Source organism: Pseudomonas sp. I8001, from assembly GCF_013385345.1.
GTDB lineage: Bacteria > Pseudomonadota > Gammaproteobacteria > Pseudomonadales > Pseudomonadaceae > Aquipseudomonas.
In genome coordinates this window covers 1-57,671 of record NZ_JACAQC010000056.1, presented here as the reverse complement: position 1 = coordinate 57,671, position 57,671 = coordinate 1, and the positions used below count along the sequence as shown (strand labels likewise).

At 63.1% G+C, this 57,671-nt stretch carries 49 protein-coding genes (1 of these 49 running past the window's edge); 30 read left to right on the top strand and 19 right to left on the bottom strand.

Annotation, left to right across the window (positions count from 1 at the left end; translation table 11 throughout):
• Positions 1-832, top strand: the 3' portion of a protein-coding gene (gene acnB / locus HX839_RS28330; protein WP_003209239.1) for a bifunctional aconitate hydratase 2/2-methylisocitrate dehydratase. The gene continues 1,769 nt to the left of window position 1, outside the view; only the last 832 of its 2,601 coding nucleotides appear in the window; its start codon lies beyond the left edge, outside the window; it ends in the stop codon at positions 830-832.
• Between the two features lie 33 nt (positions 833-865).
• Here acnB and HX839_RS28325 read toward each other — a convergent pair whose 3' ends face one another.
• Complete coding sequence (locus HX839_RS28325) at positions 866-1,288, bottom strand: MerR family transcriptional regulator (RefSeq protein ID WP_008431339.1); 423 nt, start codon at positions 1,286-1,288, stop codon at positions 866-868.
• Positions 1,289-1,357: 69 nt separating this feature from the next.
• On the opposite strand from HX839_RS28325, the gene HX839_RS28320 reads away from it, so the two are divergent.
• Positions 1,358-2,590 carry an NADH:flavin oxidoreductase/NADH oxidase family protein gene (locus tag HX839_RS28320; protein WP_177068054.1) on the top strand — a complete coding sequence of 411 codons (1,233 nt, stop codon included), beginning with the start codon at positions 1,358-1,360 and terminating at the stop codon, positions 2,588-2,590.
• A gap of 78 nt (positions 2,591-2,668) precedes the next feature.
• On the top strand, positions 2,669-4,393 hold the full coding sequence (gene poxB, locus HX839_RS28315; protein ID WP_008431335.1) for a ubiquinone-dependent pyruvate dehydrogenase: 1,725 nt from the start codon (positions 2,669-2,671) through the stop codon (positions 4,391-4,393).
• A 116-nt stretch (positions 4,394-4,509) separates the two neighbouring features.
• Here the strand turns inward: poxB and HX839_RS28310 are convergent, their stop codons facing one another.
• Positions 4,510-5,067 carry an NADPH-dependent FMN reductase gene (locus tag HX839_RS28310; protein ID WP_076013377.1) on the bottom strand — a complete coding sequence of 186 codons (558 nt, stop codon included), beginning with the start codon at positions 5,065-5,067 and terminating at the stop codon, positions 4,510-4,512.
• A 228-nt stretch (positions 5,068-5,295) separates the two neighbouring features.
• On the opposite strand from HX839_RS28310, the gene HX839_RS28305 reads away from it, so the two are divergent.
• A complete protein-coding gene (locus tag HX839_RS28305) occupies positions 5,296-5,532 on the top strand; it encodes a hypothetical protein (RefSeq protein ID WP_134326608.1) in 237 nt (78 codons plus the stop codon).
• Positions 5,533-5,536: 4 nt separating this feature from the next.
• On the opposite strand, the gene gspG is transcribed toward HX839_RS28305, so the two are convergent.
• Complete coding sequence (gene gspG, locus HX839_RS28300) at positions 5,537-5,965, bottom strand: type II secretion system major pseudopilin GspG (RefSeq protein ID WP_102369043.1); 429 nt, start codon at positions 5,963-5,965, stop codon at positions 5,537-5,539.
• Positions 5,966-6,141: 176 nt separating this feature from the next.
• On the opposite strand from gspG, the gene HX839_RS28295 reads away from it, so the two are divergent.
• Entirely contained in the window at positions 6,142-7,044 is a 903-nt protein-coding gene (locus HX839_RS28295; RefSeq protein WP_177068053.1) for a LysR substrate-binding domain-containing protein, read from the top strand.
• A 473-nt stretch (positions 7,045-7,517) separates the two neighbouring features.
• Here the strand turns inward: HX839_RS28295 and HX839_RS28290 are convergent, their stop codons facing one another.
• The 3 genes from HX839_RS28290 to HX839_RS28280 all read right to left on the bottom strand — a co-directional run bounded on the left by HX839_RS28290 (position 7,518) and on the right by HX839_RS28280 (position 11,818).
• A complete protein-coding gene (locus HX839_RS28290; protein WP_003217028.1) occupies positions 7,518-8,087 on the bottom strand; it encodes a GNAT family N-acetyltransferase in 570 nt (189 codons plus the stop codon).
• A gap of 20 nt (positions 8,088-8,107) precedes the next feature.
• Positions 8,108-10,363 (bottom strand): arginine/lysine/ornithine decarboxylase, encoded by a 2,256-nt coding sequence (locus HX839_RS28285; RefSeq protein ID WP_177051396.1) that lies wholly within the window; start codon positions 10,361-10,363, stop codon positions 8,108-8,110.
• A gap of 81 nt (positions 10,364-10,444) precedes the next feature.
• Positions 10,445-11,818 (bottom strand): PLP-dependent aminotransferase family protein, encoded by a 1,374-nt coding sequence (locus HX839_RS28280; RefSeq protein WP_177068052.1) that lies wholly within the window; start codon positions 11,816-11,818, stop codon positions 10,445-10,447.
• A 133-nt stretch (positions 11,819-11,951) separates the two neighbouring features.
• Between HX839_RS28280 and HX839_RS28275 the strand changes: the two genes are divergently transcribed.
• The 5 genes from HX839_RS28275 to HX839_RS28255 all read left to right on the top strand — a co-directional run bounded on the left by HX839_RS28275 (position 11,952) and on the right by HX839_RS28255 (position 18,131).
• Positions 11,952-12,428, top strand: coding sequence for a carboxymuconolactone decarboxylase family protein (locus HX839_RS28275; RefSeq protein WP_177068051.1), 477 nt, complete (start codon positions 11,952-11,954; stop codon positions 12,426-12,428).
• Positions 12,421-12,861: a GNAT family N-acetyltransferase gene (locus HX839_RS28270; protein WP_177021460.1), complete on the top strand. Its 441-nt coding sequence runs from the start codon at positions 12,421-12,423 to the stop codon at positions 12,859-12,861. Before HX839_RS28275 ends, HX839_RS28270 begins: the two co-directional genes overlap by 8 nt.
• Positions 12,858-13,481: an FMN-dependent NADH-azoreductase gene (locus tag HX839_RS28265; protein ID WP_102605240.1), complete on the top strand. Its 624-nt coding sequence runs from the start codon at positions 12,858-12,860 to the stop codon at positions 13,479-13,481. Before HX839_RS28270 ends, HX839_RS28265 begins: the two co-directional genes overlap by 4 nt.
• Positions 13,482-13,540: 59 nt before the next feature.
• Positions 13,541-14,689, top strand: coding sequence for a MalY/PatB family protein (locus HX839_RS28260; protein ID WP_177068050.1), 1,149 nt, complete (start codon positions 13,541-13,543; stop codon positions 14,687-14,689).
• Between the two features lie 94 nt (positions 14,690-14,783).
• On the top strand, positions 14,784-18,131 hold the full coding sequence (locus HX839_RS28255; RefSeq protein ID WP_134326606.1) for a hypothetical protein: 3,348 nt from the start codon (positions 14,784-14,786) through the stop codon (positions 18,129-18,131).
• A 148-nt stretch (positions 18,132-18,279) separates the two neighbouring features.
• Here the strand turns inward: HX839_RS28255 and HX839_RS28250 are convergent, their stop codons facing one another.
• Positions 18,280-18,495: a molybdopterin-binding protein gene (locus HX839_RS28250; protein ID WP_003217010.1), complete on the bottom strand. Its 216-nt coding sequence runs from the start codon at positions 18,493-18,495 to the stop codon at positions 18,280-18,282.
• 414 nt (positions 18,496-18,909) lie between these two features.
• Here HX839_RS28250 and HX839_RS28245 point away from each other — a divergent pair, with 414 nt between their 5' ends.
• The 3 genes from HX839_RS28245 to HX839_RS28235 are packed head-to-tail and all read left to right on the top strand — an operon-like array spanning position 18,910 to position 21,441.
• Entirely contained in the window at positions 18,910-19,881 is a 972-nt protein-coding gene (locus HX839_RS28245) for an aliphatic sulfonate ABC transporter substrate-binding protein (RefSeq protein WP_177068049.1), read from the top strand.
• Between the two features lie 10 nt (positions 19,882-19,891).
• Complete coding sequence (locus HX839_RS28240) at positions 19,892-20,725, top strand: ABC transporter permease (RefSeq protein WP_003217006.1); 834 nt, start codon at positions 19,892-19,894, stop codon at positions 20,723-20,725.
• A 2-nt stretch (positions 20,726-20,727) separates the two neighbouring features.
• Positions 20,728-21,441 (top strand): ABC transporter ATP-binding protein, encoded by a 714-nt coding sequence (locus HX839_RS28235; protein ID WP_177019626.1) that lies wholly within the window; start codon positions 20,728-20,730, stop codon positions 21,439-21,441.
• Between the two features lie 163 nt (positions 21,442-21,604).
• Here the strand turns inward: HX839_RS28235 and HX839_RS28230 are convergent, their stop codons facing one another.
• The 3 genes from HX839_RS28230 to HX839_RS28220 form a co-directional block, all read right to left on the bottom strand.
• Entirely contained in the window at positions 21,605-22,540 is a 936-nt protein-coding gene (locus HX839_RS28230; RefSeq protein WP_177068048.1) for a FecR domain-containing protein, read from the bottom strand.
• Positions 22,537-23,055 (bottom strand): sigma-70 family RNA polymerase sigma factor, encoded by a 519-nt coding sequence (locus tag HX839_RS28225; protein WP_003217001.1) that lies wholly within the window; start codon positions 23,053-23,055, stop codon positions 22,537-22,539. Before HX839_RS28225 ends, HX839_RS28230 begins: the two co-directional genes overlap by 4 nt.
• Positions 23,056-23,147: 92 nt before the next feature.
• Positions 23,148-24,089, bottom strand: coding sequence for a LysR family transcriptional regulator (locus tag HX839_RS28220; protein ID WP_087693849.1), 942 nt, complete (start codon positions 24,087-24,089; stop codon positions 23,148-23,150).
• Positions 24,090-24,206: 117 nt separating this feature from the next.
• Between HX839_RS28220 and HX839_RS28215 the strand changes: the two genes are divergently transcribed.
• The 8 genes from HX839_RS28215 (at position 24,207) to HX839_RS28180 (ending at position 32,125) form a co-directional block, all read left to right on the top strand.
• Positions 24,207-25,502 carry an MFS transporter gene (locus HX839_RS28215; protein ID WP_008431314.1) on the top strand — a complete coding sequence of 432 codons (1,296 nt, stop codon included), beginning with the start codon at positions 24,207-24,209 and terminating at the stop codon, positions 25,500-25,502.
• Positions 25,503-25,517: 15 nt separating this feature from the next.
• Entirely contained in the window at positions 25,518-26,702 is a 1,185-nt protein-coding gene (gene rhmD, locus HX839_RS28210; protein WP_008431312.1) for an L-rhamnonate dehydratase, read from the top strand.
• An 11-nt stretch (positions 26,703-26,713) separates the two neighbouring features.
• Positions 26,714-27,514 carry an aldolase/citrate lyase family protein gene (locus HX839_RS28205; RefSeq protein WP_177068047.1) on the top strand — a complete coding sequence of 267 codons (801 nt, stop codon included), beginning with the start codon at positions 26,714-26,716 and terminating at the stop codon, positions 27,512-27,514.
• A 10-nt stretch (positions 27,515-27,524) separates the two neighbouring features.
• Positions 27,525-28,958, top strand: coding sequence for an aldehyde dehydrogenase (gene aldA / locus HX839_RS28200; protein ID WP_177068046.1), 1,434 nt, complete (start codon positions 27,525-27,527; stop codon positions 28,956-28,958).
• A 70-nt stretch (positions 28,959-29,028) separates the two neighbouring features.
• Positions 29,029-29,910: an amidohydrolase gene (locus HX839_RS28195; RefSeq protein WP_177068045.1), complete on the top strand. Its 882-nt coding sequence runs from the start codon at positions 29,029-29,031 to the stop codon at positions 29,908-29,910.
• Entirely contained in the window at positions 29,910-30,230 is a 321-nt protein-coding gene (gene rhaM / locus HX839_RS28190) for an L-rhamnose mutarotase (protein WP_008431304.1), read from the top strand. The genes HX839_RS28195 and rhaM overlap by 1 nt, the downstream gene beginning before the upstream one ends.
• Before the next feature lie 40 nt (positions 30,231-30,270).
• Entirely contained in the window at positions 30,271-31,329 is a 1,059-nt protein-coding gene (rhaT, locus tag HX839_RS28185; RefSeq protein ID WP_177008506.1) for an L-rhamnose/proton symporter RhaT, read from the top strand.
• 25 nt (positions 31,330-31,354) lie between these two features.
• Entirely contained in the window at positions 31,355-32,125 is a 771-nt protein-coding gene (locus HX839_RS28180) for an SDR family NAD(P)-dependent oxidoreductase (protein WP_177068044.1), read from the top strand.
• A 515-nt stretch (positions 32,126-32,640) separates the two neighbouring features.
• On the opposite strand, the gene HX839_RS28175 is transcribed toward HX839_RS28180, so the two are convergent.
• Positions 32,641-33,252, bottom strand: a complete 612-nt coding sequence (locus HX839_RS28175) for an LpxA family transferase (protein ID WP_177068043.1) — start codon at positions 33,250-33,252, stop codon at positions 32,641-32,643.
• A gap of 48 nt (positions 33,253-33,300) precedes the next feature.
• Positions 33,301-34,377, bottom strand: a complete 1,077-nt coding sequence (locus tag HX839_RS28170; RefSeq protein ID WP_003216996.1) for a sigma-54-dependent Fis family transcriptional regulator — start codon at positions 34,375-34,377, stop codon at positions 33,301-33,303.
• Positions 34,378-34,779: 402 nt separating this feature from the next.
• Here HX839_RS28170 and HX839_RS28165 point away from each other — a divergent pair, with 402 nt between their 5' ends.
• The 6 genes from HX839_RS28165 to HX839_RS28140 all read left to right on the top strand — a co-directional run bounded on the left by HX839_RS28165 (position 34,780) and on the right by HX839_RS28140 (position 43,690).
• Positions 34,780-35,856, top strand: a complete 1,077-nt coding sequence (locus tag HX839_RS28165; RefSeq protein ID WP_177068042.1) for an ABC transporter substrate-binding protein — start codon at positions 34,780-34,782, stop codon at positions 35,854-35,856.
• Positions 35,857-35,870: 14 nt separating this feature from the next.
• Complete coding sequence (locus tag HX839_RS28160) at positions 35,871-37,097, top strand: S9 family peptidase (RefSeq protein ID WP_177068041.1); 1,227 nt, start codon at positions 35,871-35,873, stop codon at positions 37,095-37,097.
• A 13-nt stretch (positions 37,098-37,110) separates the two neighbouring features.
• The gene (locus tag HX839_RS28155) at positions 37,111-38,319 is read left to right on the top strand and encodes an LLM class flavin-dependent oxidoreductase (RefSeq protein ID WP_008430959.1); all 1,209 of its coding nucleotides are present in this window, start codon (positions 37,111-37,113) and stop codon (positions 38,317-38,319) included.
• Positions 38,320-38,323: 4 nt separating this feature from the next.
• A complete protein-coding gene (locus HX839_RS28150) occupies positions 38,324-39,880 on the top strand; it encodes an ABC transporter substrate-binding protein (protein ID WP_177068040.1) in 1,557 nt (518 codons plus the stop codon).
• 149 nt (positions 39,881-40,029) lie between these two features.
• Positions 40,030-42,591, top strand: a complete 2,562-nt coding sequence (locus tag HX839_RS28145) for a TonB-dependent receptor plug domain-containing protein (RefSeq protein ID WP_087693862.1) — start codon at positions 40,030-40,032, stop codon at positions 42,589-42,591.
• Between the two features lie 19 nt (positions 42,592-42,610).
• On the top strand, positions 42,611-43,690 hold the full coding sequence (locus HX839_RS28140) for an LLM class flavin-dependent oxidoreductase (RefSeq protein WP_010171267.1): 1,080 nt from the start codon (positions 42,611-42,613) through the stop codon (positions 43,688-43,690).
• A 97-nt stretch (positions 43,691-43,787) separates the two neighbouring features.
• Here the strand turns inward: HX839_RS28140 and HX839_RS28135 are convergent, their stop codons facing one another.
• From HX839_RS28135 to HX839_RS28105, 7 genes are all read right to left on the bottom strand, one after another.
• Positions 43,788-45,566: an ABC transporter ATP-binding protein gene (locus HX839_RS28135; RefSeq protein WP_177068039.1), complete on the bottom strand. Its 1,779-nt coding sequence runs from the start codon at positions 45,564-45,566 to the stop codon at positions 43,788-43,790.
• Complete coding sequence (locus HX839_RS28130) at positions 45,563-46,399, bottom strand: ABC transporter permease (protein ID WP_102605256.1); 837 nt, start codon at positions 46,397-46,399, stop codon at positions 45,563-45,565. Before HX839_RS28130 ends, HX839_RS28135 begins: the two co-directional genes overlap by 4 nt.
• Positions 46,396-47,442, bottom strand: a complete 1,047-nt coding sequence (locus tag HX839_RS28125; protein WP_177068038.1) for an ABC transporter permease — start codon at positions 47,440-47,442, stop codon at positions 46,396-46,398. Before HX839_RS28125 ends, HX839_RS28130 begins: the two co-directional genes overlap by 4 nt.
• Entirely contained in the window at positions 47,435-48,985 is a 1,551-nt protein-coding gene (locus tag HX839_RS28120) for an ABC transporter substrate-binding protein (protein WP_177068037.1), read from the bottom strand. The genes HX839_RS28125 and HX839_RS28120 overlap by 8 nt, the downstream gene beginning before the upstream one ends.
• 3 nt (positions 48,986-48,988) lie before the next feature.
• Positions 48,989-50,164 carry an LLM class flavin-dependent oxidoreductase gene (locus HX839_RS28115; protein WP_177035534.1) on the bottom strand — a complete coding sequence of 392 codons (1,176 nt, stop codon included), beginning with the start codon at positions 50,162-50,164 and terminating at the stop codon, positions 48,989-48,991.
• Between the two features lie 158 nt (positions 50,165-50,322).
• Entirely contained in the window at positions 50,323-51,054 is a 732-nt protein-coding gene (locus tag HX839_RS28110) for a class II aldolase/adducin family protein (RefSeq protein ID WP_177068036.1), read from the bottom strand.
• A gap of 16 nt (positions 51,055-51,070) precedes the next feature.
• A complete protein-coding gene (locus HX839_RS28105) occupies positions 51,071-52,114 on the bottom strand; it encodes an ABC transporter substrate-binding protein (RefSeq protein WP_177068035.1) in 1,044 nt (347 codons plus the stop codon).
• 412 nt (positions 52,115-52,526) lie between these two features.
• Here HX839_RS28105 and HX839_RS28100 point away from each other — a divergent pair, with 412 nt between their 5' ends.
• The 3 genes from HX839_RS28100 to HX839_RS28090 all read left to right on the top strand — a co-directional run bounded on the left by HX839_RS28100 (position 52,527) and on the right by HX839_RS28090 (position 57,512).
• On the top strand, positions 52,527-53,759 hold the full coding sequence (locus tag HX839_RS28100) for an acyl-CoA dehydrogenase family protein (RefSeq protein WP_177021448.1): 1,233 nt from the start codon (positions 52,527-52,529) through the stop codon (positions 53,757-53,759).
• 146 nt (positions 53,760-53,905) lie between these two features.
• A complete protein-coding gene (locus HX839_RS28095) occupies positions 53,906-55,672 on the top strand; it encodes an ABC transporter ATP-binding protein (protein WP_177068034.1) in 1,767 nt (588 codons plus the stop codon).
• A complete protein-coding gene (locus HX839_RS28090) occupies positions 55,665-57,512 on the top strand; it encodes an ABC transporter ATP-binding protein (RefSeq protein WP_177068033.1) in 1,848 nt (615 codons plus the stop codon). The genes HX839_RS28095 and HX839_RS28090 overlap by 8 nt, the downstream gene beginning before the upstream one ends.
• Positions 57,513-57,671 lie beyond the last annotated feature (159 nt).

Here is a 57,671-nt window from a genome sequence, read left to right as displayed (position 1 = left end):
ACAAGCCTTCGAGCTGTCCGACGCCTCGGCTGAACGTTCGGCTGCCGGTTGCACCATCAAGCTGTCGAAAGAATCCATCACCGAGTACCTGAACTCCAACATCACCCTGCTGCGCTGGATGATCGGTGAAGGCTACGGCGATGCGCGCACCCTGGAACGTCGTGCCCAAGCGATGGAAGCCTGGGTTGCCAACCCTGAGCTGATGGTTGCCGATGCTGACGCCGAATACGCGGAAATCATCGAGATCGACCTGGCCGACATCAAGGAGCCTGTGCTCTGCGCGCCAAACGATCCGGACGACGCCCGTCTGCTGTCCAGCGTTGCTGGCGAGAAGATCGACGAAGTGTTCATCGGTTCGTGCATGACCAACATCGGTCACTTCCGCGCTGCCGGTAAACTGCTAGATCAGGTCAAGGGTCAGCTGCCAACCCGTCTGTGGCTGTCGCCGCCGACCAAGATGGACGCTCACCAACTGACCGAAGAAGGCTACTACGGCATCTACGGCAAGGCTGGCGCGCGCATGGAAATGCCGGGCTGCTCGCTGTGCATGGGTAACCAGGCACGTGTAGAGCCGAACTCGACAGTTGTATCGACGTCGACCCGTAACTTCCCGAACCGTCTGGGTGACGGCGCAAACGTCTACCTGGCTTCGGCCGAGCTGGCGTCGGTGGCTTCCATCCTGGGTCGCCTGCCGACCGTCGAGGAGTACATGGAATACGCCGCGAAGATCAACACCATGGCCAGCGACGTGTATCGCTACCTGAGTTTTGACCAGATCGCCGAGTTCCGTGAAATTGCTGCAAGCGCCAACATTCCTGTGGTTCAAGCCTAAGGTTTTGTTGCTGTAAACGAACGCCGCGTATCATCAGATGCGCGGCGTTTTTTTATGCGCCTCGATTGAGGCCCAGACCTTGTCCTGCGCCTGGGTGCACGGCGTGCCTTCCGGGTGTGCCTGGATCGTGGCGATCACCGCGCGTAACTCGGCCTTGCTCTGGTCCATTCGGGCTTGAAGCTCTTCTATCTGCGCAATCCTGCGCTCAAGCCTCAAGACGATATCGGCGCGTTTCGCCTCGCTCGGCGAATCGTCGGGCATCAGCGCCTTCAACTCCTGCAAGCTGAAACCGGCGCGCTGAGCGCCCTGGATCAATTGCAGCGTCTGCAACGTCTGCATGGGATAACGGCGATAGCCATTACCTTGTCGCTCGACCTGGATCAGCCCCTGGGCTTCGTAAAAGCGAATCTTCGAGGCTGCCAAGCCGCTGCGTTCCGCCAGTTCACCAATATTCATCGCCAACCCCATTGACCTTAAAGTGACCTTTAAGCTTAGCCTGAGCGCTCCCAATGTGAGGAGTCAAGCATGTCGCCCTTTGAAGCGTTGCAATTGCCCAACGGCCAGCTCATCAGTAACCGCATCGCCAAGGCGGCGATGGAAGAGAACATGGCGGATGCGAACCAGGCGCCTTCCGAGGCCCTGATGCGCTTGTATCAAGCCTGGGTCGACGGCGAGCCCGGCCTTATCCTGACCGGCAACGTGATGATCGACCGCCACGCCATGACCGGGCCCGGCGGCGTGGTGCTGGAAGACGAACGTCACCTGGACAAGTTTCGCCAATGGGCCGCGATTGGCCGGGCCAAGGGCGCGCAGTTCTGGGTGCAGCTCAACCACCCGGGCCGTCAGACCATGGCCAACCTCGGCCAGCAGGCCCTGGCACCTTCGGCGGTGGCCCTCGATCTCGGCGGCTTTTCGAAGATGTTCGCCCAACCCAAGGCCATGACCGAGGACGATATCCAGGACGTCATCACGCGCTTCGCCACCAGCGCGCGTCTCGCCGAAAAGGCCGGCTTCAGCGGTGCGCAGATCCATGCGGCCCACGGCTACCTGCTCAGCCAGTTTCTCTCGCCCTTGAGCAACCAGCGCACAGACCGCTGGGGCGGCAGCGTTGAAAACCGTGCGCTGCTGTTGCTGGAAGTGATCAAAGCCGTGCGCGCCGCCGTGAGCGCGGATTTCTGCGTGGCGGTGAAACTCAATTCCGCCGACTTCCAGCGCGGTGGCTTCGACGCCGCCGACGCCCGCTCCGTGGTCGAACTGCTCAATCCGCTGGCCATCGACCTGCTGGAACTGTCCGGCGGCAGCTACGAAGCCCCGGCCATGCAAGGCGAAGCCCGCGATGGGCGCACCCTGGCCCGCGAAGCCTATTTCATCGAGATGGCCAGCGACCTGGCGAAAGTCGCCAACATGCCGGTGATGGTCACCGGCGGCATCCGGCGCTTGCCGATCGTGCAGCAAGTCCTGGACAGCGGCATCGCCATGGCCGGGATCGCCACCGCGCTGACCCTGGAGCCGCACCTGATCAAGCAATGGCGCGCCGGCCGCGATCTCAACCCGCAATTGCCGCCGATCCGCTGGAAGCGCAAACCCCTGGCCAGCCTGGCGAGCATGGCAGTGGTGCGCTATCAGCTTCGCCGCCTGAGCCGTGGCCGCCAGCCGAAACCCGGGGTGACGCCGCTGCTGGCGTTGATAAAAGACCAACTGTTTATCGCCCGCCGCACTCGGCAATATCGCGCTGCGATGACCAATTCTTCACATTGAGCGGGGAGCATTCAGCGCCATGGAACTGTCCTTAACTGATCAGCAGCTTTTTACCCTCACTGACGATTGGAGTTCTTCATGGCGAAAATCACCCTGGCCCAGCAATTGGCGACCACCCTTGAACAGGCGGGCATCAAGCGCATCTGGGGCCTGACCGGCGACAGCCTCAACGGCCTGACCGACTCCCTGCGCACCATGGACAGCATCGAGTGGATGCATGTGCGCCACGAAGAAGTGGCCGCGTTTGCCGCCGGTGCCGAAGCCGCCGCCACCGGCGAACTGACCGTATGCGCCGGCAGCTGCGGCCCCGGCAACCTGCACTTGATCAATGGCCTGTTCGATTGCCATCGCAACCACGTGCCGGTGCTGGCCATTGCCGCACAGATCCCCTCCTCCGAGATCGGCCTGAACTACTTCCAGGAAACCCATCCCCAGGAACTGTTCAAGGAGTGCAGCCACTTTATCGAGCTGGTGACCAACCCCGAGCAGATGCCTCACGTGCTGCACCGTGCCATGCGCTCGGCGATCCTCAATCGCGGCGTAGCGGTGGTGGTGATTCCGGGGGATGTGTCACTGTTGGAAGTAGAAGATAAATTCAAACCATGGCCGGCCCTGCTGGCACCGCGCACGTTGCCGGCGGAACAGGACCTGCAACGCCTCACCGACATCCTCGAACACAGCGGCAAAGTCACCCTGCTGTGTGGCAGCGGCTGTGCCGGCGCCCACGATGAGGTGGTGGCCCTGGCCGACGCCCTCGGCGCGCCCGTGGTGCATGCCCTGCGCGGCAAGGAACATGTGGAGTGGGACAACCCGTTCGACGTCGGCATGACCGGCCTGATCGGCTTCAGCTCCGGCTACCACGCCATGCTCAACTGCGACACGCTGATCATGCTCGGCACCGACTTCCCGTATCGCCAGTTCTACCCGACCGACGCAAAAATTATCCAGGTCGACCGCAACCCACAGGCACTGGGCCGGCGTGCCACGCTGGACCTGGGCATTGCAGCTGACGTCAGCGAGACCATCCAGGCGCTGCTGCCGCGCCTGACCCGCAAGACGGACCGCAGCTTCCTCGAAACCTCGCTCAAGCATTATGAAAAAGCCCGCCAAGGGTTGGATGACCTGGCGGAACCGTCAAAGGCCGGCCGGCCAATTCACCCGCAATACGTTGCGCGCCTGCTCAGCGAACTGGCGGACGACGACGCAATCTTCACCGCCGACGTTGGCTCGCCGACAGTCTGGGCGGCGCGTTACTTGAAAATGAACGGCAAGCGCCGGTTGATCGGCTCGTTCAACCATGGCTCGATGGCCAACGCCATGCCCCAGGCCATCGGTGCGCAAGCCGCGTTTCCCGGGCGCCAGGTGATTTCGATGTCCGGCGACGGTGGGTTCACCATGCTGATGGGGGATTTCATCAGCCTGGCGCAACTGAACCTGCCGGTGAAGCTGGTGGTGTTCAACAACTCTTCTTTGGGCTTCGTCGCCATGGAGATGAAAGCGGCGGGCTACCTGGATACCGGCACCGAGCTGAAAAACCCGGACTTTGCCGCCATGTCCAACGCCATGGGCATCCTCGGTATTCGCGTAGAGCAGTCCGAAGACCTGGAACCGGCCCTGCGCCGCGCACTGGCCCACGACGGCCCGGTGCTGGTGGACGTGGTCACCGCCACCCAGGAACTGGTGATGCCGCCGAGCATCAAGCTGGAGCAGGCCAAGGGCTTCAGCCTGTACATGCTCAAGGCGGTGATGAGTGGGCGCGGTGATGAGGTGATCGAGTTGGCGAAAACCAACTGGCTCAGATAAGTCCCGCCACTGTAGGAGCGAGCTTGCTCGCGAAGAACGTCCAGGCGACGCGAGCTTTCAACTAGCCCGCGTCATCGTTAACGATCTTCGCGAGCAAGCTCGCTCCTACAGGTTACTTATGCGCTTTGCTTTTCCACCCACTTGCCGTAGGCATCAATAAACGCCTGCAAAAACGGCTTGGTCTTTTCCGAGACCTTGCCCGACTCATCGAACACGCTGCCCGCACCGCCCAGATAGGCTTCCGGCTGCTGCATGCACGGCACATCGAGAAACACCAGCGACTGGCGCAAATGGTGATTGGCCCCAAAACCGCCGATGGCGCCGGGAGACACACTGATCACCGCACCCGGCTTGCCGCTGAAGACACTCTGGCCATAAGGACGTGAACCGACGTCAATCGCATTCTTCAATACACCCGGCACGGAGCGGTTGTATTCGGGGGTCACAAACAACACCGCGTCGGATGAACGCACGTGTTGACGGAAAGTACTGTAGGCTGCCGGCGGTGCAGCACCGTCGATGTCCTCGTTGTAGAGCGGCAAATCGCCAATTTCGACAATGTTCAACTTGAGGTTGGCGGGCGCCAACTCGGCCAGTGCCAGGGCGACCTTGCGGTTGATCGACTCTTTTCTCAAGCTGCCGACCAGTACGGCAATCGTGTAGACCTTGCTCATTGGGGTTTCCCGATTTCTGACTTAAGGAGTTTGTAGTTATAGAGCCTGCGCGACGCTATCACCAGCGCGTTTTTGCAATCCCCAGGGACGTTTACACCGCAGATGGATTTGTAAGTAATGTCTGAAAAAGTCAACGAATAGTATTTTTTTTCAATAGGTAAACTACCCCGCTCTCCTACGGTCTACAGAACCGCAAATCGAGTGTTTATCTCCAGAGGTTCTAAACAGATGGCAGCAGTACTTGTCGGACAGTTCCATGCCAGAGACGCGGAAGGTCGCGTTTATTCGGTGCATGAGTTCCAGGAATCCAACCCGCCCCTCGACGGCCTGGCTGGCTCGGCGCCCACCACCACGTACAAGCTGGCCATTGGCGACCGCGTAGAAAAACTGGATGGCGATGAGTTCAGGCTGATTCAGTCGGGCACCGTCATCAAACGCGAATCGGCAACGATCCAGGCTTCATAAGACTTTATTCCCCATAGGCGATATCAACATTATCGCCGACGCCTCCCAGTGTCCGGTCCTTGCCGAACGAGAACAGATCAAAGTTGGTTTTGGCCTGGCTGGGAGGATAGTGGTACTGATAGGCCACGCCCCAAGGGTCCGTCAGCATGTCCTGATCCTTGAGATAGGGTCCCCGCCACTTCCCTTCTCCCGCTGGCTGAACCGTCAACACCGCCAGCCCCTCGTCGTCGGTAGGATAACGCCCTACATCCTGATGAAACTGCTCGACTGCCTTGCCCAGCTCTTTCAACTGGACCTTGGCCGTGGCGATTTCCGACTGAGTCACGTCGCCGAAGATCCGCGGCCCCACCGCAACCGCCAACACGCCGACCACCAGCACCACCACCAGCAGGTCCCACAACGAAAACCCGCGCGTGTCTGTTTTACCGAGCATCGATAAGGCTCCCCCGTGGATCCTCTGGTTGATACGCCCTTTGTATGACCTGCTGGTTGCAGGCGCCAAGGGACTTGATCGTGCAAGTCTAGTTGGGGCGCTGCCGTGGCGGGTCTTTTTTCCACGCCCGGGCCTGAGCCATTGAATCCACGTCGCGCTGAACATAGACTCCGGCCATGCGTTTACGTCATATCGAAGTCATTCAAGCGATTTTACAGACCGGACACCTCGGCACCGCCGCCGAATGGTTGCAACTGCCCGTGGCCGATGTGGACGCAACCCTCAAGGATGCCGAGCTGCAGTTGGGCTTCATGCTGTTCGCCAGTGTGCGCGGACGCTTGCAGGCCACCCGGGAAACCCTTGAGCTGCAGGCCGAAATCGCCCACCTCTATGCAGCCCTTGAGCCGATGCAACGCCTGGCCAGCAGCCTTAAGCACCATCATGCCCCGCCCTTGCGCGCACTGTGCACCCCGCCGCTGGCCAATCAACTGCTGCCCCAGGCGATCGCCGTGCTGCGCCGACGTTTCCAAGACACGCCGTGCAACCTCTCCAGCCATTCCACCCGGGATATCGTCAAAAGCCTGCTGCTGCACGAAGCCGACCTCGGCCTGAGCCTGCACGACCCGGACCATCCGCAAATCCACAGCCAACCACTGGCCCACGGCAAGCTGCAATTGCTCGCGCCCCATGGCTGGCTGAAGCCTCGGCAGAAGTACATTGCGCTACAGGAACTGGCCGGGCAGTCGATGATCGGCCTTGAAGGCCAGGACCCGCTGAGTCGCCTGCTGGACAGCAAACTGCAAGCCCTGCGCCCGCTGCCGGTGGTGCAAACGCGGGTGCAGACGTACCAGATGATGCGCAGCATGGTAGAAGCCGGGGAAGGCCTGGCGATTGTCGACCCGTTCACCGCCAGCGGCGCACGGGAAGCCGGGCTGGATGCGTGCCCATTGTCACCGCCGATTGTGGTGACCTTGTATGCGTTGACCCTGAAGGGCAGCGAGCCATCGCCCGCCTTGAATGCGCTGCTGGAGATTGTCACCGAGAAGGCTGAAAACCTGCTGACAAGCACATTGCCGTGAATGTGGGAGCTGTCGGGCCTTGGCGAGGCTGCGAAGGCGGCGGCACAGTCGATAAAGAGGTTGCCTGACACACCGCCATCGCGGCCTCGCTGGGGCTCGACAGCTCCCACAGGGGGTCGGGGAAGTCTGGGAGTTGTGTGCTCGGTCGCAAGCACTCGGGTTGCGCAAATCGAATGTGGGAGCTGTCGAGCTTCAGCGAGGCTGCGAAGACGGCGGCACAGTCGATAAAGAGGTTGCCTGACACACCGCCATCGCGGCCTCGCTGGGGCTCGACGGCTCCCACAGGGGATCGCGGGAAGTCTGGGAGCTGTGTGTTCGGTCGCAAGTACTTGAGTTGCGCAAATCGAATGTGGGAGCTGTCGAGCTTCAGCGAGGCTGCGAAGGCGGCGGCACAGTCGATAAAGAGGTTGCCTGACACACCGCTATCGCAGCCTCGCCAAAGCTCGACGGCTCCTACAGTAGATCGGTGCAGCTCAGACTGCTTCCAATTCTGTCTTGAACAACCGATACCAGAAAATCGCCACTTCGCGCGTCTGCGGATCAATCCCGCGATAGCGCAGGTGGTCGATCCCGCCCATCACATACCCGCAGCGCTCATACAGCCGGCAGGCACCGAGGTTGTTGTTCTGGGTCTCCAGCATCATCCCCGGCAGGTTCTTCTTGCGGCTCCAGAACTGCGCCACGTCCAGCAACGCCTTCGCCACCCCGTGGCGCCGCGCGGGCAAGACCACCGCCAGCTCATCCACATGGGCAAAGCCGTTCCAGTTGGTGCTGACCACGATATGCCCCACGGGCCGGTCATCGAGGTAGGCCATGAACACCGCACTGTCGGCCGCGTCACGGAAGCTGGCGAATTCCTCGGGATCGATGCCGTAGCATTTGCGGTACGGCACGATACGCTCCACCGCCCACTGGTCGACGCGCTTGCCCATTTCCGGCTTGCCGTAGGCGTTGACTTCAAAGCTGAAGTCGTTCCCCCACACGTAGGCGTCAAATCCTTCGTCAGCCACCCGGACACTGAGGCCCGGGTACTTCGGGTTCATTACAGCTTGCATAAACATCCTTAACCCTTGATGCAGTCGACGGTGTAACAACGACCACTGCCGTCATCTTCGTGTTGCAGTCCATGAACATCGGCAACAAAGCCGGGGAAACTGCTATCGAACGTCCTGGCAAACGCCAGGTAATCAATGATCGAGCGAGTCGATTCGGTAAAGCGCTCACCCGGCATGATCAACGGAATGCCCGGCGGGTAAGGCACCAGCATGACCGCTGCGACCCGACCTGGCAAAGCGTCGATGGACACCGCCTCGACTTCGCCCTTGACCAACAGGTCGTAGGCGTCGGCCGGTTTCATGGCGATTTCCGGCAGTACCGTGTACATCCGCTTCAGGTGCTTGGCCGTGGCATTGCTGCGGTAACAACTGTGCAACTGGTCGCACAGATCCTTCAAACCCAATCCCTGATACCGCGCCGGGCCCTGCTGAAACACCGATGGCAAACAGACAGCAAGGCTCACGTTGGCGTCATAACTGCGCTTGAATTCCAGCAGTTCGGTGAGCAGGGTACTCCACTTGCCTTTGGTGATGCCCATGGAAAACAGCACGAGGAACGAATACAGCCCGGTCTTTTCCACCACCAGCCCACGTTCCCAGAGGAATTTACTGACCACCGCAGCGGGAATTCCGCACTCGCTCAAAGCCCCGCCGGCATTCAGGCCAGGCATCACCAGGGTGACTTTTATCGGGTCCAGCAGCACGTAGTCTTCGGCGATATCGCCAAAGCCATGCCAGTCGGCCTGGGGTTGCAGCAACCAGTCCGCCGTCACCACCCGGTCAATGCCCGCCACCAGCGGCGGCTGCCAGATGGAAAACCACCAGTCTTCAGCGGCGATATGCTGGCGCAGGTTGGCCAGGGCGCGACGAAAGCTCAGGGCCTCGTCAAACATCTCTTGCAGCAACGACCGCCCCGCCGGCCCTTCCATCATTGCGGACGCCACATCCAGGGAGGCGATGATGCTGTACTGCGGCGAGGTGGAAATATGCATCATGAACGCTTCGTTGAAGCGGTCGCGGTCCAGCTTGCGCACGCCGCCATCCTGCACATGGATCATCGACGCCTGGCTGAACGCCGCCAGCAGCTTGTGCGTGGAGTGCGTGGTGAACACCAGCGGGCTCTCGGGCGTGCGCGAGGTGCCCATGCCGTAGCGCCCGGCGAAGAACTCATGAAACGCCGCGTAGGCGTACCAGGCTTCGTCGAAGTGCAGCACCTCGACGCTGTTGCCCAGTTGCTGCTTGATCAGCTCGGCGTTGTAGCACAGGCCGTCATAGGTGGAGTTGGTGACCACCGCCAGCTTGACCCTGGCCGGTCGGCCTCGGGTCAGCGGGCTGGCGTCGATCTTGGCGCGGATCGACTCGGGGCTGAACTCGCTCAGGGGAATCGGCCCGATGATCCCCAGTTCATTGCGCTCCGGGCACAGGTACAGCGGGATGGCGCCGGTCATGATGATCGAATGCAACACCGACTTGTGACAGTTGCGGTCCACCAGCACCAGGTCATCCCGGCCCACCATCGAGTGCCAGACGATCTTGTTGGCGGTGGAAGTGCCATTGATCACGAAGTAGGTGTGATCGGCGCCGAAGTTGCGCGCCGCCCGCGCCTCGGCTTCGGCCAACGGGCCGGTGTGGTCCAGCAGCGAGCCGAGCTCCGGCACCGACACCGACAAGTCCGAACGCAGGGTATTTTCCCCGAAGAACTGATGAAACGCCTGCCCCACCGGGCTCTTGCGATAGGCCACGCCGCCGCCGTGACCGGGGGTGTGCCAGGAATAATTGGAATCCGCCGTGTGCTGCACCAGGGCCTTGAAGAATGGCGGCAACAGGCCATCCAGGTAGGCGCGGGCCGCACGGGCCACTTGCCGGGCAAGAAACGGCACGGTGTCTTCAAACAGATAAAGAATGCCCCGCAACTGGTTCAGCTCGCTCATGGCATCGGCCGGGGCGTTTTCCAGGGTGACCTGCTCACCGAGGGCGAAGATCGGCAGGTTTGGCGCCCGCACCCGCGCCAGGCGGATCAGCTCCACCATGTTTTGCATCAGATGGGTATTTTCCCCGGCCCCCTCGGCGGCAATCAGCATGCAGGCCAGGCCGTGATGGGTCGAAGCCACCAGGCGACCCTCGGCGTAGTCCACCGCCGAAAAGATACTGAAGCCCTCCTGCTCAAGCTCCCGGGCGATGCCCCGGACGCGGTCGCCGGCAACGGTGTCGGCCTTGATGTCGCGGTGTACGATCAGAACCGGGAACTTCAGGTCTTTGTACATGAGCGCTTGGCGTCCTGAGGGCTATGCCTTCAGGGTAGAAGCTCGGGGCCGATGTGGCGAATGAAGATGTTCAACCGGTGTTCATAAAGCGCCGTCGATGACCTCGCGCAACACCAGCGCCGCTTGCACCGCTTGCTGGCGAGTCGCCAGGTTGGTGAAGCCCATCAACAGGCCTTGCTGACCGCCGGGCTCGATACTCCAGCCCGACACGGCCTGTATCCCCAGCCCGGCACGTGCGGCGGCCGCAGCGACGGCCTGATCGCAGACGTCCACCCGCAGCCGCGCCAGCAGGTTGATCCCGCCGGACTGCTCATCCACCTGCAAAAGCGCCCCGCAATGACTGGCCAGTGCCTCCACCAGAAAGCCGCGCCGCGCGGTGTAGAGCTGGCGCATTTTTTTCAGATGGCGGGTGAAATGGCCCTGGTCGAGAAAGTCCGCCGTGGTGGCTTGCAACAATTCGGCGCTGCGGTTTTGCAGCACGCCGGCGCTGGCCTCAAAGGCCGGGAGCAGCGCCCGAGGCACCACCAGATAACCCAGGCGCAGCCCCGGGAAGAGCATCTTGCTGAAACTGCCGGAGTAGATCACCCGGTCGGCCGTGTCCTGGCTCTTGAGCGCGGCCAGGGGCTGGCCCTTGTAGCGAAACTCGCTGTCGTAGTCGTCTTCCACCACCCAGCCGCCGTGGGCCCGTGCCCAATCGAGCAAGCGATGGCGCCGCGCAGTACCGAGGGCGACCCCCAGCGGGCTCTGGTGGGCCGGGGTGACAATCGCCAGCCGGGCGCCGGGCGCACGCCGTATGCCCTCCTCCACATCAAGCCCGTCGTGGTCCACCGGCACCGGGACCAACTGCGCCCCCAGGTGCAGCAGCAGTTGCCGCGCATGCAGGTAGCCCGGGTCTTCGAACCAGCATGGCTGGCCGGCCATCTGCAGCGCATCACACACCAGCGCGAGGCACGCCGAGTAACCGGCACACACGAACACCTGCTCCGGCGAACACTCCACGCCCCGGTACAGCGCCAGGTATTGCGCGATCGCCACACGCAGCGAGCGGGCGCCACGCACATCGCCCATGGCCAGGCTGTTCACATCGACTCGGCGCACTTGCCGGGTGACCAGCCGCGCCCACAGCTTGCGCGGAAAGCTGTCGAGCGCCGGCAAGCCCAACTGCAACAGGCGCGGGGCCGACGCCGGCGCCACGGGTTCGGGTTCAACCGGCAACGACTTGATCGAGCGCTGCGGCAACGCCTCGGCCACCACTGTTCCCGCCTGGCCCCGCGCCAGGAAGAACCCTTCGCTCACCAGCAACTGGTAGGCCGTCTCCACCGTGCCCCGGGCCACCTTCAGTTCCTGGGCCAGGCTGCGCACCGACGGCACCCGCTCACCGGGGCGCAGTTGGCCCTGGTCGATGGCCTGGCGAAAGCGCCGGTAGATCTCCTGGTATTTGGGCAGTGACGACATCGTTATCCGGCTCACAGTGAATCAGCCCTGAAGTCTGATCTTGTCCCAACCCGCTTGTCCATTCTTGGCCCTATTGAGCCGGCGACCCGGCCGCCACACTGACGGCATCACTTCACGAAACAAGGAGCACCCCATGCAACACCGTCTCGACTACGCCCTGGCGGCGCCCGTCGGCTACAAGGCCCTTGGCTCGGTGCACAGCTACATCCACGGCTGCGGCCTGGAGAAGGAATTGATTGACCTGGTGTACCTGCGGGTCTCGCAACTCAACGGCTGCGCCTACTGCCTGGACTCACATTCGCGCGACCTGCTCAAACAGGGCGTGAGCCTGGAAAAGCTGATGCTGCTGGCCGCCTGGCGCGAAGCGTTGCCGTTGTTCAGCCCGCGTGAACGCGCCGCGTTAGCTTGGGCCGAGTCGGTCACCCAGGTCGCACAAACCGAGGTGCCGGACGAACACTATGCCGAGGCCAAGGCCCTCTTCGATGACAAGGAAATTGCCGACCTGACCCTGGCTATCGTCCTGATGAACGCCCTGAACCGCGTCGCCATCAGCTTTCGCAAAGTCCCTGCCGCCGTAAAAGCGCACATGGAGCACGGCAACCATGAATGACTCTGTTGAGTTTGTGCACATCGAAAGCGACGCCGACTGCCTGGCCTGCTTTGCCGTTATGCAGCAACTGCGGCCAAAGCTCGAAGACCCGCACGCCTTCGTCCAGCAGATCCAGCGCCAGCGCGAAACCGGCTACCGCCTGCTGGCCGCCCGGGAAAACGGCCAGGTGCTGGGCCTGGCCGGTTATCGCCTGACGGAAAACCTGCTGTATGGGCGCTTTATCTACGTCGATGACCTAGTGGTGGACGCCTCGCTGCAACGCCGACGCCTGGGTGCGCACCTGCTGGACGAGGTACGCCAGCACACCCGCCGCCTGGGCTATCGCTACCTGGTGCTGGACACCGGCATGCACATGGCCCTGGCCCAACGCTTCTATTTTCGCCAGGGCCTGCTGCCACTGGGGATGCACTTTTCACAGGACCTCGGCCAATGACCCGCGCCCTGCTACTGAGCTTCAGCCCCCACGGCAAGGCCGCCCAGACCTTCCGCCTGGCCCGCGCCCTGCTCCGCGAACAGGCACCCGAGGCCGAAGTGGTCGAACGCGACTACGGCGGCCAGGGCTTGCCGGCGCTGACTCGGGAATACGCCAACGCCCTGACCACGCCCGGCGGCCTGAGCGGCCCGGCAACCGAGCGCTCCGAGCAACTGATTGTCGAGCTGGAAGCCTGTGACCTGTTGATCATCTGCACCCCCGTGCACAATTTCACGGTGCCGGCGGCCCTCAAGTGCTGGATCGACCATGTGGTGCGCATCCACCGCAGTTTCACGGTGAATCCGCAGTTTGAGAAAGTCGGCTTGCTCAAGGACCGGCGCACCTTTGTACTGGTCAGCTCCGGCAGTTCGCGAAAAAACCGCGAGCCCGACTTCCTCACGCCCTACCTGCAGGCGATCCTTGGAACCGTGGGCATTCACGCGGTGGATTTCGTCTATCTGGGGGCCATGGTGCGTGGCGCAGCCGCCGTGCAGCGCAGCCTGGAACAGGCCCACACGCAGTTGGCCGAGGCATTTGACCGGCAAGCGGGCGCCCGGGCGGCAATCAGCGCTGGCGCGTAAAATTAATGGCGCTAGAATCAGCGCCATTTCTACGCCCGCCTCCCTGATACGAGCCACCCATGAGCTTTGATTTCGACACGATCCACTCCCGCCTCGGCACCGGCAGCACCAAGTGGAGTCGTTACCCGCAAGACGTTCTGCCGATGTGGATTGCCGACATGGACATCGCTGCCCCACCGGCCGTGCTTCAAGCGTTGCACGAGCGACTGGGTCAGCAGATCCTCGGCTACAGCGTGGCCTGCGATGGCGTGCGCGAGGCGATCGTCGCCGACCTGTGGGCCAAGTACGCCTGGCGCGTACAGCCGGATGAGTTGCTGTTCCTGCCGGGGGTCGAGCCTGGTTTCAACATGGCGCTGCACGCATTTGTGCAGCCCGGCCAACCGGTGGTGTTGCAAACCCCCAACTATCGCCCGATCCGCCTGGCGCCCGGCCACTGGAACCTGCCGAAGATCGAAGTGCCATTTGAGCTGAGCGCCGAAGGCGAGTACCTCACGCCGTTGCCGGCAATGCGTGAAGCCCTCACCGGCGCCGGGGCGCTGCTGTTGAGCAACCCGCACAACCCGATGGGCAAGGTCTTCCCCCGTGAGGAACTGCTGGCCGTGGCCAGCGCATGCCTGGACCAGGGTGCGCTGATCGTCTCCGATGAAATCCACGCCGAGCTGTGCTTTGACGGCCGCCGGCATATTCCCACCGCCAGCCTCAGCCCCGAGATTGCCCAGCGCACCATCACCCTGATGTCGGCGAGCAAGGCGTATAACGTCGCCGGGTTGAAGACCTGCTTCGCGGTGATCCAGAATCCCGAGATCCGCGAGCGCTTCAACCAAGCCCGCTGCGGCATGGTCGACAGCGTCAGCCCCCTGGGCCTGGAAGCCACGCGTGCGGCCTACAGCGACTGCGGCGACTGGCTGCAGGCGCTGGTGGCCTACCTGCAAGCCAACCGCGATTACCTGCTGAACGCCGTGCAAACCCGCCTGCCCGGCGTGATCATGCATGCGCCTCAAGGCACCTACCTGGCCTGGCTGGATTGCAGCGCCCTGGGCCTGGACGACCCGCAACGGTTCTTCCTCGAACAGGCCAGGGTCGGCTTGAGCGCCGGGATTGAATTCGGCGATGACAGCCAGCAATTCGTGCGCCTGAACTTCGGCTGCCCACGGGCCATGCTGGAAGAAGGCATCGCCCGCCTGGAACGCAGCCTGCGTCACCGTTAAGGCGCAATTCACAACTTTTCGCAACGACCGCCGAACCCCTGCTGTTACTGTTTTTGCCGATTCGTCCCACCGGTAACAGCAGGAGTTCCATGGCATGACGACCCAGCCGCTCAACCGCTCGACCGACCCCAAAGCCCTTCCTCTCACACCGCCCAAGTCCGGCGCGGCGTTCCACGTGCTGCTCAAGAACAGCGCCAACAACAAGAAGGTGGAGGCCGGCGACAAAACCGCGCAAGGGCTCGCTGCCAGCAAGGAACAAGGCTATGAACTGGCCGCCAAGGACGCCGCGCCGCCCACCACCCTGGGGGATTACAAGGCCATCGGCCCGGCGGACGAAGTCGGCCCCGGCCTGATCCGCTATGAAACCCAGGACGGCAAGAAAGTCATCGTCAGCGAAAAAGACAGCCCCGAGCTGTTCAAGCAAGTCAGCGCCGACTTCAAGGCACTCTCCGGCGTCAACGCCAGCGAAGCCGCCGGCTACCAGCGCCTGGGCGGCGACGCCACGGCCCCGGAAAAGCTCGGTGATTACAAATCCCTCGGCCCGCCCGACGAAACCGGCCCCGGCGTGATTCGCTACGAGACCCAGGACGGCAACAAGTTCGTCATCAGCCAGCGCGACAACCCCGAGGCCTTCCAGAAAGCCAAGGAAGCCTATGAAAGCTTCACCGGCCTGGGCAGCAGCGAAGACGCCGGCTACAAGCGCGCCAGCGACAACGAAGTGTGGCCGCCCTACGCCGGCACCACCGTCGGCCCCAAGGATGAAGTCGGCCCCGGCCTGATCCGCTTTGAAAGCAATGGCCAGAAAATGGTCGTGGCCCGCGACGACAACCCCAAGCTGTTCGACTACCTGGCAGGCCTGCACGAGGTCTACACCAACCCCGACAAAAAGGCCGCCGTAGAGTCCGCGCTCAACGACGGCTCGACCCTGGCAGACGCCAATACCAAGGCGCCGGAGCTGAACGACTACAAGGGCTTCGGCTGGATCGAAGGCCAGCAAGGCAATGTGCTGACCTATGAAACCCACGACGGCACCAAGGTCGTCGTATCGGCCGACGTCAGCCCGGAACTGTTCAAGAGCGTGGCCACCGCCCAGGACACCTGGAGCAAGATCCACTCCAGTGAAGACGCCGGCTACAAGCTGGCCGGGCCGAATGACTTCCTGAAGAACACCGAGATCACCTTCGGTTCCCCCGACGAGCTGGGGGACGGCCTGATCCGCTATGAAACCAGCGAAGGCAAGGTCATCGTCTCCAAGGAGCTCAGCCCGCAGCTCTACGACGAAGTGGTGGCGAAATGGGAAGCCTGGAGCGCCGGCACCGTCGACGAGACCCGCGCCAAGTACAACCTGCCGAGCAACGATGAGCTCGACGTGCTCAACCTCGACACCGGCGTGCATGCCGACAAGGACGACGACAAATCGCCGACCCAGAGCGTCAGCGAACTGGCCACCACCGAACTGATCGACACCTACCGCGCCGGCGTCAAGGACGGCTCGATTCCCAAGGACGACCCACGGGCCAAACTGGTCCGCGCCCTGGAAGCCCAGGCCGCCTACCAGAACGGCCATGGCATCACCGGCTACGAAGAATCCAAGCGCCCGTTCAATACCACTTGGCGCGAGTTCGATGACAAGCAGACCGAGCTCACTTCCGCCGACATGCACGACATCATCGACGGCAAGGCGGTGCAGGAGCAGATCGGCGAGTTGTTCAAGGACCCGACGGTGCAGGCCGACTACAAGACCAAGATGGACGACGCCATCAGTCACCTGCCCAACAAGGACGAGATCAAGCAGAAGCTTCTCGACCTGACCAGCAACCCCGACTATGTGCTGTACCTCAAGGACCTGCAAAAACAGGGCAAGAGCCACGAAGCCCAGCAAGACCTGAGCAACACCCTGACCTCGCTGTCGCTGTTCGACCCGGAAGCCGCCACCAAGGCCGCGCAGAATATCCAGGCCGATGGCCTCACCACCGACCTCAACGAGATTCTCTCGGACCCGAGCAAGATCTCCGACGACAACAAGGAGCTGGCCACCAAGGACCTGTTCGGCCTGCTCAAGGGCGTGCTCAAGGGCAACCTGCTGGACCTGCCGCGCCGCAGCCAGGAAGTGCTGGAGAAATTCCTCAACGAAGGCCTGGAGGGCAAGGAGAAATCCTCGGCCGTGACCAAGGCCCTGGAAGAGCTCGGCGACGTCTACAAGAACAGCGGCACCATCAGCGAAGCCGACGTGAAAACCGCCCTGAGCAAACCGTATATCCCGGTGGCGGATCGCGGCATGCTCGGCGAAGTGTTCAACACCCTCAACAGCAAAGGCATCCTCGGTTCGATGGGCGCCGGCGTCAGCCTGTTCTCGGGGATTTACCAACTGGTGGGCAAAGGCGGCAAGCTCGGCGAAACCCCGGCCCAACGCATGACCATCGCCAAGGACTTCCTGAGTTTTGCCGGCGGCGCCAGCCACTTCGTCAAGCTCGGTGACAAGATCGGCGAAGCCCTGGGCAAGGGCGGCCTGGTGGACTTCCTCGGCCTGGACAAGACCCTGCCGGAAATCTGGGGCAAGGAAGGTGCGGCCGGCAAAGTCATCGACTTCAGCAAGCCCACCGAGATCGACTCAAAGGTCAGCAAGGAAATCGCTGCGGCCCTGGACGCGGTTCCCGACAGCCAGTACGACGGCGTGGCCAAGCTGTTTGGCGAGGGCGACAAGGCGGTAACCGAAGCTACCGAAGGCCTCGCCACTCACCTGGATGACGGCCTCAAGGCAGCCGGTGCGGCCAAGCTTGGCGCCTCCCAATCGGCGAAGATCGCCGGTTCCGTGATCAAGGTGTTGGGCCCGGCGACGGACATTGCCGGTGGTTTTGCCGACATTGTGCTCGGCGCCCTGGCGATCAAAAGCGGCGTGGACAGCAAAGACCCGTTGGCTCAGGCCGCAGGTGGCTTGCAAGTGGCGGGCGGTGCGTTCGGCGCGTCGGCCGGGGTATTGGGTGCGGCGGCGCTGTTTGGCGCAGGCACGGCGGCGGCGCTGACCGGGCCGCTGTTCCTGGTGGGCGTGGTATTAGCGGTGGTAGGCGGGATCATCGGTTACTTCGTCGACCACAATAAAAAACAGAAGGCTACCGAGAAGGAAAACGACTGGTACCGCGACCTGGCCGGCGACGGTTTGCTGCAGGACAACTGGGCGGATAAGGTCGAATACGCCCACTACGAGATACACCACTACCACGGCCGCGACACGCCGACCGATGACAGCCTGTTCCGCTTCCAGCAATCGGAGTGGGAGCATTTCGACTCCACACCACAAAGCGGCGGCTCGTCGAGCAACCGGCTGGATGGGGATTTGCACAAGGACTACAAGGACCCGAGTGAAACGCCCAAGGCACTGCCGGATGCTTCGGATGAGAAGCCAGGATCCCGGCCATCGGGCGGCGGGCCTCGGCTCAACTAAGCCTCCAACGGCTGTATGCAAAACAAAATGTGGGAGCGGGCTTGCTCGCGAAAGCGGTGGATCAGTCATTGTAGATGTCGACTGTCACACCGCCTTCGCGAGCAAGCCCGCTCCCACATTGGGATTGGGTTCACAACTGGACTCGGGTTTACAGCTTGGCGATCGACACTTCAGTCGACTTCACAAAGGCAATCACTTCACTGCCCACCTTCAATTCCAGGTCACGCACCGAGCGTGTGGTAATCACCGACGTCACGATCCCCGACGCGGTTTGCACGTCGATCTCGGACACCACTTCGCCGATCAGGATTTCCTTGATCACGCCTTTGAACTGGTTGCGCACGTTGATCGCTTTAATGGTCATGTCGGCTTTTCCTTTGGTCTGTTGGGTCAATCCGCACGAATGCGCAGGCACTCAAAGTGCCCTATTCGTGAAACCAACAAAAGGAATATATAACTCTTTATTTATTCCATAAAAACATATGCAAGCTGTTGCACAGCCAACAGTGATTCAACAAAGTGCCCGCCTCCCCGCTCCCAACCACTCCCCACGTAGCAGCTGTCGAGCCCAAGCGAGGCTGCGTCAGCGGTCTGTCTGAAACACCGCGAACGCAGCCTCGCTTGGGCTCGACAGCTGCTACGCCAGGGTGCTGCCCTGCCCTGCAAAGACGCTGGCACAGAGACTGCATATTCCTATAACGCATGATGGAACATGCCATATGAATTTTCTGAATATAAGAAAAGCCTTCTCTTTTCCCGCCTTGTCCGGAGCTGTTCCATGAAACCCTTCTTCAAGACCCTGTTGGGCGCCTGCGCCCTCGCCTTCAGCCTGCAACCCCTGGCCCATGCAGCGGAAACCGACCCTGCGCAAGTCAACCTGGACTACGCCTACTACTCCCCGGTGAGCCTGGTGCTCAAGCACTTCGGCTGGCTTGAAGAAGCGCTGCCGCAAACCAAGGTCGGCTGGGTGTTGAGCCAGGGCAGCAACCGTTCCCTGGAATACCTCAACAGCGGCGGCGTCGACTTCGCCTCGTCCGCCAGCCTGTCGGCGGTGCTCAGCCGGGCCAATGGCAGCCCGATCAAGTCGGTGTACGTGTACAGCCGCGCCGAGTGGACTGCACTGGTGGTGCGCAAGGACTCAACGTTCAAAAGCGTCAGCGACCTCAAGGGCAAGAAAATCGCCGCCACCAAAGGCACCGACCCGTACCTGTTCACCCTGCGCAGCCTGCAGAAAGCCGGCCTGAGCAAGGACGACGTGGAACTGGTGCACCTGCAGCACCCGGACGGCCGTACCGCGCTGGAGAAAGGTGATGTGGACGCCTGGGCCGGTCTCGACCCGCACATGGCCGCCAGCGAAATCCAGGCGGGTTCGCGCCTGCTGTACCGCAACAAGGACTTCAACAGCTACGGCGTGGTCAGCGTGACCGACAAATACGCCAAGGAGCATCCACAGACCATCGCCAAGGTGCTCGGTGCCTATGAAAAAGCCCGCAACTGGGCGGTGAAACACCCCGACGAATTCGCCAAGCTGCTGGCCGACGAATCCGGCCTGCCCCTGGAGGTGGCCAAGCTGCAATTGTCGCGTACCGACTTGAGCAGCCCATTGCTCACTGCCCAGGACGTGGTGTCGTCCAAGGCGGCCGCGCCGATCCTGGTCTCGGAAGAACTGGTGCGCCGTGGGGTGAATGTGGATCAGGTGATCGACCAGTTGATCGACCCAAGCTTTGGCCAGGCTTTGCCTCGTCCATAAGGGGAGCGTCATGCGCAGCAAAAGCGAAACCCTGCCCGTCGCACTCGCGCCAACGCTCACCGTGCAGCGCAGCGCCTGGCCGCGGCGGCTCAAGGGCCTGGCGTTGCCGGTGTTGATCCTGGTGATCCTTGAAGTGGTGGTGCGCATCGGCTGGCTGCCGTCCTACCAGATGCCGGCGCCCAGCGAGATCGCCGTGACCCTCACCGACCTCGCCGAAGGCGCGCTGTGGAAACACATCAGCGCCAGCCTGTTGCGGGTGCTGCTGGGGTTCACCATCGGCGCCGGCCTGGCCCTGGTGTTTGCCGCCTGGGTCGGCTTGAGCCGCGAGGCCGAGGCGTACCTGGAACCAACCTTCGCCGGCCTGCGCTCGATCCCGAGCCTGGCCTGGGTGCCGCTGTTGCTGCTGTGGCTGGGCATTGATGAGACCTCGAAGATCGTGCTGATTGCCATCGGCGCGTTCTTTCCGGTGTACCTCAATGGCGTCGCGGCCATTCGCGACATCGACCGCAAGCTGGTGGAAGTCGGGCAGATGTATGGCTTCAGCCGCACGCGCCTGGTGCGTCGCATCCTGTTGCCTGCCGCCCTGCCCGGCCTGTTCACCGGCTTGCGCAGCGGCCTGAGCCTGGCGTGGATGTTCCTGGTGGCGGCCGAGTTGATCGCTGCGACCAAGGGCCTGGGTTACCTGCTCAGCGATGGCCGGGAAACCTCACGGCCTGACATTGTGCTGGCGGCGATCATCGTGCTGGCGCTGCTGGGCAAGATCAGCGACGGCCTGTTGGCGGCCCTGGAAAAACGCTGCCTGGCCTGGCGCGACACCTTCAACGGCCAAGGCCCGGAGAATTGAGCATGAGTGAAGCGCTACTGGACATTCGCGTCGAGCGGAAAAACTTCGGCGCGACGACGGTGCTGACCAATGTCCATTTGGCCTTGCAGCCGCGGGAAGCCGTCAGTTTGCTGGGCCCCAGTGGCTGCGGCAAAAGCACCTTGCTGCGGATCGTCGCCGGGCTGGAAAAGGACTATCAGGGGGAACTGTTGCAAGGTGGTGGTGAGGTCGCGTTTGTATTTCAGGAGCCACGCCTGATGCCGTGGCTGACGGTGGAGCAAAACATTGGTTTCAGCGATGACGTTGGCTATGACAAGGCCTGGGTCGCGCAGTTGATCGATGAGGTTGGGCTTACGGGTTTTGGCCAGGCGTTGCCCAAGGCGTTGTCTGGCGGGATGGCGCAACGGGTGGCGATTGCTCGCGGGCTGTATTCACGACCGCAGGTGCTGTTGCTGGACGAACCGTTCAGCGCGGTGGATGCGTTTACCCGCATGAAGCTGCAGGACCTGCTGCTGCAATTGGCCGAGCACCACGGGATCGCCCTGCTGTTGGTGACTCACGATGTGGACGAGGCGCTGTACCTGAGTGACCGGGTGTTGGTGATGGATAACCGGCCGAGCAGTATTCGCCAGGAGCTGGCGGTGGAGCTGGTGCATCCGCGGGATCGGCGGGATCCGCTGTTGGCGCGGCTCAAGGCACTGGCGTTGACTGAGCTGCAACGGGCGCATGTGATCTGAAAGGCACGTGTTGAGTCCGCCCAAAATCAAAAGCTAAAGCGGGCACGGTTCAAATGTGGGAGCGGGCTTGCTCGCGAAGGTCGTTAACGATGACGCGGGCATCCTGATTCAACGCGGCGCTCTCAGGTTCTTCGCGAGCAAGCCCGCTCCCACAAGGATCGCATCAAGCAGCCGATTTACGCGGCGTCAACGTCACCCAATACTGCGTACGGGACTGCACTTGCAGCGGCATCGTCGACGCCAGCAACGCAAGAATTCGATCGGTATCAGCCAACTGAAAACTCCCAGTGACCCGCAGCGCTTCAAGGCTCGGGTCCCAGCGCAGCACACCCGGCCGATACCGCTCCAGCTCCCGCAAAAAATCACCCAACAGCTGGTTCTGCGCAGTCAGCACACCGTCGCGCCAACCCAATTGCAACACATCAAACCCCACCGCAGCGCCCATCCCCGACGCCTGCAACCGTGCCTGCTGCCCCCCCTGCAATGTCGCCACTTGCCCACGCAGGTCCTGCACCTGCACCGCGCCCTTCAACACCGACACCAAACACCCGGAAGACAACTGCCGCACACACACTTCAGCCTGGCTGACGATCACTTGGCCATAACGCGTCTGCACCGTCAGCGTACCAGCCCCCGGCACCGTCAACGCCATCTCCCCTTCCACCAGCGTCACACGGCGCCGGGCCGTATCCACGTCCACCGCGCTCGCGGTATTCAGTTGCAGGCTGCTGCCATCCAACAGCGGCACTCGCTTGCGTTCGCCAGTAGCGGTGTGCAGGTCGGCGCGCCACACGTCGATAGGCAATTGCCGGCTGAGCAACCACGCGGTTGGCAACAACGCGGCGACGCCCAAGGCACGCTTGAGTACTGCACGCCGTCCCGGTTGCGGACGATCGAGGCTGGCCATGGCCAACGCTGGCGGCAAGTCGGTAAACCGTTGGCGCAGCGACTGGGCTTTTTGCCAGATCTGCTCATGCTGGGGATGGCTGTCACGCCACTGCTGCAGGCGGGCGTGATCACGTTCGGTGGCGCTGCCGGATTCCAGCAACGCCAGCCATTGCGCCGCCGCCCGGGCGAGATCCGGCGCAGTACGGCTCACAGTTCCACCAGCAGGCAATGCTCGTAAGCCTGGGCCATGTAGCGCTTGACCGTACGCTCGGACACCTTGAGCCGCTCGGCAATCTCCCGATAGGCGAGTCCTTCCAGCTGGCTCCAAAGAAACGCGCGGCGCACTACCGCCGGCAAACCGTCGAGCAATTCATCCAGGGCTTGCAGGGTTTCCAGCAGCAACCAGCGTTGCTCCGGCGACGGCACGCAAGCCTCCGGCAACTGCATCAACGCATTGAGATACGCCTGTTCCAGACTGCGCCGCTGGTGAAAATTCACCAGCAAGCGCTTGCCCACCGTTACCAGATAGGCCCGGGGCTCCTGCAATTGCGCAATCGGCTGCGCGCTGGCCAGCACCCGCAGGAACGTGTCCTGGCTCAGGTCGGCCGCATCCCAGGCGTTGCCCAAGCGGCGCCGCAGCCAGCTTTCGAGCCAGCTGCGGTGGTCGCGGTACAACGTGTGAAGGCTGGGTTCAGCGAGGTGCGTCGGCACTACAGCATCATTCATGGCAAGTAACCTGCGCGGCGCGAGTCAGTCTCAAATGAGATTCATTCTATTTAATAACCCGCCGGCGTACCACGTTCTTTTGCACACGATGTTTAAAGCATTGCGGCCTTTTGCCTGAGCATGTCGATAAACAACCCCAACTCGCGGCTCACCGGGTCGCCCTTGCGCAGCAGCATCCCGAACGGTGCCAGTTGCACCTCCAGCACCACCGGCAAGGCCACCACGAGGCCCATTTTCAAGTAATCCCGCAGGGCGCTTTCCGAGAGCACCATGATCGCGTCGGTGAGTTGAATCAGTTGCTGCATGGAATACACCGAACTGCACTCAATAATGTCCGCCGGCTGCGGCAAGGCCAGGTGTTGCAATGCTTCATCAAAACCAATGCGCGCCGGGCTGGTTTGCGGTTGCAGAATCCACGGCCAGTCACTGACCAGTTCCGCCAGCGGCAGATGCTCGCGCTGGGCCAGGGGGTGGCCGGCGTGCACCACCACCAGCATGCGTTCGTTGCCCAGGGGCTCAAAGGTGTAATGCTCACTGTCGGTGGCGGCGTTGCGCCGGGCGATGGCCAGGTCGATGCGGCCTTGCTCCAGCAACTGGATCACCTGGTCGCTGGTATCGCCCATGATGCGAATGCGCATCTGCGGGTTGAGGGTTTTGATCTGCGCAATGGAGTCCATCACAAGGTCCGGCGCCGCGCCCATGATGGTGCCGATCGACAAATACCCGTAGCCGCCCTGCTGGCGCATCATCAGTTCCTCGGCGCAGCGGTCGAGGCCACTCAGCGCCGACTCGGCAAAGCGGATCAATTCCTTGCCCAGTGCCGTCGGGCGCATGCCCCGGGGCAGGCGCTCGAACAGGTCACAGGCAAACATATCCTCGATCTCGCGCAACATGCGCGTCGCCGCCGGCTGCGACATGTTCAGGCTTTGGGACGCACGGTGCAGGTTCTGGCTGGAACTCAAGGCCACCAGCATATGCAGATGCTTGTAGCGCAGGCGGTTGAACAGGCTGCGGGAGATTGCGGGACTACTCATTTTTTTCCTTGTTATCGATACCCTGAGATTATCAGTTGTAAGCGAGATTCGATTTGTAGCGTATAGATGGAGCGCCGTACAGTCCTTCCCATAAGAACAAAACAACTGGACTGAACAATGAAGACCCTGCCTGCGTCCTTGCTCGCCAAGATTTCCTGGCGGCTGCTGCCCTTTCTGCTGTTGATGTACATCATGGCCTTCCTCGACCGCGCCAACGTTGGGTTCGCCAAGCAAGCCTTCCAGGCCGACACCGGCCTCAGTGATGCCGCCTTCGCCTTTGGCGCCGGGGTGTTTTTTGTCGGCTATGCGCTGCTGGAAGTGCCGAGCAACCTGATCATGCATCGCGTCGGTGCCCGCCTGTGGATGTGCCGGATCATGGTCAGTTGGGGCCTGGTGTCCGCCGCCATGATGTTTGCCCATAACGAAACCAGCTTCTACCTGTTGCGCTTCCTGCTGGGCGTGGCCGAAGCCGGATTTTTCCCCGGGGTGATTCTCTACCTCACCTACTGGTTCCCCTCTGCCGTGCGCGGCAAGGCCATGGGTTTCTTTTACTTTGGCGCGCCCCTGGCCTTCATCTTCGGCAGCCCGCTCTCGGGCCTGTTGTTGGAGCTGGACGGGTTCTCTGGGCTGCACGGCTGGCAATGGCTGTTCGCGGTGGAAGGCCTGATGGCCACCGCGGTTGGCATCTGGGCCTACTGGTACCTGGACAACCGCCCCGCCGATGCCAAATGGCTGAGCGTTGCAGAGCGCCGCCAGATCCAGGACCTGCTCGACCGCGAAGACCAGCACAAAACCTCTCACGGCCGTAGCCTGCTCACTGTGCTGTGCCAGCCCAGCGTGCTGTACCTGTGCCTGGTGTACCTACTGATCCAGGCCAGCGTTTACGGCGTGGTGTTCTACTTGCCAACCCAGGTCGGTGGGCTGCTGGGGACCAAGGTCGGCTTGATGGTGGGCCTGGTCTCGGCGATTCCCTGGGTCTGCGCGCTGTTCGCCGCGTGGTGGATTCCCGGCTATTCCGACCGCACCGGCGAGCGCCGCAAAACCGCGTCCCTGACCCTGTTGATGGCCGCCGCCGGGATCGCCTGCTCGGTGACCTTTGCCAACCCGCTGCTGGGCATGCTCGCCCTGTGCTTTGCCGCCTCGGGCTTTATCGCCGTGCAACCGGTGTTCTGGACCTTCCCGTCCAGCTACCTGGCCGGCAGCGCAGCGGCCGCCAGCATCGCCCTGATCAACTCCTTCGGCGCCCTCGGCGGTTTTATCGCCCCGGTGCTGAAGAACTGGGCAGAAACCGCCTTTCACTCCCCTGCGGCCGGCCTTTACCTGCTGTCCGCCACCACTGTAGTCGCAGCCTTGCTGGTACTCGGTATCCATTCCCCAGGCCATAAAGCGACGAACACGCCGGCCACTGTTTAATCAAGGAGTCACACCATGGGCAATCTCACAATCAAGCACGTGCGCGCCTTTGTGCTGCGCGGCGGCGGCGCGGACTACCACGACCAGGCAGACGGCCACTGGATCGACGATCACATCAGCACCCCCATGAGCAAATACCCCGAGTACCGCCAGAGTCGCCGCAGTTTCGGGATCAACGTACTCGGCACGCTCGTGGTCGAAATCGAGGCCAGCAACGGCACCGTCGGGTTCGCCGTGACCACCGGTGGCGAGCCCGCCGCCTATATCGTCGAGAAGCACCTGGCGCGCTTCCTGGAAGGCGCCCGCGTCACCGATATCGAAAAAATCTGGGACCAGATGTACCAGTCCACCCTGTACTACGGCCGCAAGGGCCTGGTGATCAACACGATCTCCGGTGTCGACCTGGCGCTGTGGGACCTGCTCGGCAAAATCCGCCAGGAGCCGGTGCACCAGTTGCTCGGCGGCGCGGTGCGTGACGAATTGCAGTTCTACGCCACCGGCGCCCGCCCCGACCTCGCACAGAAGATGGGTTTTATCGGCGGCAAGATGCCCCTGCACTACAGCCCGTCGGAAGGCGAAGAAGGCCTGCGCAAAAACCTCGAGGAACTGGCCACCATGCGCGAACGGGTCGGTCCGGACTTCTGGCTGATGCTCGATTGCTGGATGAGCCTGGACCTGAACTACGCCACCAAACTGGCGATCGGCGCCCATGAATACGGCCTGAAATGGATTGAAGAAGCGCTGTCGCCCGACGACTACTGGGGCTATGCCGCCCTGCGCAACAACGTGCCCAAAGGCATGTTGGTCACCACCGGCGAACACGAGGCTACCCGTTGGGGCTTTCGCATGCTGCTGGAGATGGGGTGCTGCGACATTATCCAGCCGGATGTGGGCTGGTGCGGCGGCCTCACCGAGCTGGTGAAAATCTCGGCCCTGGCCGACGCCCATAATGCGCTGGTGGTGCCTCACGGCTCGTCGGTCTACAGCTACCACTTTGTTGCGACCCGCCATAACAGCCCGTTCGCCGAGTTCCTGATGATGGCGCCCAAGGCCGATGAGGTGGTGCCGATGTTCCACCCGCAACTGCTCGGTGAGCCGGTGCCGGTGAATGGCCGCATGCGCCTGTCGGTGCTCGACAAACCCGGGTTTGGCGTGGACCTCAACCCCGATTGCCAACTGCATCGTCCGTATAACCGCTGAGGATTCCTGCCATGAACATGCCCCACAACGCTTTCAAGGCCGCGCTGCGTAAAGACGCCGCGCAATACGGGATCTGGGCCGGCTTCGCCACCGCCTATGCCGCCGAGATTGTCGCCAGCACCGGTTATGACTGGATGCTGATTGACGGCGAACACGCCCCCAACACCGTGCCCAGCGTGCTCAACCAGCTCCAGGCCGTGGCTCCCTACACCACCGCCCCGGTGGTACGCGCGGTAAGCAGCGACGCCAACCTGATCAAGCAACTGCTGGACGTCGGCGCCCAGACGCTGATGATCCCGATGGTCGAAACCGCCGAGCAAGCCAAGGCCCTGGTGCGTGCGATGCGTTATCCGCCCCACGGTATTCGTGGCGTTGGTGGCGGCTTGACCCGCGCCACCCGCTGGGACGGCGTGGCCGACTACCTCAATACTGCCCATGAACAGCTGTGCCTGATCGTGCAGGTGGAGTCGCGCCTGGGCGTTGAAAACGTCGCGGCGATTGCGGCGGTGGAAGGCGTGGACGCGGTGTTTATCGGCCCCGCCGACCTGTCCATCGGCCTCGGTCACGCTGGCAATCCCGGGCACCCCGAGGTACAGGAGCGCATCCAGTACGCGGTCAATGCCACGCTGGCGGCCGGCAAGGCCTGCGGCATTCTCGCGCCCAACGAAGACGACGCCCGCCGCTATCAAGCCTGGGGCTGCCAGTTCATTGCGGTGGCCATCGACATCAGCCTGCTGCGCCAGGGTGCCATGTCGACCCTGGCCCGCTATCGCCCAGCCGCCGACGCCAAGGCGCCGTCACGTACCTACTGAGGAGCCAAGCATGTCATCCGTACCGGTCTACCAGAACTTCATCAACGGCCGCTTTACCCCGAGCGATGCCCACCTGGATGTGTTGAACCCGGCTACCGGCGTCCTGCTGTCGAAGGTCCCGGCGTCCACCTCCGAAGACATCGACCAAGCCTTGGCTGCCGCACGTCATGCGCAAAAAGACTGGGCGCGCAAACCGGCGATCGAACGTGCCGGGCACTTGCGCCGCATCGCCGCCAAGCTGCGGGAAAACGTCGCCCACCTGGCGCGCACCATTACCCTGGAGCAAGGCAAGGTCAGCGGCCTGGCGGAAGTGGAAGTCAACTTCACCGCCGACTACCTCGACTACATGGCCGAGTGGGCCCGCCGCATTGAAGGCGAGATCATCACCAGCGACCGCCCCAATGAAAATATCTTCCTGTTCCGCAAACCCCTGGGTGTGGTGGCCGGCATCCTGCCGTGGAACTTCCCGTTCTTTTTGATCGCCCGCAAGATGGCCCCGGCGTTGCTCACCGGCAACACCATCGTGATCAAACCCAGCGAAGAAACGCCGAACAACTGCTTCGAGTTCGCCAAGCTGGTGGCCGAGACCGACCTGCCGGCCGGGGTATTCAATGTGGTCTGCGGCGATGGCCGCGTCGGTGGCGCCCTCACCGCCCATAAGGGCGTGGACATGATCAGCTTCACCGGCAGCGTCGCCACCGGCTCGCGGATCATGGCTGCTGCGGCGCCGAATATCACCAAGCTCAACCTGGAGCTGGGCGGCAAGGCGCCTGCCATCGTCCTCGCCGATGCCGACCTGGACCTCGCGGTAAACGCCATTCGCGACTCGCGGATCATCAACAGCGGCCAGGTGTGCAACTGCGCCGAACGGGTGTACGTGGAGCGTAAGGTGGCCGACCAGTTTATCGAGCGCATCAGCGCCGCGATGGCCGCCACCCGCTACGGCGACCCCATCGCCCAGGCCGATGTGGAGATGGGCCCGCTGATCAACCGCCAGGGCCTGGACAGCGTCAATCGCAAGGTGCGCACCGCGCTGGGCCAGGGTGCATCGCTGGTCACCGGTGGGCAGATTGCCGACCTGGGCCAGGGTTTTCACTTCCAGCCGACGGTATTGGCTGGATGCCACGCCGACATGGAAATCATGCGCGAAGAAATTTTTGGCCCGGTGCTGCCGATTCAGATTGTCGACGACCTGGATGAGGCCATCGCCATGGCCAACGACTGCGACTACGGCCTGACCTCCTCGATCTACACCCGCGACCTGGGCAAGGCGATGCAGGCGGTGCGCGAATTGTCGTTCGGCGAAACCTACGTCAACCGCGAGAACTTCGAGGCGATGCAAGGCTTTCATGCCGGCGTGCGTAAATCCGGGATCGGCGGCGCCGATGGCAAGCACGGCCTGTACGAGTACACCCACACCCATGCGGTGTACTTGCAGAGCTGAAGTGGTGCAACGGGCCTTGGCGCGGTAGCGTGCGGGCCCTTCCCCATCCATTGTTCCGAAGGATTGCGCTATGCCCCTTACCCCTTACAGCGGGCCGATCATCGACAGCCATTTGCACCTGTTCGACCCGCGCCGCCCCCAGGGTATTCCCTGGCCCGAGCCGGGAAACGCGCTGTATGCCGCACATTTGCCGGCGGATTATTGGCCGCTGGCGGGCGAACATAACGTGATCGGCGCGATTGCCGTGGAAGCCAGCCCGTGGCGCGACGACAACCGCTGGTTGCTGGAGACCCTGCGCAGCGATCTGCGCATGCTCGGTTTCGTCGGCAACCTTGACCCGCTGCACGGCGACTTTGCGGCAGACCTCGATGCCTTGGCCCATGAACCGCTGTTCCTCGGTTTGCGCTACGGCAACCTGTGGGACCGCGATTTGCCAGACGACCAGAAGCGCCCCGGCTTTATCGAAGGCCTGCGCCGCCTCGCCGAATACGGGCGTGGCCTGGACAGCGCCAACCCCAATCCGCGCTTGATCAAAGGGCTGCTGCATTTGAGCGATGCCTTGCCCGAGCTGCGCATCATCGTCGATCACCTGCCCAATGCCAGCGTGCCCGCCGGCGAAGAATCCGCGTATCACGCCGACCTGATGCGCCTGGCAGAGCGGCCCAATGTGTTCGCCAAACTCGCAGAAATCCCTCAGGTCGGTCCACGTGGACTGATCACCGACCCGGCGTTCTACAACGACCGCTTGGCTGTGCTGTGGGAAGCCTTTGGTGAAGACCGCTGCTTCTTCGGCAGCGACTGGCCCAACAGTGATCACCTGGCCAATTTCGCCACCACCCTGGGCCTGGTGAAGGCCTGCATGGCGAGTAAATCCGAGGACGTACAGGGCAAGTTCTTCCTGCACAACGCGGTGCGCATCTACAGCCCCACGCCACCGCATGGAGGCCAGTGATGCAGACCCGAGCCTTTCGCATGAACCTCAACCCCGGCCAGCACGCGGAGTACCGTCGACGCCATGACGAGATCTGGCCCGAACTGGCCCAGGCCCTGCGCGATGCCGGGGTGGTGGACTACCGGATCTTCCTCGACGAGGCCAGCAACGCCTTGTTCGCCGTGATGACCCACGAAGACCAGCATGGCCTCGACGCGTTGCCGAGCACCGCGCTGATGCAACGGTGGTGGCAGTACATGCAAGACATCATGCCCAGCCATCCGGACGCCTCGCCCGTCAGCGTGGATTTAATCCCGATGTTCAGCCTCACCCCAGGCTGAAACAGCGTGCTACCACAACAATAAAAAAGGATTCGACTACGTGGAAATCATTCTCTTCGGTGTGATTCTGCACTTCATCGGCGGCTTCGCCTCCGGCAGCTTCTACATCCCCTACAAGAAAGTCCGCGGCTGGGCCTGGGAAAGCTACTGGATCACCGGCGGCCTGGTGTCATGGCTGATCGTGCCGCTGATTGCCGCGCAGCTGACCGTGCCCGGTTGGGTCGACATCCTGCGCCAGGCCGAGAGCAGCACCCTGCTCTGGACCTACCTGTTCGGCGTACTCTGGGGCATCGGCGGGCTGACCTTCGGCCTGACCATGCGCTACCTCGGGCTGTCCCTGGGCATGTCACTGGTACTGGGCCTGACGTCGGCCCTCGGCGCGTTGATGCCGGCGCTGTACCGCGACCTGTTCACCGACGCCACCGAAGGCACCTTGACCTCGATGCTCGCGTCTCAAGGCGGGCATTGGGTGCTGTGGGGTGTAGCGGTTTCACTGGTGGGCATCGCCGTGTGCGGCAAGGCCGGGCTGATCAAGGAACGAGAGGTGCCGGAAGCGGTGAAATTCGCCAGCATCAGCGAGTTCTCGGTGGCCAAGGGCATGCTGGTGGCGGTGATCTCCGGGGTGCTGAGCGCGTGCTTCAGCTACGGTATTTCAGCCGGGCGCCCACTGGCTGCCGCGGCTGTCGAGCATGGCGCCAACAGCCTGTTCCAGAACAACGTGACCTTCATGGTGATCATGTGGGGTGGCCTGACCACCAACGGCCTCTGGTGCCTGTGGCTGAACTGGCGCAACCGCACGTTCCACAACTACACCGACCGCAGCACTCCGCTGCTTGGCAACTACCTGTTGGTGGCGTGTGCCGGCACCCTGTGGTTCCTGCAGTTTTTCTTCTACGGCATGGGCGAAAGCCGCCTGCAGAACGACGCCAGTTCGTGGGTGTTGCACATGTCTTTCATCATCATCGTATCCAACTGCTGGGGCCTGTATTTCCGCGAATGGCAGGGCACCAGCGCCACCAACAAAGGCGTATTGGCCGCGGGTATCGCGGTGATTCTCGGTGCCATTGCCATGGTCGGTTACGGCAACTATCTCGGCTGAGGCCGCTTTTTTCAGGAGTTCACTTATGTTACTTGCAGACAAAACCGTGATTATTACTGGCGCCTCCCGTGGAATCGGCCGCGCCGCCGCCAAGGAATGTGCACGCCAGGGTGCCCGTGTGGTCATCGGCCACAGTGGTAGCGGCCAAGGCACTGAAGCGGCGTTTTCGTTGATCGAGGAAATCAAGGCGTTCGGCGGCCAAGCGGTGGAGGTGGGCGGCGATGCGGCTGATCCGGACACCGGCGACAAACTGGTGGCCGGCGCGCTCAAGGCATTTGGCAGTGTGGATGTGTTCGTCAACAACGCCGGGATCTGTCCGTTCCACTCGTTCCTCGACATGCCGCGTGAGGTGTACCTGAAGACGGTCAACACCAACCTCAACGGCGCCTACTTCGCCGTGCAAGCGGCGGCAAACCAGATGAAAAACCAGGGCAAGGGTGGCGCGATCATCGCCGTCAGTTCCATCAGTGCGCTGGTGGGTGGCGGGATGCAGACGCACTACACGCCGACCAAGGCCGGGCTGCACTCGTTGATGCAGTCCTGTGCGATTGCGTTGGGGCCGTATGGTATTCGCTGTAATTCGGTGTTGCCGGGGACGATTGCCACCGATATCAACAAGGAAGACTTGGCCGACGAGGAGAAGCTGGCGTACATGACTTCGCGCACGCCGTTGGGGCGCCTGGGTGAACCCGACGACGTCGCGGGGCCCATCGTGTTCCTCGCCTCGGACATGGCGCGGTATGTGACCGGAGCTTCGCTGTTGGTAGACGGGGGATTGTTTGTCAACTTGCAGTAGCGTTGGGAAGCGGGCCGCCGCGACGGGGCGTCCCTGCCCCGTGCTACCTGCGTTCGGCCAGCGTGGTTTAACGGGGCGNNCAGATCAAGAGCACAGCGGCCTGAAAGCCGACTTGAGTGTTGAAGAGCAAAATCAAAATCTAAAGCGAGCACGGTCAAAAAATGTGGGAGCGGGCTTGCTCGCGAATGCAGTCTTTCAGTTGATGCATTGGGTGACGGACACACCGCATTCGCGAGCAAGCCCGCTCCCACATTTGGACCGTGTGCGCCCTTGATCTTGCTCTGGCTTCTACCACTCAAGCCGGCCTGTAGGCCGCTGTGCTCTTGCTTTTGATTTTGATCTGGCTCTGACTGCCCCAATAAGCCCGAGCCACAGCGAGGCGCCGACAGGCGGGGCAGAGCCCTGTGCTTACTTTGGGCTGGGCCGGCATTCCGGCTTTTCCAAAGCGAGTCGCTGTAAGAGCGAAACCATAAGCAGCCGTTACTCAACTAACGGATATGTACACCAAAAACCCCCTACCCCTCACAATCGAAAACCTCCCCACGCCTAACCACACTACCCGCCGCAAGCACCGCTCCCGGTGCCAACACACCATTGGCTCCAACCCGCGACTCATCCCCAAGCAGCGCGCCAAACTTGTCACAGCCGGTGCGCTGCAACTGCCCGTCAATGCGCACCTGCACTTCCTTGTCGTCACGCTCGTTCCGGTAGTTGGCCACGATACTGCCGGCTTCCAGGTTAACCCCGCGGCCCAATACCGAATCACCGACAAAGTTGAAATGCGCCAACTTGCTGCCGCTGAAGACAAAGGACGTCTTGAGCTCGGCACCCGGTCCGAAGATGCAATATTCATCCACCCAGCAACCGCCGCGAAGGTAGGCACCGGCAGCGATAAAACAGTGGGCGCCGATGATCAGCGGCGCTTTCAAAACAGCGCCCGCCTCCACGACCGCAGTACGGTGCACGGCAATCTCGTCATGAATCTCATAGTCATCATCAGAAAGCCCCACCAGCAATTTGCGAACGATTTCCGGCGCCTGGGTCACCAACTCCCACGGCGCAAGATCCACCCAGGGTGCCAGCGGCGAACGGGAAAAATCAGCGATGTAATCGGTCAGTCGAATCAACGTCGAGCCCTCTACAGATCAGAGAAGCCCGAAACGCTAACACCCCCGTCACTGCCCGTCGAGCAGCACCGGTTTGCCCAACTCGCCGATCTTCTCCAGCCGCGCCCGCACGATGTTGCGGCTGATATTCAGCAGGCGCCCGGTCTGCAACTGGTTGCCATGGCAATAGCGATAGGCCGCGCGAAAGATCGTCTCTTCGATGTGCTCGTAGAGGTCCGGAATGTTCTGTTCGAACAACGCAGTGAGCGCCGCCTCCAGGCTCACCGGCCCAGTGATCGCAGGCGCGGCCTGGTTCGCCTCGTCCTGGCGAATGCCGGAAGAACGCATGTCCACCAGGTGCAAATCCGGCGGCTGCACCAGTTGATTGCGGCACACCAGCAACGCATGGTGAATGGCGTTTTCCAGCTCGCGAATATTCCCCGGCCAGCTGTGTTCCAGCAGCTTGCGCTCGGCATCGATGCTCAGTGACGCGCGGTTGTAGCCGAGGCGCTGGCAGTGCTCTTCAAGAAAAAATTCCGCCAGCGGCAGGATGTCGCCGGGCCGTTCCCGCAGGGGCGGCAGGCGGATGGTGGCGACGTGCAGGCGGTAGAACAAATCCTCACGAAAATGCCCCGCCACCACCGCGTCGGCGAGGTTGACGTTGGTGGCCGCCACCAGCCGCACATTGATCGGAATCGGTGTGCGCGAGCCCAGGCGAACCACTTCTCGCTCCTGCAACACCCGCAACAATTTGACCTGCATGTTCAACGGCAAATCGCCGATCTCATCCAGAAACAGCGTGCCGCCGTTGGCCGCTTCGAACCAGCCGGCCTTGTGGGTGGTGGCGCCGGTGAATGCGCCTTTCTCGTGGCCGAACAACTCACTTTCCACCAGGGTTTCGGCGAAGGCGCCGCAGTTCACCGCCACAAACGGTTCACGCCCGCGACGGCTCAGGTGATGGATATGCCGCGCGACCAATTCCTTGCCGGTGCCGGTCTCGCCGATGATCAAGGTGTTGGCCTCACTGGGGGCCAGGCGCTCGATACGCGCCAGCAATTCCTGTGAGCGCGGGTCCTTGAAGACCAGCACGGTGGCGCGCACCGACTTGGTCAATTCACGGGCATTGGGATGGGTGATCAGCGACATGGTGCATTCCTGGCAGTAAAAGCGCGTGTCAATAGTGCATGAAGTTTTCTATACCATTTAATTATTAATTAATATTTATATATTCCCAAAAAGAATATGCCAACACATCGCACCTCGCCTGCTGCTGGAGCAGCAATCAGCCAGCACCTGCGTGTGTGCAGATCAACACCAAGCCGTTGCCAGGCAGTCCTTCGAAAATCCGCAAAGCCACGTTCTACAAGGTGTGCAGCGCGTTTTTCGGCTGATGGCATGCAATCTGCTCTCTCCCTCTCAACGCCACCTGCCCTGTAGGAGCTGGCTTGCCAGCGAAGAGGCCCTAAAGCCTTGCACCGACTAAACGGACGCTTTCGCCGACAAGCCGGCTCCTACAGGGGGTCGCGATCACTTAGCAGGGAGATCCCAATGAAAAGATTCTGGCGCAACAGCATCGCCACCATGTTCGCTGTGCTGGTCAGCACCGGAGTGCTGGCCGAACAGGCACCACCGGCGTCGGTGAGGATCGCGATCGTCGCCTACACCCAGGGCGGCAAACCGGTGTTCGGCGGCATCGCCGGGCGCGTTATCGAAGACGGCTGGCTCGAAGCGCAACTGCGTGAGCGCGGGGTCAAGCTGGAGTGGATCGCCCTGCCCCATGCCGGCGCCGGGCCGCAGATCAACGAAGGCTTCAGCAACAACAGCCTGGACTTCGCCGTACGCGGTGACCTGCCCTCGGTAATTGCCGGCGCCGGTGGCGTACCAGGCAAGCTGATCGTGCCCGGTGGCAGCGGCAACAATATTTACCTGGTGGTACCGGAAGGCTCCGCCGCGAACACCATCGAAGACCTCAAGGGCAAGCGCCTGGCGCTGCATCGCGGTCGGCCATGGGAGTTCGCCTTCAGCAACTTCCTGGCCAGCAAGGGCCTGAAGCTCGACGATTTCAAGATTGCCAACCTCAACCCGCAAGTCGGCGCCGCGGCTGTGTCTGCCGGCAAGGTCGACGCAGCAGTGTTGCTCAGCGAGGCCTATGCCCTGGAAGACAAAGGCGTGGGCAAGATCATCTGGTCGACCAAGCAAGGCAGCAACGACTGGCGGCTGGTCTCCGACCTGTGGGGCACCGAGACCTTCGTACAGCAGCACCCGGATATCACCCAATTGCTCGCCACCGCCTGGGTGAAAGCTGCGTGGTGGATTTCCCAGCCACAGAACCAGGACGCCTATTACCAACTGTCATCCCGCGCCGGCACCGCCGAGAGCGTGCTACGTCGCGACGACCAGAACGACCCGGTGGCCTGGAAGGATCGCTGGGCGCCAAAAAGCGACCAGCAACTCAAGGCTCATTACCAGGCCCTCACCACCTACGCCCTGGCCAATCACCTGATTCGCGACACCTACGACATCGGTCCGTCACTGGCCACCGGCTTTACCAACCAGGCCCTGATCGACCTGAAACTCACCGACTACTGGCCGGCCCTGCGTGGCCAGGTCAGCACCAATCCGTAATAGGGAAATTGAGCATGAAACTGCCGCACTCCTTTGCCTTCGGCCTCAGCGTCCTGGCCCTGTCCATGAGCGTGTTTGCTGCCGACACCTACGCCCCCAAACCTGACCCGCTGCAAGGTGATGGCCGCGTCTCGGCTTTCTACACCTGGGAAAAAGCCATCTCGGCCGTTCCCGGCAAACTGCTACGCAGCGAGCCGCTGGACAACACCCTGAGCCTGGCCAATGCCGCCAGCGCCCAACGCATCCTGTACACCTCCACCGACGGCATCGATAACAAGACACCGATCGTGGTGTCCGGCGCGTTGTTCCTGCCCAAAGGCACGCCGCCTGCCGGTGGCTGGCCAGTGGCGAGCTGGGGCCATGGCACCGTGGGCGTGGCAGATGTGTGTGCGCCGTCGTGGCAAGGTCGCTCCTACCGTGACGTGGCCTACCTCAATCGCTGGCTGGCCGAAGGCTTTGCCGTCGTCGCCACCGACTACCAGGGCCTCGGCGTACCCGGTGGGCATCCGCTGCTGAACAGCCGCATGGCCGCCTACGGGATTCTCGACGCCGCCAAGGCCGTGGTGGCCGGGGTACCCGGGCTGGCCGACAAAGTGCTGATCGTCGGCCAGTCCCAAGGCGGTGCCGGCGCCTTCGCCGCAGCCGCCTATGCCGCCACCTACGCTCCGGACCTGGGAGTGAAAGGCAGCATCGGCACCGGCGTGATCTACACCCTCGACTACGCGAAGAACCCCAGCGAGGAAGTGCGCAACAAGGTCGATCCCACCCTGGCCTACGGCTTCTACACGTTGCTCGCCGCCCAGCAATACGACCCGAGCATCAACCCCGCCGACTTCTATACCGACAAGGCCCTGCCGATTTTCGAGCAGGCCCGTACCAGTTGCCTGTTCGCCCTCGAAGGTGATGTCGAAGGCCTCGGCCTGAGCATCGCCAACACCAAGAAAGACTACAAGGGCAAGCAACTCGCGCCGTGGCTGGCGCAGGTGTCTTACCCGACGCTGAAAACCTCGAAGCCGATTTTCATCGGCACCGGCGCCGAAGACACCACGCCGGCCGCCGCGACCCAGGTCAAGCTGATGCAGGACGCCTGCAAGGCTGGCTCCATCGTCGAAGGCCACCTGTACAAAGGCCTGGGCCACAGTGCCACGGTCAATGCATCGCTCAAGGACTCGATCCCGTTTGCCCACAAAGTCATCAACGACCAGCCGATCACCCCGATCTGCGCCCCCACCGAGCAATAAGCAGGAGGCTTGCATGAGCATCGAATTCTTTACCCGCCTGCCCTTGCACGGCGAAACCCAGTTCCTGCCCGGCGACCCGCGCAACCGGGGCGACTGGCATCGCGGCGGGCCCAGCACCGGCGCGGTGTCGGGCTTCAGTGTCGGTGATCATTTCACCTACATCGACTACCTCGGGCAAATCGCCAGGGCTGCGGAGATCAACGGCTTTGGCGGCGCACTGATGGTCAACGCGCCCACCGGCGAAGAACCGTGGACCGTCTGCGCGCTGCTGGCCCGGGAAACCCGTACCCTGCAATTCGTCACCGCCTTCCAGCCTTACCACTACACCCCGTGGGTGGCGGTGCAGCAGGCGGCGACCTACCAGCGGGCCACCGGCAACCGCCTGGTGTGGAACATCATCAACGGCGGCTCGGACGTGATCCAGCGCCAGGTCGGCGACTTCAGCGACCACGATGAACGCTACGAACGCGCCACCGAATTCATGGACGTGGTCAAGGGCTATTGGCACAACGAGTCCTTCCACTACGACGGCAAGTTCTACAAGGCCGACGGTGGTGGCCTGCGCGGGCCATTGAAGAAGGCCAAGCTGCCGCTGATCTGTACCGCCGGCTCATCCATCGCCGCCCGGGAGTTTGCCGCCAAGCACGCCGACTTCTACCTGATGCGCGCCGAACACCCGGACGAAATCGCCGCCCTGATCGCCGACCTGCGCGAACGCGCGCTGAAGTGGGGCCGCACTGACATTCGCTTCGGCCTGTCGATTGACGTGATCACCCGGGAAACCGAAGAACTGGCCCGCACCGAAGCCAAACGCTTCTTCGACGAAGGCATCGCCCGCGGCGCGGTCAAGGCCGTGGCGGCCCACGCCGGGTTGCGTACGGCGCGCAAGCTCAGCTACGAGCACGGCTTCAGCGAAAAAACCGAGACCCAGGGCTTCGATGACTTCTTCATCCACCCCAATGTATGGACCGGTTTTGGCTACATCGGTATTCCACCGGGCTGTGCGCTGGTGGGCAGCTACGAGAACGTGGTGGCGCGGATTCGCGAGTACAACAGCATCGGCATCGACCTGTTCTTCCTCGCCGGCTATCCGCACCTGGAAGAAGCCTACCGCCTCGGCGAGCACATCCTGCCGCACTTTCGCAGTGAACGCGCCGAGTTGAGTCGTCCCCAGGAGCCGGTGTTGGAACTGCGCTCCGCCAACGGCCCGGCCGGAGTCTGATGCCATGAGCCTACTGCTTAGCCGTCGGGACTTTCTCGGCTACAGCGTGACCGTCGGCGGCGGCTTGCTGCTGGCCGGTTGCGGCCCCGCTGACACGCCCAAAAACGTCACCGGCAACGATCAACCCCGCTACGGCGGGCGCCTGCGCCTGGGGATTCTCGACGGCAACCAGAGCGGCAACCTCGATGCCCACAAACCCATTGGCAGCGGCATCGTTCGCGGCTTTGCGTTGTACAGCAAGCTCTGGGAATGGGACGAGCAGATGCAGCCGCGCCTGGCTCTGGCCGAGTTCGCGGAGCCGAATGCCGACGCCAGCAGCTGGACCCTGCGCCTGCGCCCCGGCCTGGAATTCCACAACGGCAAGACCATCGACGCCGACGACCTGATCTTCTCGATCCGCCGCCTCACCGACCCGCAGCTGGCCTCGCCCTACGCGGCGCTGCTGCACTGGGTGGACCGCGACAACCTGGTCAAGCTCGACAACCGCACCGTGCGCCTGAGCTTCCGGGAGGGGCGTAGCTACATGCCGCTGGCAGAAACCTGGGTCAATTTCGGCGGCATCGTGCCGGTGGACTACCACCCGGTCACCAACCCGGTGGGCGCCGGCCCCTACAAGCTCAAAAGCTTCACCCCCGGCCAACGCTCACTGTTTACCCGCTTCGAGAACTACTACAAGGACGGCAAGCCCTACGCCGATGAGCTGGAGATCATCGACTTCAAGGATCAGGTCTCGCGCCTGGCCGCCCTGCGTTCCGGGCAACTCGACATGGCCAACGTGATGCCCACCGAGCAGTTGCCGATCCTGCAAAAGGACCCGCGCCTGAAGGTGATCACCTCGGTGACCGGTAACTGGCTGTCGTTCGACATGAACCTCGACAAGCCGCCGTTCAACGACCCACGGGTGCGCGAAGCGTTTCGCCTGATGGCCGACCGCGAAGAACTGGTGCGCCGCGCGTTGAACGGCCAGGGCCGGGTGGCCAATGACCTGTATGCGCCCAGCGACCCGACCTTCAACCACAACCTCGGGCCACGCCCCTACGACCCGCAACGGGCGGCGCAACTGCTCAAGGACGCCGGCCAGGAAAACCTCGAGGTGGAATTGATCACCACTCCGGGGCCTGGCTTGAGTTCGGCGCTGGTGCTGGCCGAGCAGGCCAAGCGCATTGGCGTGACCCTGAAGGTCAAGCAGGTGGACCTGGCGACTTTCCAGGGCCCGTTGAAAAACGACTGGACCCTGAGCACCGGCGGCAGCATCGGCGCGCCGTTCCTGGCCAGTGCGATCCATACCGACGCGCCGTTTGCGGTGTCCAACAAGACCCACTTCAACGACCCGCAATTCAGTGAGCTGTTCCTGGCCGCAATGGCCCAGCCCGACCTGGAAAAACGCAAGGCCCTGGTGCATCAGGTCCAGCAGATCCAGTACGAGCGCGGCGGGATGCTGATCTGGGGCTACGCCGACTTGCTCGACAGCGTTTCCACCCGCGTCGGCGGGGCGCAGTCGGAAGAGTCGCTGTTCAGCACCTGGCGCTTTGAAAAGCTCTGGCTCAAAGACACGGCCTGACCCACTTACACCGCATCGCCCTGTAGGAGCCGGCTTGCCGGCGATGGCGTCCGGTCGACCGGCGCAGGGCCCAAGGGCCTCATCGCCGGCAAGCCGGCTCCTACAAGGGACCGTGCGCTCTTCATTGTTTTTTATGGGGCACCTCTGCCATGCACGCTATCGCCTTGCGTTTACCTCTGCTGCTGGCCGCAAGCCTGCCAATCCAGGCGTTTGCCGCCGATACCCAACTGCAAACCGTGACCGTGCAGGCCAGTGCCAGCCAGTCCGATGATGATGCCCTGCCCACCCGCCCGCCGACGTCGGTGTACGGCGGCACGGAGACCAAGGTCCTCGACACGCCGCGTTCGGTGGTGCAGATCAACGCCGAGCAGTTGGCCAACGACTCGATCCGCAGCGCCGATGACCTGGTCAAATACGCCCCCGGCATCACCCGGGGCGGCGGCCAGAACGCCGGCATCGCCCCGCAGTTTCGCGCCCAGGGCTCCGAGGTGTTCCAGGACGGCCAGCGCGGTTACGGCGTGCGCCACCCGGCGAACTTCAACGCCTACGAAGGCGCCGACATCGTCGCCGGGCCGTCGTCGGTCACCTACGGTTCGGTGTCCGGCAGCGGCGGCTATGTGAACTACCTGAGCAAGAAACCCGACTTCAATGAGTTCAAGACCAAGCTCAGCGGTGAACTGGGCTCGTGGATACCGGACGGCACGTCCCGCAGTTCCAACAAATTCAGCATCGACAATACCGGGCCACTGAACGACAACCTGGCCTACCGCCTGAGCATCACCAAGCAGCGCCAGCAGGACTTCTACGACAACGTCGATAACAATTTCGACGCGTTCTACGGCGCCCTCGCCTGGCGCAACGACAACGTGCGGGTGGACTGGAACGCCAGCTACGACAACTACTACGACTACAACATCACCCACGGCTGGAACCGCGCCACCCAGGACCTGGTGGACAACGGCAAGTACTACGCCGGGCGCGCCACGCCGATTATCCAGAACGGCAACACCCTGTGGTCGCCGGTGCTGGCCTCTGGCGCCGCCGATGCGCCAACCCTCGGCTGGGTCAAGCGCCAGCGCAATGCCCAGGGCCAATACAGCGTGGTGGACGGCAGCTTCCAGACCGCCTCGCCCAACACCCAGAGCAACCCCGGCAGCCTGCGGGGCTGGGTGTATGACCCGACGCTGGCGGGCAACGGCGAACGCTCGCTGTCCTCGCAAACCGGGCAACGCAAGGAAGACGAAAGCAGCTCCCGGCGCTTTACCACGCAACTGCGCGTCGAGGCCGACTTGTCGCCCACCATCACGCTGGCCAACAGCACGTTCTACGAACGCTCCAAGGACATCACCGATGCCGTGGGTTCGTTCCAGGTGCAGTCCAAAGACAACATCTTCGACAACCGCTTCGAATTCCGCTCGCGCAATGAAACCCGCCTGGGCGGCTGGACCCTGCGGGATGACAGCAACACCGGCCTGATCTATCGCCGCGAATTCAACCAATCGATTGCGGCCAATAACAGCTTCGGCTCCACCATCAACGCCTATGACCTGACCCAGAACCCCTCGGGCAAGAACCCCGGCGACCTGCTGGGCCTTACCGGTGCCAACCCCGCCGGCGGCAATGGCGCATGGATCGGCCAGCCCGGCGTGCCGCAGTATTCCAACTACTACGGCTGGCTGAACCTGCCGCCGATGTACCCGGCCGGGCACGGGCTCTACGCCGAGTCTGTAGCGCCCTACACCGCCGAAAGCACCTGGACCACCAAGACCCTGTTCAGCCAGCACAACCTCAAGTACGGCGACTACTTCGGCCTGAACATCGGTGCCAGCCGCAGCTGGATCGAGGCCGAGATCGACAACCCGTTCGTGCTCGCCGGCGGCAACCCGCGCAAGGACAGCGACAACTACCGGCTGTTCGCGTTCCAGGTCAGCCCCTACGTCAAGCCCACGGAAAACACCACGCTGTACTACACCTTCGATCGCTCGCTGGCGGTCAACACCGGGTTCTTCTCCAACGGCCTGGGCTGGGGCAGCGGCAGTGGCGCCAACCAGCTCAACCCGTTGGCGTTCCAAAGCCTGAGCGTGTTGCACGAAGTGGGCGTGAAGGTCGAAGCGGTGCCCAACCAATTGTTCATGACCCTGGCCGCGTTCAAGCAGGCTCGGGACCAGGCGCCAGACAGCAACAACAGCATCGCGCGGCTGGTGATCAAGGGCGTGGAAGCCACCGTGCGCTATCAGCCGGATGACCACCTGCGCAGCGGCCTGAACCTGTCCAAGCTCAATGCCTACAACGAATTCACCTCCCAGGCGGGATTTGCATCGGCCGGGTTCGTGCCCGACAACGGCACGGTGTTCGGCGATAACAACAGCCTCAACCAGCGACCTTCCGGGCGTTTCGACGCGGTGCAGATTCCCGAATACACCGCCAGTGGCTACGTCGACTACCGCTTCGACTCGGGCTTTGGCGCCGAGCTGTCCGGCTGGTGGACCAGCAACTGGTACCTGAACCTGAGCAAGACCGTAAAGATCCCCAACGAATACAACCTCGACCTTGCCGTGTACTACCGCCAGCCGCAGTGGAGCACCACCTTGCGCGTGCTGAACCTGACCAACGAACTGAACTTCGTCAGCGGCCTGGCCGGCTCCACCAACACCTTCCTGCAACCGATGCCGGGCCGCACCTTGCTGGCCCAGGTCGACTACCAGTTCTAACCCTCAAAGGAGCCCCAGCATGTCCATTGAATTTGTCGGCATGATCTTCCCCCGCCAATGGTCCGAGACCCGTGGCGTGCGCAGCCCGGATTTCGACCTCGACTTTATCCGCCACCACGCCCGCGCCCATGAACACGCAGGCTTTGACCGGGTACTGATCGCCAGCGGGCCCGGCAGCGCCGACAGCCTGCAAATCGCCGCCTACGCGGCGGCGCACACCGAGCGCCTGGGCTTCATGATCGCCCACCGCCCGGGACTCACTGCGCCGACGGTCGCAGCCCGCGCGTTTGCCACGCTGGACCACACCACCGGCGGCGGGCGCATTCGCCTGCATGCCATCACCGGCATCACCGCCGAACCCCAGGAAGGCGACTTCCTGCTGGACAAGACCGAGCGCTACCAACGCACCGACGAATACCTGGAGATCGTGCGGCGCACCTGGACCGCCGAGGAGCCTTTCGACTTCGAGGGCAAGTACTTCAACATCAAGGGCGCGTTTTCCCCGGTCAAGCCGCTGCAACAGCCGCATATCCCGATTTCGTTTGGCGGCTCGTCGGACATTGCCTACCAGATTGCGGTCAAGCATGCGGACCTGTATGCGCTGTGGGGCGAACCGTTGAGCGGTGTGGCGGAGCAGATTGCCAAGCTCAAGGCGGCGGCCAGTGCGGCGGGTGTACAGGCGCCAAGGGTGAGTTTGTCGGTGCGCCTTATCTTGGGCGCGACCGAGGAACTGGCGTGGCAGCGGGCCGAGCAGATTCTGGAGCAGATCAAGGCCAACCCGCAGTTCGCGGCGGGCAGCCCGTGGCAGAAGCGGATCAAGGGAACGGGATCGGAACGGTTGCTGGCAGCGGCGGCTTTAGGCGATCGGCATGACCGCGCGTTGTGGATGCCGACGGCGACGGCCGTTGGGGCGTATGGCGACACCACGGCATTGGTGGGCACACCGGAGACCGTGGCCCAGGCGCTGCTGGATTATGTGGATCTGGGGGTCACGACGTTTTTGAACCGGGGGTACGACCCGCTGTATGACACCGTGGATTATGGGCGGTGGATCATCCCGGCGGTGCGCGAAGAGGCTCGGCGCCGCAAGGCCGCGTAAAGGCGGCCTCCGCTATCGCCGGCAAGCCGGCTCCTACAGGTGTGCGCCTTTTACCGTAGGCGCCGGCTTGCCGGCGATCACTGCGCAGCAGTGCCAATCAGCCCAGCGATGGCGAATGCTCCAGCAATGTCTGCGTATACGCCGCCTGCGGCTGATCCAGCACGCTATCCACCGCGCCCTGCTCCACCACCCGCCCGACCTTCAGCACCAACACCCGGTCGGCAATCGCCCGCACCACGCCCAAGTCATGGGTGACGAACAGCAACGTCAACCCGTCCCGCTGCAACTGGCGCAGCAAATCCAGAATCGACGCCTGCACCGAGACGTCCAGCGCCGAGGTGATTTCATCGCAGATCAGCAGCTTCGGTTCGCACACCAATGCCCGGGCAATTGCCACGCGCTGGCGCTCACCGCCGGACAGGCTATGGGGATACAACTCGCCCACCGAAGCCGGCAGCGACACCCGCTTGAGCACCGCCTCCACCCGCTCACGCGCGGCACTGCCTTTAACCGCAAAGAAGTGCTCCAGCGGTGCGCTCAAGGTTTGGTACACCGTCTGCCGGGGATTCAATGCCCGGTACGGGTTCTGGAAGATGTACTGAATCTGGTGCCGCAAGCCCGCCTCGCGCTGCCGTGCCTGTAATGGCAGCGGTTGCCCCGCGTAACGCAGCTCGCCTTCGGCATTCTCCCCCAACCCGGCAACGGCCCGCGCCAGGCTGGTCTTGCCGGAACCGGACTCGCCCACCAGCGCCAGGCACTCCCCCGGCAGCAATTGCAGGGACACGTCAAACAGCACCTGGCGGTCGTACGCCACGTTCAACCCGCTGATTTCCAGCAAGGCCTTGTCGGTGCGCGCGTCCACCGCAGCAATCGGCGCCAGGGCGATGCGCTGCAACGGCTGACCATGGGGTGCAAGACACGCCACTTCATGCCCTGGCGACAGCGGCTGCAATAGCGGTTCCTGCTGCGAACACCCTGCCCGAAAACGCTCGCACCGCGGCCCGAAGCCACAGCCTTGAGGCCGCTGCCCAGGCGCGGGGGCATGCCCGCCAATCGCCCGTAATTCTCGGCGCCCGGCCACATCGGGAATCGCCGCCAACAAGCCCCGGGTGTAGGGATGGGATGGCCGACTGAACAAGGCGTCCCGAGTAGCCGTTTCAACAATCCGCCCGGCGTACATCACCATCACCCGGTCCACCAGGTCCTTGATCACCGCCAGGTCATGGGACACATACACCGCCGCCACGCCCTGGCTTTTGCACAAGCGGCGCAAGGTGGCGAGGATATGCGCCTGGGTGGTGACGTCCAGGGCGGTGGTCGGTTCGTCCAGCACGATCAGCCGCGGTTGCAGCACAAACGCCAGGGCCAGCATCACTCGCTGTTGCTGGCCGCCGGACAGTTGATGAGGGAAGCGGCGCAAGAACTGCGGGTCATCCGGCAAGCCGACATCACGCAAGGTTTCAATGATGCGCTGTCGCTGCGCCGCCTTGTCCAGGCGCAGTTGATGCACCGCCAGGGTTTCATCCAACAGGCTGCCAATGCGCAGCGCCGGGTTGAGCGCCGTGGCCGGGTCCTGGGCGACATAGCCGATCAGGCTGCCACGGGCACGGCGCAACGCTTCACCTTCCAGGCCCAATAACGCCTGGCCCGCGACATGCACCTGGCCACCGACAATCCGTGCGCCGCGTCGGGCATGGGCCAGCAGCGCGGTAGCCAAGGTGGTCTTGCCGGACCCCGACTCACCCACCAGCCCGAGGATTTCCCCGGCTTCCAGGCTGAAGGACACGCCGGACAACACGTCCACCTGCCCCGCCAATTCAACCCGCAAGCCACTGACCTGCAGCACCGTCGTCGTCATCTGCGCGATTGCATTCATGGCTGTTTTTCTCCCAGGCGTGCGCTGCTGCGGCCGATGCCTTCAGCGAGGATATTGGTGCCATAGGCAAACACGCCGATCAGCACGGCGGGGGCCAACACCGCCCAGGGCTGCACCAGCAACCCGGCCTGGTTTTCATTGATCATCAAGCCCCAGTCCGCCGCCGGCGGCGCCACGCCATAACCGAGGAAGCTCAGGCCCGAGAGCATGCCCACCCCCCAGGTCAGCATGTTGCCAAAGTGCACCAGCAACGGCGTAAGGATGTTCGGCAGGATCTCCTTGAACAGGATCCGCCGCCGCGAGTAGCCCATCATCTGCGCGGCCTCGACAAACTCCTGCCCCGCCACTGCCACCGCGCTGGCCCGCGCCAGGCGGATCACCCCCGGGATAAACGCAATCGACACCGTGAGCACGATCAACCACGGCGCGCGGCCGAGCATCGAGACAATCAACAGCACCAGAATCAGGTCGGGGAACGCCAGGGACACGTCCGCCAGCCAGGTGATCAACTGGTCCAGGCGCCGCCGCGACAGCCCCGCAAGCAAGCCGAGAGTACTGCCGACGGCCAGGGCAATGCTCGCCGCCGCCACGGACATCCACAGCACCGAGAGGCCGCCGCTGAGCAGCCGCGACAACACGTCATGCCCCAGGAAGTCATACCCGAGCAGCGCCCACCCCGTGGGCGCGCCGTACACCGGCCCGACCATGTCCGTCGAGCCATGGGGCGCCAGCAACGGACCGAACAGCGCCACGGCAATGACCAGCAAGGTGATCAGCGCGCCCTTGCGGGTTTGCGGTTCGGCCAGCCAGCGGGAAATTCGCGTTTTGCTCATGCATCACCTCGGGAGCGCCGCCACCACGGGGTGATGCCCCGGCGGTTGCGCGAAATCAGGGTCACGCGACGGGCCGTGCGCAGCTTGGGCGTGAGCAGCACCGTCAACAGGTCGGCCAACAGGTTGATCAGCACCACCGCCAGGGTGATCACCAGCACGATGGCCTGGATCATCGGCAAGTCGCGCATCTGGATCGCCGCGTTGAGGGCGGTGCCGATGCCGGGGTAACTGAAGATCACTTCGGCCAGCACTGCGCCGCCGATCAGCGTGCGCAAGGTCAGCGCCACGCCCTGGATCGCCGGGACCAGCGCGTTGGGCAAGGTATGCCGCCACACGATCCGCCAATGGGGAATGCCCCGCAGCCGTGCGGCGATCACGTAGTCGGACTCCAGCGCGTCGATCATCGCGGCGCGCACCATGCGCGTGAGGTACGGCAGCGCCGACAGGCTCAGGGCCAGAACCGGCAGCACCAGGAACGGCAACTGGCGCCGCAGCAACTGATCCGGGTCGAGGATCGACACCGCCGGCAACCAGTCCATATGCGGCATGGAAAACAGCAGCACCAGGCCGATGGCCAACAGAAAGCCCGGCGTGGCCTTGAGGAAAATCAGCAACGACAGGCTCCAGCGGTCGAGGTGGCTGTCGCGGCGCAGCGCCAGGTACACACCGAGGCCCAGCGCCGCCGGCACCACCACGGCGATCACCCCGGCGAGCAACGCCAGGGTGTAGCCGAAACGCCCCCACAGGATGCTGCCGACCGGCGCGTTGGAATCCAGTGACACCCCGAGGTCGCCACTCAGGGCCGAGCCGAGCCAGCGCAGATATTGCCGCAGGATCGGTTGGTCCAGCCCCAGTTGATGTTGCAGGGTGAGGATGCTTTCCAGTGGCGCGTCGGGGCCGAGGATCACCCGGGCCGGGTCCGATGGCAGCGCCTGGGTGGCGATAAACACCACCAGGCTGATCACCCACGCGGTGAGCAGGCCGTAGCCCAGGCGGCCGATAAACCACGATAACCAGGCCGGCGTTCGCAGGGGTTTAGACATGGTTCAACCACAGCTCGTCAAAGCGCCAGGAGGCGAAGGTGGTCTGTTCCGGCGCAAGGCCGCCGACCCGTACCGAGGCGGCGTCCAGCACATCGTTGAAACCCCAGATCAGCAGGCCACCGCGTTCGTGTTGAATCTGCTGGGCCTCGTGCACCAGGCCTTTGCGCAATTGCACATCCGGCTGGGCCAGGGCCTGGCGATACAGCGCATCGAAACGCTGGTCATGGAAGTTGCTGCGGTTGTAGATCGCCAAGGGCGCGTCGTTGTGCAACGCCGATGCGAGGAAGCCACGGGCCGGGGTTGAACCCGGTGAGAGTTGCCACTGCTCGCGCTGCGGGCCGTTGAATACCGCGCCGTCGACCTGGGTCACGCGAACCTCCACGCCAGCCTTCTTCGCCTGTTGCGCAAACACCAAAGCGGCATTCACGCCGGCGCCGGACGGGGTCGTCAGCTCCACCCGCAGATCGGTCTGCCCGGCCTGGCGCAGCAGCGAGCGCGCTTGCTCAAGGTCATGGGGGCGCTGCGCAATGTCGTGGTTGTAGGTGGGGTCGTGGGGCGAATACAGGTCATTGGCGATGCGCCCGAAACCGTTGAGGCCCCGGTCCACCAACTCTTGCCGATCAGCCAGCAAGCGAAACGCCTGGCGCACCCGTACGTCGTCAAACGGCGGCTTGGCCAGGTTCAGGTTGAAGCCGGTAAACGAGGTGCTGGGCGACACGCACAGCGACAGGCGCGAGTCGGCCTTGAGCAGCGCGCTGTGCTCGGCCTGCACGCCGCTGGCGACATCGATCTGCCCGGCACGCAATGCGGCCACCCGCGAGACCTGGTCCTTGAATTCGATGATTTCCAGTTCGTCGGCATAAGGCTGGCCGGGTTTGTAGTAATTCTCGAACCGGCTGTAGAGCGAGCGCTGGCCGGGCACGAAGCGCTTGAGTTTGTAGGGGCCGGCCCCCACCGGATTGGTGATGGGGTCGTAGTCGGTGGGCACGATGCCGCCGAAGCTGATCAGGGTTTCATCCAGCGGGAAAAAGCTCTGGCCCTGTTTGAAACGGATTTCGATGGTGCGCTCATCCAGCTTGCGCAGCGCATTGCGGTCGATGGCGCCCACCAGTCCGGCAAACGGCGAGGCAAGTTTCGGATCGGTGAGGCGCAGCAGCGAGAACAGCATGTCGTCGGCGCCGATGGTCTTGCCGTGGTGGAACTCCAGGCCCGGCTTGATGCGGATGGTCCAGGCGCTGGCATCGGCGTTCGGCTCGGCGAACTCGGCCAGGGCCAGGCGGGTACTGACGTCGGTGTTCCATTCCCAGAACTTGCTGTACAGCGCCCAGCCGCGAATGATCCCGCCGCCCACCGGCTTGTGGGCGTCGAGGTTGCCGGACTGGTCGCCGTCGATAATGCCGATGCGCAGGCGTCCGCCGGTGGTCGGTGTGGTCGACAACACCGCCGCCGGCGCCGCCCCGCTGTCACAACCACCCAGCAGCAAGCCGCCGCCGATGGCCAGGCTGTTGCCGAGAAACACTCGGCGGGAAAATCCTTCGCTCATCAGCTACGCCTCTTGCTGCTGCACGGCGTTCAGACGCGGCACATCAAAACCATGGTCCAGGTCGAGCAACGGGAACAGCAGGTCTGCCACCCGGTGCGCCTCATCGATCAGCGGGAAACCCGACAGGATGAACGCCGAGGTGCCCTGGGCTTCGTACTCACGGATACGCTCGGCCACTTGTTCGGCGCTGCCCACCAGGTAAGTGCCGGCGGCCGGGCCGAGGATGTTGAAGCCGAACAGGCTCGGGCCGAGCCACACGTTGGGGTAGATCTCCAGCTCGCGAGCCGTGGGCAGGCGGCCGGCGCGAATGGTCTCGACGTTGCGCTGGGTTTGCGGGTCGTCGCTGTGGTAATCCTCGAAGCTCACCCCGGGTGGCAACTGACGCTCGATGGCATTGCGCGCAGTTTGCAGCGAGGTGCGTTGCAGCAGTTTCTCGGCGTGGGCCCAGGCTTCTTCTTCGGTCTCGCGTACGATGATTTGCAGGCGGGTACCGAAGGTCAGCTCACGGCCGATCTTCGCGGCTTCGGCGGCGACCTTGCGGAACTTGTCCCCCAGCTTTGGCGGCGTATTGGCGAAGCTCAGGTACACGTCCAGCAATTGCACCGAGTGTTCCACCCCTGGCCCCGAGGTGCCGGCGCCCCACAGCGGGATGCCCGGTTTCTGGTACGGCGGATGCCAGCCGCCCAGCGGATGCTTGGCCGCTCCCGGCGCACGCGGTGCCAGCTTGATGTATTGGCCTTCATAACCCCGAGTATCGCCGGCATAGAAGCCCTGGAAGGCGCGCCAGTATTCGAGGCTGAAGGCGTAGCGCTCATCGTGGGGGTAATGCACGCCGAGGGTCGCCAGGCCCGCATCATTGCCATTGACCACGTTGAACAGCAGGCGGCCATTGGAGAATTGGTCGAAGGTCAGGGCCCACTTGGCCAGGACTGCCGGTGACAGCTCGCCCGGGTGTTGCGCCACCAGGAAACGCAGGCGCTGGGTGGCGTCGATCAGCGAGGCGGCCACCGCCAGGCTTTCGTTGGGGCTGGAGCCCAGCAGCGAGCCGTAGAAACCCAGGCGATCACTGGCGACCGCGAGTTGCTTGAGGTGCTGGAAGTCGGTCTTCCAGCGCCCTTCGGGCTCCCAGGGATAAGGGCCGTCGGGGGTGGTGAGGTACCAGAGAATTTTTACCGCCATGACAGACATCCTTGAATGGAACCGCCCCTTGTAGGAGCCGGCTTGCCGGCGATGACGGTGGCACATCCAACAGGAATGTCGCCTGATGCACCGCTATCGCCGGCAAGCCGGCTCCTACAGGGGTCGTGGTGGTTTCAGTCACCGTGATAAGGGTGTGTTCAGTTTTTGCGGTCGATGGCGGGGACCAGGCCCAGCGCCGTGGCTTGCTCAAACAACCCACTCATCTTCCACTGCTGGGTCAACACCCCCGGCCCGTATGCCCGCGAACCGCCCAGGGCATCCGCCAGCAATTGCAGTTGCGCGCCCTCTTCCAGCAACAGGATGAACTCAGCCGTGGCCCGCAACCCCTGCTTGCCCCACACCGTGGAGCCGCCGTTGGCTTCGAGGATCGCCAGGTTGAAGGGGTTTTCCGCGATCTTGTCGAGGATGAAGTCCACTTCCTGCTGGCGACGGTCGATGTACACCGGCAGTTCCCGCGCCAACTGGTAACGCTGCACCGGCACGTAATGGAACGGCAGCGTGCGGTGGGTCTGGGCCCAGGCCCCAAGGTACGGCGAGTGCACGTGGGAGACGGTGGTCACGTCTGCATGCTGCTGGAACAGCTTGGTGTAGCGCCCCAGGCCGCCCTTGCCCTTGCCGACAATCACGTTGCCGGCAAAGTCGGTGACGGTGGCCTGCAGCGGCTTGTGGTAGTTCCACGGGCCGCCGTAGTTGACCGACACCAGCAGTTCCTGGCCCGGCACGCGCTCAATAAAGCCCACGGTGCCGTTGGCGGTGATGGTGTTGGTTTCGCGGAAGACCGTGAAGGCTTCTTCGGCTTCCAGCAGGACCTTGTCGATAAAGGCCTGCAGTTCCTGGGTGATCGGTTGGGCGTGGACAATGGCAGTCATGGCAATTTCTCCGGGTTCAGGCGCGGCGCTTGGCCAACAGTTCATGGGCAGCTTGCAGAGGGCGCGGGTCGACCCAGTCGGCGATCGCAAAATCGCGCTCCAGGAAGCCGTGCAGGTACAGGAAGTCTTTCTGGATGCCGAGGAAATCCAGGCGCTCGGCCGACAGGTCCGGCGCCAGGGTGGTATGGAAATCACCGCGATAGGCCTCGGCCACACCGGCACTGCCGGCGCGGGTTTCTTCTTCGAGAATCGCGTTCAGGCCGTCGCGATTGTTCGCGGCCCAGTCAGCCGCGTTCAGGGTTTGTGCGAGGAAACGCACCACCAGGTCAAAGTGGTTGTCCAGCAGGCTCTGGTGGACAGTGATCGGGCGCGGCGTGCCGTTGTTGATGCGGTAGCGCGGCTCGGCGATCAGGTCCAGGTCGATGCCCACCACCAGGCCCAGACGGCGCGCGGCGTCGGCGGCCGAAGCGCCCTTGACGTACACCGCGTCCACTTCGCCGCGCGCCAGGTAATCGAGGCCCGACCACAGGCGTTGCAAACCTTCCTGTGGGTTGGGCGCCTGCTCCTGATCGTGCAGCGCGACCTCCACCAGTTGCACATCATCAAAGCCCAGGCCGACCAGGCTCAACGCGCCTTTGTAACCGTGCAGGCTCATGGCCCGGGCGATGCTCCCCGGACGGCTATCACCCCAGGCCGGCAAGGCCAGGCGCTTGCCTTTCAAATGCTCGGGACGCGTGATGCCGGAGTCCGGGCGGACCAGGATGGTTTGCCATTCCTCGATCCAGGTCAGGCCGATCAAACGGCTCGGCGCGCCGGCGGCACGGGCGGCCAATGCCGGCACATTACCGCCTTCGCGAAACAGCCCCGGCAGCTCGTGATCGTAGTGGTGATGGCCCAGTTGACGAGCCTCCTGCAAGGTCGAGACCGGCAGGCCGTCGGCGGCGAATTCGTCGCCCAGCCAACCGAGTTTGTAGGCGATGCCGGAGGCGGTCGGTACCGGGCAGCGGGTAAACCAGATCTGCTCAAGCGCAGGCTTGGGCAGGATCGCGGAAAGGGTCATGGGCAGCTCCATTGAATTGGGCAAGGCAGTCCATGGAGGTATTGCAGAGGCCGTGCCAATTGGCCAAAGCCCCGGTTTGCAGGGCTTTGGCGCAAAGAGTCGAAGTACTGTTGCTGGCCTGTCAGCAGCGCTGCTGCTGGCCCAGCAGTCACCCGTTCGCCACTGCTGCCCCAGCAACACTCCGTTATCGCAGGCCCCGCCAGGGGTGGTTTTCGGCATTGGCGCAGAACTTGCTCAAGGCACCTTCAATGCCCGACATCCAGCGCAATCCCCTGTAGGAGCTGGCTTGCCAGCGATGGTGGTTAACGATGACGTGTACTGACGGGTTTACGCGGTGCACTTGAGTCCATCGCTGGCAAGCCGGCTCCTGCAGAGGGGCTTAAACACACGGGCCAAATCAGGGGAAGAAACTATGAGTACGTTCGAACAGGTACCGGTACGCCAATTGCACAGCGAGGCCGAAGCCATTGCCGCAGCCAAGGAAATCGCCGTGGAGATCGCCGCGATTGCCGCCGACAGCAGCCAGAACGGCCAGTTGCCGTGGCGCCAGGCGCAACTGCTGTCCCAAAGCGGCCTGACCGCCATCGGTGTGCCCAAGGCATTCGGCGGGCTGGGGGCTTCGGTGCAAACCATCGTCGAAACCGTGCGCCTGGTCTCGGTGGCCGATGGTGGTGTGGGCCAGTTGCTGCAGATTCACAACGTGATGCTGCGGGGCATCTTCAACGGCTATCCGGATGCGGTGCGTGATCGCCTGGTGGCCGATGTGCTGGCCGGCAAGCGCTTTGGCAACGCCCTGGCGGAAGTCGGCGGCAAGAACAAGTTCGCCCTCAAGACCCGCGTCGAGCGGCGTGCAGATGGCAAGCTGGTACTCAATGGCAGCAAGTTCTACTCCACCGGTTCCTACCTTGCCGAATGGATCTCCCTGACCGCGGCCTCGGATGACGGCGGCGCCGGCGTGCTGCTCAACCGCAACGCACCGGGCCTGACCCTGGTGGATGACTGGGAAGCCTTCGGCCAGAAAAACTCGGTCAGCGGCACGGTGAATTTCGACAATATCGAGCTGGATGAAGACTTCGTTTCGAAGCGCAAGGGCCCGATGAAACGCACCGGCCTGACCTTCCCGCAGATCCTGCATGCGGCGATCGATACCGGGATTGCCTCGGGCGCGCTGACCGCGGCGGTGGAGTACCTCAAGCACAACGCCCGGCCCTGGGTGGAAAGCGGCGTGGACCACGCCAATGAAGAGCCGCACATCATCAAGCAGATCGGCGAATACGCGGTGGCCCTGCGTGCAGCCGAGTCGCTGTTGCGGGATGCGGCGCGGGTGTTCGACGCACATGAGCTGGACCCGGAGAACAAGGAACTGCAGGACGAATTGATCCTGTCGGTGGCCACGGCACGGGCGCATTCGGACAGTGCTTCGTTGAAGATCTCCAGCGATATTTTCTCGTTGCTGGGGGCCAGTTCGTCGCTGAGCAAATGGAACCTCGACCGGTTCTGGCGCAACGCCCGGGTGCATACCACCCACGACCCGATTCGCTGGCGCTTGCACCATGTGGGCAACTACTACCTGAACGGGATTGATCCGGGGGAGTACACGGCGATCCTCAATGCCAAGGAAACCCAGGGCGCTACCACTCGCTAGACCAGCCCAACACATCCCTGTGGCGAGTGAGCTTGGTCCCGCTGGACTGCGCAGCAGGCCCTGTTTTTGGGGTCGCTTCGCAACCCGGCGGGAGCAAGCTCCCTCGCCACAGTTTGGGAAGGATCAATAAACCCAATGAGCTTTTCATGATCGAAAAACACCCCCTTCTGCGCAGCCTGGCGATCTACCGCGAAATGCCCTGGCGCTTCGCTCTGGTCGCCGGGCTGTTCGTGGCCATCAACCTCGGCCTGGTCTGGCAACAATGGCTGATCGGCCATGCGGTCAACGATGTCAGCGCCGGTCGCGCAGTGATCCGCCACGCCGACGGCAGCCTCGATGCCAGCCTTGGCTGGCACTGGCTGTGGCTGATGCTCGCCGTGGCCCTGGGCCGTGGCGCGCTGCAATACGCCGCCAGCGTCATGTCCCTGGTGCTCAGCCAGGAACTGCTGACACGCCTGCGCGAACGCATCCTCGCCCAGGTGCAAAGCCTGCACCTGGGTTATCACTGGCAGCACGGCATGGGCGAGATGATCACCCGCACCACCCGCGATGCCGACAAGGTGCGTGACGCGCTGATCACCTTCTGGCGCCAGGTGGTGGAAACCCCGCTGGTGGTGTTGGCCACCGTGGGCCTGTTGAGCTGGTACAACCCGTGGCTGGGCTTGGTACCGCTGCTGCTGACCGTCACCGGACTGTGGATTTTCGTGATGCAAACCGAACGCCTGGTTGAACTCGACCGCAGCGTCGGCGCGGCCTACGACCGCGTCAACCAGGACCTCAGTGAAGGCATCGGCGGGGTGCGGGTGATCAAATCCTTTGCCCTTGAGCAGAGCCGTATCCAGGGTTTTTCCGAACAGGTTGCAGTGTTCGCAGGCTTGGCCCGCCAGGCGCTGGCCTATTCCAGTTCACGCATTCCGCTGCCCCAGGCGGTGGTAGCCCTCGGACATGTGTGGATCCTGGTCTACGGCGCCCACCTGGTGGCAGCCGGTCAGTTGGGCATCGGTGAACTGGTGACCTCGCTGCTGATCGCCACCACCCTGGTATTTCGCATCGAAGGCATTGGCCGGGTGATGCAAACCTTCGCCGATGCCCGGGCCAGTGCCGAACGTATCTGGCAACTGCTGGACGCCCCCGCAGCGATACGCAGCGGCAGCGCCACCCTGCCCGCTTCGCCCCTGGGGTTGCGCCTGGAGCACGTCAGTGTCAGCGCTCCCGGCGGTGGGCGGGACATTCTGCATGACTGCTCGCTGGCCCTGGTGCCCGGCGAAATTGTCGCGTTGGTGGGCGCCACCGGCACCGGGAAAAGCCTGCTGGCCAGCCTGTTGCCACGCCTCACTGATGTGAGCACCGGGCGCGTGCTGCTGGGCTATGACGGCGCTGGCTGGCAAGACATTCGCGAACTTGACCTCGGTGCGTTGCGCCAACGGGTGCACGTGGTGCCGCAAGAGAGCTTCCTGTTCGCCGGCAGCCTCGCCGCCAACCTGCGCCTGAACGCTCCCGACGCCACTGATGAGCAATTGCTTGAAGCCCTGCGCCTCGCCGCAGCGGACGACATCTTGCTGCGCCTGCCCCACGGCCTGGCCACGCCGCTGGGTGATCGTGGCGTGACCCTGTCCGGCGGCCAGCGCCAGCGCCTGTGCCTGGCGCGGGCGCTGCTGGGCCAACCGGACATCCTGTGCCTGGACGACGCCACCAGCGCCCTCGACGCCATCAGCGAACGGCACGTACTGAACAACCTGCGAGAACTGCGCGGTACCACCGTGCTGGTGATCTCCAGCAAGTTGTCGACCATCCTCCTGGCCGACCGGGTGCTGATGCTCGCGGACGGCAAAATCGCCGCCACAGGCACCCACGCCGAACTGCAACACACCCACCCGCACTACCGCGACCTGCTGGGGATCGACCATGGCTAATCCAATCGCCGGCAAAGCCTTGAGCGATATCGAAATTGAAGAAATGCTCGCGAAAAAGGCCCTCGACCGCAGCATGTTCAAACGCTTGCTGCCGCTGCTCAGGCCAATCCGCCGCTCGATTTTCGCGGTGATCGGCATTGAGCTGTTGCTGGTGTTCACGGTGTTTTTGCGACCCTGGTTCGTGCGTGAACTGCTGGACCGTGGCTTGATTCAGCAGGCCGACCACTGGCTGCTGGACGAGCGCCTGGTGCTATGGCTGGGCGCGGGGCTGGCCGCCAGTTGGCTGGTGCGATTCCTGCTGGCCGGGGTCTCGCAGTTTGTTGCCGGTGGCGCGGCGATCCGCGTGTTGAACGCCCTGCGGGTGCAGGTGTTTGCGCATGTCCAGGGGTTGAGCGTCAGCTACTTCGACCAGACCCGTGCCGGGCGGATCATTTCCCGGGTTGACCGCGACGTGGACGCCCTCGAACCCTTGGTGATCCAGGGCCCGCCTGAACTGCTCGGTGCCTTGCTGCGCTGTGGCCTGGCATCGGTGATGCTGTGGCGTATCGACCCGCGTTTCTTCCTCAGCCTGGTGGCCACCGTACCGTTGCTGGTGCTGGCGACCTGGAGTTTCAAGCGGATCTCCCAGCGCAACTGGGCGCGGGTTGCGGAAAACCGCAGCCGTTTTACCGCACACCTGGTGGAAAGCGTCAGCGGCGCGCGGATGCTGCAGCAGTGCGCCCAGGAGACGCCGAACCTGCGGCGTTATCGCGGGCTGTTGGATGACTTCAACCATGCACTGATTCGCGGCAGCTTGCGCTCGGGGTGGTTTGCGCCCTTTACGGCGCTGCTGAGTTCGGCGGGAATCGCCTTGTTATTGCTGGTGGGCGGCTATGGGCTGGCGGCCGGTGAAGTGTCGGTCGGGCAAGTGGCCGAAAGTCTGTTTTACGTGTTCCTGTTCTTGGGGCCGTTGCAGGAGCTGTCGGACCTGTTTGAACGCTACGCCACCGGATCGGCGTCGGCGCAGCGGATTTTCCTGTTGCTCGATACCCAGGCGCAGATTACCGACAGCGCTACACCGCGCCATTTGGACCGAGCGCGGGGTGAGGTGCGGTTCGAGCAGGTGGGTTTCAGTTATGTGCCAAGTGCGCAGGCGCCGGTGATCAATGGGCTGGATTTGCATATTCCTGCGGGTGAGGTGTTGGCGATTGTCGGGCCTTCGGGGCATGGGAAAAGCACGCTGGTGCAGTTGCTCACGCGGTTTTATGAGGTGCAGTCGGGCGTGGTGCGGCTGGATGGGATTGATGTGCGGGAGCTGGCCCAGCATGCGTTGCGGCGCAATGTCGGGGTGGTGTTGCAGGACAATGTGTTGTTCAGCGGGAGCATTCTGGACAACTTGCGGTTGGCGGCGCCGTTGGCGGATGACGCGACCCTGGTCGCGGCGGCCCGGAAGCTGGGCGCCGATGAGGTATTGGAGCGGTTGCCGCATCAGTACCACACCGAGGTTGGGCCTTTGGGAGCGCATTTGAGTCATGGGCAGCGGCAGCTCGTTTGCCTGGTGCGGGCGTATCTGGCGGACCCGGCGGTGCTGGTGCTGGATGAGGCGACTTCGGCGGTGGACATTCACACAGAGCGGCGGATTCAACGGGCGTTGCGCAGGCTGTGTCTGGGGCGCACGGCGATCATCATTGCCCATCGGCTGGCGACGATCCGGGATGCGGACCGGATTGCTGTGGTTCGGCATGGGCAAGTCGTTGAGCTTGGGGCGCATGATGCGTTGATTGATCGTGGGGGGGCTTATGCGGCGTTGTATCAGACGTATTTGCGCAGTGCACGGGTGGGGGACTTGGTGGCTGGGTGATTGGGGGTATATCCGTTTTTGGGTGATGTTTGAGATTGGTTCCGCTCTTACAGCGGCTCACTTTTGAACAGCCGGAATGCCGGCCCAGTCAAAAGTAAGCAAAACGCTCTTGCCCCACCACTCGGCTCCTCGCCTAGACTCGGAGTGCCCTCACTCCGG

Coding starts and splice junctions, on each gene's coding strand:
- poxB (WP_008431335.1), top strand. CDS start 2,669: ATGGCGAAAATCACCCTGGCCCAGCAATTGGCGACCACCCTTGAACAG.
- HX839_RS28260 (WP_177068050.1), top strand. CDS start 13,541: ATGAGCTTTGATTTCGACACGATCCACTCCCGCCTCGGCACCGGCAGC.
- HX839_RS28275 (WP_177068051.1), top strand. CDS start 11,952: ATGCAACACCGTCTCGACTACGCCCTGGCGGCGCCCGTCGGCTACAAG.
- HX839_RS28095 (WP_177068034.1), top strand. CDS start 53,906: ATGATCGAAAAACACCCCCTTCTGCGCAGCCTGGCGATCTACCGCGAA.
- HX839_RS28280 (WP_177068052.1), bottom strand. CDS start 11,818: ATGTCGTCACTGCCCAAATACCAGGAGATCTACCGGCGCTTTCGCCAG.
- HX839_RS28135 (WP_177068039.1), bottom strand. CDS start 45,566: ATGAATGCAATCGCGCAGATGACGACGACGGTGCTGCAGGTCAGTGGC.
- HX839_RS28195 (WP_177068045.1), top strand. CDS start 29,029: ATGCCCCTTACCCCTTACAGCGGGCCGATCATCGACAGCCATTTGCAC.
- HX839_RS28130 (WP_102605256.1), bottom strand. CDS start 46,399: ATGAGCAAAACGCGAATTTCCCGCTGGCTGGCCGAACCGCAAACCCGC.
- gspG (WP_102369043.1), bottom strand. CDS start 5,965: ATGCTCGGTAAAACAGACACGCGCGGGTTTTCGTTGTGGGACCTGCTG.
- HX839_RS28115 (WP_177035534.1), bottom strand. CDS start 50,164: ATGGCGGTAAAAATTCTCTGGTACCTCACCACCCCCGACGGCCCTTAT.
- HX839_RS28140 (WP_010171267.1), top strand. CDS start 42,611: ATGTCCATTGAATTTGTCGGCATGATCTTCCCCCGCCAATGGTCCGAG.
- HX839_RS28205 (WP_177068047.1), top strand. CDS start 26,714: ATGAACATGCCCCACAACGCTTTCAAGGCCGCGCTGCGTAAAGACGCC.
- HX839_RS28285 (WP_177051396.1), bottom strand. CDS start 10,363: ATGTACAAAGACCTGAAGTTCCCGGTTCTGATCGTACACCGCGACATC.
- HX839_RS28220 (WP_087693849.1), bottom strand. CDS start 24,089: ATGAGTAGTCCCGCAATCTCCCGCAGCCTGTTCAACCGCCTGCGCTAC.
- HX839_RS28270 (WP_177021460.1), top strand. CDS start 12,421: ATGAATGACTCTGTTGAGTTTGTGCACATCGAAAGCGACGCCGACTGC.
- HX839_RS28090 (WP_177068033.1), top strand. CDS start 55,665: ATGGCTAATCCAATCGCCGGCAAAGCCTTGAGCGATATCGAAATTGAA.
- HX839_RS28290 (WP_003217028.1), bottom strand. CDS start 8,087: ATGAACCCGAAGTACCCGGGCCTCAGTGTCCGGGTGGCTGACGAAGGA.
- rhmD (WP_008431312.1), top strand. CDS start 25,518: ATGGGCAATCTCACAATCAAGCACGTGCGCGCCTTTGTGCTGCGCGGC.
- HX839_RS28165 (WP_177068042.1), top strand. CDS start 34,780: ATGAAAAGATTCTGGCGCAACAGCATCGCCACCATGTTCGCTGTGCTG.
- HX839_RS28100 (WP_177021448.1), top strand. CDS start 52,527: ATGAGTACGTTCGAACAGGTACCGGTACGCCAATTGCACAGCGAGGCC.
- HX839_RS28250 (WP_003217010.1), bottom strand. CDS start 18,495: ATGACCATTAAAGCGATCAACGTGCGCAACCAGTTCAAAGGCGTGATC.
- HX839_RS28150 (WP_177068040.1), top strand. CDS start 38,324: ATGAGCCTACTGCTTAGCCGTCGGGACTTTCTCGGCTACAGCGTGACC.
- HX839_RS28145 (WP_087693862.1), top strand. CDS start 40,030: ATGCACGCTATCGCCTTGCGTTTACCTCTGCTGCTGGCCGCAAGCCTG.
- HX839_RS28265 (WP_102605240.1), top strand. CDS start 12,858: ATGACCCGCGCCCTGCTACTGAGCTTCAGCCCCCACGGCAAGGCCGCC.
- HX839_RS28105 (WP_177068035.1), bottom strand. CDS start 52,114: ATGACCCTTTCCGCGATCCTGCCCAAGCCTGCGCTTGAGCAGATCTGG.
- HX839_RS28160 (WP_177068041.1), top strand. CDS start 35,871: ATGAAACTGCCGCACTCCTTTGCCTTCGGCCTCAGCGTCCTGGCCCTG.
- HX839_RS28320 (WP_177068054.1), top strand. CDS start 1,358: ATGTCGCCCTTTGAAGCGTTGCAATTGCCCAACGGCCAGCTCATCAGT.
- HX839_RS28235 (WP_177019626.1), top strand. CDS start 20,728: ATGAGTGAAGCGCTACTGGACATTCGCGTCGAGCGGAAAAACTTCGGC.
- HX839_RS28225 (WP_003217001.1), bottom strand. CDS start 23,055: ATGAATGATGCTGTAGTGCCGACGCACCTCGCTGAACCCAGCCTTCAC.
- HX839_RS28125 (WP_177068038.1), bottom strand. CDS start 47,442: ATGTCTAAACCCCTGCGAACGCCGGCCTGGTTATCGTGGTTTATCGGC.
- aldA (WP_177068046.1), top strand. CDS start 27,525: ATGTCATCCGTACCGGTCTACCAGAACTTCATCAACGGCCGCTTTACC.
- HX839_RS28155 (WP_008430959.1), top strand. CDS start 37,111: ATGAGCATCGAATTCTTTACCCGCCTGCCCTTGCACGGCGAAACCCAG.
- HX839_RS28110 (WP_177068036.1), bottom strand. CDS start 51,054: ATGACTGCCATTGTCCACGCCCAACCGATCACCCAGGAACTGCAGGCC.
- HX839_RS28325 (WP_008431339.1), bottom strand. CDS start 1,288: ATGAATATTGGTGAACTGGCGGAACGCAGCGGCTTGGCAGCCTCGAAG.
- HX839_RS28310 (WP_076013377.1), bottom strand. CDS start 5,067: ATGAGCAAGGTCTACACGATTGCCGTACTGGTCGGCAGCTTGAGAAAA.
- HX839_RS28215 (WP_008431314.1), top strand. CDS start 24,207: ATGAAGACCCTGCCTGCGTCCTTGCTCGCCAAGATTTCCTGGCGGCTG.
- HX839_RS28180 (WP_177068044.1), top strand. CDS start 31,355: ATGTTACTTGCAGACAAAACCGTGATTATTACTGGCGCCTCCCGTGGA.
- HX839_RS28305 (WP_134326608.1), top strand. CDS start 5,296: ATGGCAGCAGTACTTGTCGGACAGTTCCATGCCAGAGACGCGGAAGGT.
- HX839_RS28240 (WP_003217006.1), top strand. CDS start 19,892: ATGCGCAGCAAAAGCGAAACCCTGCCCGTCGCACTCGCGCCAACGCTC.
- HX839_RS28255 (WP_134326606.1), top strand. CDS start 14,784: ATGACGACCCAGCCGCTCAACCGCTCGACCGACCCCAAAGCCCTTCCT.
- rhaM (WP_008431304.1), top strand. CDS start 29,910: ATGCAGACCCGAGCCTTTCGCATGAACCTCAACCCCGGCCAGCACGCG.
- HX839_RS28295 (WP_177068053.1), top strand. CDS start 6,142: ATGCGTTTACGTCATATCGAAGTCATTCAAGCGATTTTACAGACCGGA.
- HX839_RS28245 (WP_177068049.1), top strand. CDS start 18,910: ATGAAACCCTTCTTCAAGACCCTGTTGGGCGCCTGCGCCCTCGCCTTC.
- HX839_RS28120 (WP_177068037.1), bottom strand. CDS start 48,985: ATGAGCGAAGGATTTTCCCGCCGAGTGTTTCTCGGCAACAGCCTGGCC.
- HX839_RS28170 (WP_003216996.1), bottom strand. CDS start 34,377: ATGTCGCTGATCACCCATCCCAATGCCCGTGAATTGACCAAGTCGGTG.